At 54.5% G+C, this 57,671-nt stretch carries 47 protein-coding genes and 1 tRNA gene (1 of these 48 running past the window's edge); 3 read left to right on the top strand and 45 right to left on the bottom strand.

Going from position 1 to position 57,671, the window contains the following annotated elements; all coding sequences use genetic code 11:
- From ACTNC3_RS07410 to ACTNC3_RS07390, 5 genes are all read right to left on the bottom strand, one after another.
- Positions 1-1,300, bottom strand: the 5' portion of a protein-coding gene (locus tag ACTNC3_RS07410) for an ABC transporter permease (RefSeq protein WP_410042321.1). It extends 530 nt beyond the left edge of the window; the window shows 1,300 of its 1,830 coding nt (coding positions 1-1,300); its start codon is at positions 1,298-1,300; its stop codon lies off the left edge, out of view.
- Positions 1,301-1,379: 79 nt separating this feature from the next.
- The gene (locus tag ACTNC3_RS07405) at positions 1,380-2,810 is read right to left on the bottom strand and encodes a hypothetical protein (RefSeq protein ID WP_441226985.1); all 1,431 of its coding nucleotides are present in this window, start codon (positions 2,808-2,810) and stop codon (positions 1,380-1,382) included.
- Positions 2,811-3,091: 281 nt separating this feature from the next.
- The gene (locus tag ACTNC3_RS07400) at positions 3,092-3,850 is read right to left on the bottom strand and encodes a response regulator transcription factor (RefSeq protein WP_441226984.1); all 759 of its coding nucleotides are present in this window, start codon (positions 3,848-3,850) and stop codon (positions 3,092-3,094) included.
- A 13-nt stretch (positions 3,851-3,863) separates the two neighbouring features.
- The gene (locus ACTNC3_RS07395) at positions 3,864-5,540 is read right to left on the bottom strand and encodes a sensor histidine kinase (protein WP_441226983.1); all 1,677 of its coding nucleotides are present in this window, start codon (positions 5,538-5,540) and stop codon (positions 3,864-3,866) included.
- Entirely contained in the window at positions 5,533-6,585 is a 1,053-nt protein-coding gene (locus ACTNC3_RS07390; RefSeq protein WP_441226982.1) for an extracellular solute-binding protein, read from the bottom strand. Before ACTNC3_RS07390 ends, ACTNC3_RS07395 begins: the two co-directional genes overlap by 8 nt.
- Before the next feature lie 87 nt (positions 6,586-6,672).
- Here ACTNC3_RS07390 and ACTNC3_RS07385 point away from each other — a divergent pair, with 87 nt between their 5' ends.
- Positions 6,673-7,548, top strand: a complete 876-nt coding sequence (locus ACTNC3_RS07385) for an HD domain-containing protein (RefSeq protein ID WP_441226981.1) — start codon at positions 6,673-6,675, stop codon at positions 7,546-7,548.
- A 59-nt stretch (positions 7,549-7,607) separates the two neighbouring features.
- Here the strand turns inward: ACTNC3_RS07385 and ACTNC3_RS07380 are convergent.
- Positions 7,608-7,682 (bottom strand) — tRNA-Pro (locus ACTNC3_RS07380).
- A 313-nt stretch (positions 7,683-7,995) separates the two neighbouring features.
- On the opposite strand from ACTNC3_RS07380, the gene ACTNC3_RS07375 reads away from it, so the two are divergent.
- Positions 7,996-8,349 carry a hypothetical protein gene (locus tag ACTNC3_RS07375; protein ID WP_441226980.1) on the top strand — a complete coding sequence of 118 codons (354 nt, stop codon included), beginning with the start codon at positions 7,996-7,998 and terminating at the stop codon, positions 8,347-8,349.
- A 131-nt stretch (positions 8,350-8,480) separates the two neighbouring features.
- Here ACTNC3_RS07375 and ACTNC3_RS07370 read toward each other — a convergent pair whose 3' ends face one another.
- The 26 genes from ACTNC3_RS07370 to ACTNC3_RS07245 form a co-directional block, all read right to left on the bottom strand.
- Entirely contained in the window at positions 8,481-9,365 is an 885-nt protein-coding gene (locus ACTNC3_RS07370; protein WP_441226997.1) for an IS3 family transposase, read from the bottom strand.
- 8 nt (positions 9,366-9,373) lie between these two features.
- On the bottom strand, positions 9,374-10,066 hold the full coding sequence (locus tag ACTNC3_RS07365; protein WP_441226979.1) for a helix-turn-helix domain-containing protein: 693 nt from the start codon (positions 10,064-10,066) through the stop codon (positions 9,374-9,376).
- Between the two features lie 194 nt (positions 10,067-10,260).
- On the bottom strand, positions 10,261-11,190 hold the full coding sequence (locus ACTNC3_RS07360) for an AEC family transporter (protein WP_441226978.1): 930 nt from the start codon (positions 11,188-11,190) through the stop codon (positions 10,261-10,263).
- Between the two features lie 119 nt (positions 11,191-11,309).
- A complete protein-coding gene (locus tag ACTNC3_RS07355; RefSeq protein WP_441226977.1) occupies positions 11,310-12,749 on the bottom strand; it encodes a M28 family peptidase in 1,440 nt (479 codons plus the stop codon).
- Between the two features lie 107 nt (positions 12,750-12,856).
- Positions 12,857-13,087: a hypothetical protein gene (locus ACTNC3_RS07350; RefSeq protein ID WP_410042312.1), complete on the bottom strand. Its 231-nt coding sequence runs from the start codon at positions 13,085-13,087 to the stop codon at positions 12,857-12,859.
- 24 nt (positions 13,088-13,111) lie between these two features.
- The gene (locus tag ACTNC3_RS07345) at positions 13,112-14,677 is read right to left on the bottom strand and encodes a HAMP domain-containing sensor histidine kinase (protein ID WP_410042311.1); all 1,566 of its coding nucleotides are present in this window, start codon (positions 14,675-14,677) and stop codon (positions 13,112-13,114) included.
- Positions 14,674-15,357, bottom strand: coding sequence for a response regulator transcription factor (locus ACTNC3_RS07340; RefSeq protein ID WP_441226976.1), 684 nt, complete (start codon positions 15,355-15,357; stop codon positions 14,674-14,676). Before ACTNC3_RS07340 ends, ACTNC3_RS07345 begins: the two co-directional genes overlap by 4 nt.
- 97 nt (positions 15,358-15,454) lie before the next feature.
- On the bottom strand, positions 15,455-17,446 hold the full coding sequence (locus ACTNC3_RS07335) for an ATP-dependent helicase (RefSeq protein WP_441226975.1): 1,992 nt from the start codon (positions 17,444-17,446) through the stop codon (positions 15,455-15,457).
- A gap of 150 nt (positions 17,447-17,596) precedes the next feature.
- Positions 17,597-19,051, bottom strand: coding sequence for a glutamate--tRNA ligase (gene gltX, locus ACTNC3_RS07330; RefSeq protein WP_441226996.1), 1,455 nt, complete (start codon positions 19,049-19,051; stop codon positions 17,597-17,599).
- A 10-nt stretch (positions 19,052-19,061) separates the two neighbouring features.
- Complete coding sequence (locus ACTNC3_RS07325; protein WP_410042308.1) at positions 19,062-21,155, bottom strand: polyribonucleotide nucleotidyltransferase; 2,094 nt, start codon at positions 21,153-21,155, stop codon at positions 19,062-19,064.
- Between the two features lie 235 nt (positions 21,156-21,390).
- Entirely contained in the window at positions 21,391-21,657 is a 267-nt protein-coding gene (rpsO, locus tag ACTNC3_RS07320) for a 30S ribosomal protein S15 (protein ID WP_410042307.1), read from the bottom strand.
- Between the two features lie 168 nt (positions 21,658-21,825).
- Positions 21,826-23,433 (bottom strand): bifunctional riboflavin kinase/FAD synthetase, encoded by a 1,608-nt coding sequence (locus ACTNC3_RS07315; RefSeq protein WP_441226974.1) that lies wholly within the window; start codon positions 23,431-23,433, stop codon positions 21,826-21,828.
- 7 nt (positions 23,434-23,440) lie between these two features.
- Complete coding sequence (locus ACTNC3_RS07310; RefSeq protein ID WP_410042305.1) at positions 23,441-24,418, bottom strand: DHH family phosphoesterase; 978 nt, start codon at positions 24,416-24,418, stop codon at positions 23,441-23,443.
- 39 nt (positions 24,419-24,457) lie between these two features.
- A complete protein-coding gene (gene rbfA, locus ACTNC3_RS07305) occupies positions 24,458-24,895 on the bottom strand; it encodes a 30S ribosome-binding factor RbfA (RefSeq protein WP_410042304.1) in 438 nt (145 codons plus the stop codon).
- Positions 24,892-27,669, bottom strand: coding sequence for a translation initiation factor IF-2 (infB, locus tag ACTNC3_RS07300; protein ID WP_441226973.1), 2,778 nt, complete (start codon positions 27,667-27,669; stop codon positions 24,892-24,894). Before infB ends, rbfA begins: the two co-directional genes overlap by 4 nt.
- Entirely contained in the window at positions 27,659-27,979 is a 321-nt protein-coding gene (locus tag ACTNC3_RS07295; protein ID WP_410042302.1) for a L7Ae/L30e/S12e/Gadd45 family ribosomal protein, read from the bottom strand. The genes infB and ACTNC3_RS07295 overlap by 11 nt, the downstream gene beginning before the upstream one ends.
- Complete coding sequence (gene rnpM / locus ACTNC3_RS07290; protein WP_410042301.1) at positions 27,969-28,235, bottom strand: RNase P modulator RnpM; 267 nt, start codon at positions 28,233-28,235, stop codon at positions 27,969-27,971. Before rnpM ends, ACTNC3_RS07295 begins: the two co-directional genes overlap by 11 nt.
- Before the next feature lie 5 nt (positions 28,236-28,240).
- Positions 28,241-29,386 carry a transcription termination factor NusA gene (gene nusA, locus ACTNC3_RS07285; RefSeq protein ID WP_410042300.1) on the bottom strand — a complete coding sequence of 382 codons (1,146 nt, stop codon included), beginning with the start codon at positions 29,384-29,386 and terminating at the stop codon, positions 28,241-28,243.
- Complete coding sequence (rimP, locus tag ACTNC3_RS07280; RefSeq protein ID WP_441226972.1) at positions 29,386-29,790, bottom strand: ribosome maturation factor RimP; 405 nt, start codon at positions 29,788-29,790, stop codon at positions 29,386-29,388. Before rimP ends, nusA begins: the two co-directional genes overlap by 1 nt.
- A 132-nt stretch (positions 29,791-29,922) precedes the next feature.
- Complete coding sequence (locus tag ACTNC3_RS07275) at positions 29,923-31,299, bottom strand: sodium-dependent transporter (protein ID WP_441226971.1); 1,377 nt, start codon at positions 31,297-31,299, stop codon at positions 29,923-29,925.
- 122 nt (positions 31,300-31,421) lie between these two features.
- Complete coding sequence (locus tag ACTNC3_RS07270; protein ID WP_441226970.1) at positions 31,422-32,690, bottom strand: AfsR/SARP family transcriptional regulator; 1,269 nt, start codon at positions 32,688-32,690, stop codon at positions 31,422-31,424.
- A gap of 122 nt (positions 32,691-32,812) precedes the next feature.
- Entirely contained in the window at positions 32,813-33,838 is a 1,026-nt protein-coding gene (locus tag ACTNC3_RS07265; protein WP_441226969.1) for a putative manganese transporter, read from the bottom strand.
- Positions 33,839-33,964: 126 nt separating this feature from the next.
- On the bottom strand, positions 33,965-35,560 hold the full coding sequence (locus ACTNC3_RS07260) for a CTP synthase (RefSeq protein WP_441226968.1): 1,596 nt from the start codon (positions 35,558-35,560) through the stop codon (positions 33,965-33,967).
- 521 nt (positions 35,561-36,081) lie between these two features.
- The gene (locus ACTNC3_RS07255; protein ID WP_441226967.1) at positions 36,082-36,909 is read right to left on the bottom strand and encodes an ABC transporter permease; all 828 of its coding nucleotides are present in this window, start codon (positions 36,907-36,909) and stop codon (positions 36,082-36,084) included.
- A complete protein-coding gene (locus ACTNC3_RS07250; protein ID WP_441226995.1) occupies positions 36,893-37,552 on the bottom strand; it encodes an ABC transporter ATP-binding protein in 660 nt (219 codons plus the stop codon). Before ACTNC3_RS07250 ends, ACTNC3_RS07255 begins: the two co-directional genes overlap by 17 nt.
- Before the next feature lie 188 nt (positions 37,553-37,740).
- Positions 37,741-38,682 (bottom strand): efflux RND transporter periplasmic adaptor subunit, encoded by a 942-nt coding sequence (locus ACTNC3_RS07245; RefSeq protein WP_441226966.1) that lies wholly within the window; start codon positions 38,680-38,682, stop codon positions 37,741-37,743.
- Positions 38,683-38,693: 11 nt separating this feature from the next.
- On the opposite strand from ACTNC3_RS07245, the gene ACTNC3_RS07240 reads away from it, so the two are divergent.
- A complete protein-coding gene (locus ACTNC3_RS07240; protein ID WP_441226965.1) occupies positions 38,694-39,896 on the top strand; it encodes a sensor histidine kinase in 1,203 nt (400 codons plus the stop codon).
- 57 nt (positions 39,897-39,953) lie between these two features.
- On the opposite strand, the gene ACTNC3_RS07235 is transcribed toward ACTNC3_RS07240, so the two are convergent.
- The 13 genes from ACTNC3_RS07235 to ACTNC3_RS07175 form a co-directional block, all read right to left on the bottom strand.
- Positions 39,954-40,967 carry an asparaginase gene (locus ACTNC3_RS07235; protein ID WP_410042293.1) on the bottom strand — a complete coding sequence of 338 codons (1,014 nt, stop codon included), beginning with the start codon at positions 40,965-40,967 and terminating at the stop codon, positions 39,954-39,956.
- Positions 40,964-41,830 carry an NAD(+) diphosphatase gene (gene nudC / locus ACTNC3_RS07230; protein WP_441226964.1) on the bottom strand — a complete coding sequence of 289 codons (867 nt, stop codon included), beginning with the start codon at positions 41,828-41,830 and terminating at the stop codon, positions 40,964-40,966. Before nudC ends, ACTNC3_RS07235 begins: the two co-directional genes overlap by 4 nt.
- 97 nt (positions 41,831-41,927) lie before the next feature.
- Positions 41,928-43,349 (bottom strand): MATE family efflux transporter, encoded by a 1,422-nt coding sequence (locus tag ACTNC3_RS07225; RefSeq protein WP_441226963.1) that lies wholly within the window; start codon positions 43,347-43,349, stop codon positions 41,928-41,930.
- A gap of 320 nt (positions 43,350-43,669) precedes the next feature.
- On the bottom strand, positions 43,670-44,680 hold the full coding sequence (locus ACTNC3_RS07220; RefSeq protein WP_410042290.1) for a LacI family DNA-binding transcriptional regulator: 1,011 nt from the start codon (positions 44,678-44,680) through the stop codon (positions 43,670-43,672).
- A 182-nt stretch (positions 44,681-44,862) separates the two neighbouring features.
- Complete coding sequence (locus ACTNC3_RS07215; RefSeq protein WP_410042289.1) at positions 44,863-47,334, bottom strand: ATP-binding cassette domain-containing protein; 2,472 nt, start codon at positions 47,332-47,334, stop codon at positions 44,863-44,865.
- A gap of 29 nt (positions 47,335-47,363) precedes the next feature.
- A complete protein-coding gene (locus tag ACTNC3_RS07210; RefSeq protein WP_441226962.1) occupies positions 47,364-48,554 on the bottom strand; it encodes a DUF3990 domain-containing protein in 1,191 nt (396 codons plus the stop codon).
- Positions 48,555-48,680: 126 nt separating this feature from the next.
- On the bottom strand, positions 48,681-49,973 hold the full coding sequence (locus ACTNC3_RS07205; RefSeq protein ID WP_441226961.1) for a D-alanyl-D-alanine carboxypeptidase family protein: 1,293 nt from the start codon (positions 49,971-49,973) through the stop codon (positions 48,681-48,683).
- 106 nt (positions 49,974-50,079) lie between these two features.
- Complete coding sequence (locus ACTNC3_RS07200; RefSeq protein WP_441226960.1) at positions 50,080-51,936, bottom strand: YgiQ family radical SAM protein; 1,857 nt, start codon at positions 51,934-51,936, stop codon at positions 50,080-50,082.
- A 16-nt stretch (positions 51,937-51,952) separates the two neighbouring features.
- The gene (locus tag ACTNC3_RS07195) at positions 51,953-53,389 is read right to left on the bottom strand and encodes a M20 family metallopeptidase (protein ID WP_410042285.1); all 1,437 of its coding nucleotides are present in this window, start codon (positions 53,387-53,389) and stop codon (positions 51,953-51,955) included.
- Between the two features lie 88 nt (positions 53,390-53,477).
- A complete protein-coding gene (locus ACTNC3_RS07190; protein WP_441226994.1) occupies positions 53,478-54,212 on the bottom strand; it encodes an amino acid ABC transporter ATP-binding protein in 735 nt (244 codons plus the stop codon).
- Between the two features lie 4 nt (positions 54,213-54,216).
- Positions 54,217-54,996 (bottom strand): amino acid ABC transporter permease, encoded by a 780-nt coding sequence (locus tag ACTNC3_RS07185; protein ID WP_410042284.1) that lies wholly within the window; start codon positions 54,994-54,996, stop codon positions 54,217-54,219.
- Positions 54,997-55,237: 241 nt separating this feature from the next.
- On the bottom strand, positions 55,238-56,227 hold the full coding sequence (locus ACTNC3_RS07180; protein ID WP_441226959.1) for a transporter substrate-binding domain-containing protein: 990 nt from the start codon (positions 56,225-56,227) through the stop codon (positions 55,238-55,240).
- A 387-nt stretch (positions 56,228-56,614) separates the two neighbouring features.
- Positions 56,615-57,205: a histidine phosphatase family protein gene (locus tag ACTNC3_RS07175; protein ID WP_441226958.1), complete on the bottom strand. Its 591-nt coding sequence runs from the start codon at positions 57,203-57,205 to the stop codon at positions 56,615-56,617.
- Positions 57,206-57,671 lie beyond the last annotated feature (466 nt).

Raw genomic sequence — 57,671 nt, 5'->3', positions numbered from 1 at the left:
GGTTCTTCGATACGGCGTAGCCGATCAGGGTGCCGATCGTACCGGCGATGAGTGCACAGACGATGGCGAGGAACAGAGTACCCTTGAAGGCGTGCCAGATGGTCGGATTATAGAGGATACCGTGCTGGCCATACATACCATTCTCACTGACATTTTCATGCGTCAGCCACCACTTCGTGGTGAGGTTTGAGGTATCGTGCGTGTACAGGAAGCTGTAATCGCCCGGGTTCGGCAGGAAGGTCTCCAGCGCGAAGAGAAGGATCGGCCAGATGGAGGTGAAGAAGGTCAGCAGGATGAAGACCACGCCCATGATATACTTTCCGGCTTTTCCGAGGTTGATCTTACTGAGCTGCCCGGACTTACCGGTGACGGTCGTGTAGTTCGCGCGACCGGTGACGGAGGTCTGGTTCAGTCCGAGGATCAGGACGCCGAAGAGCATCATGATGATCGCGAGGATGCTGGCTTCACCGGTGTACTTCGAGTTCAGCGAGATGTACTTCGTCGACAGGGTCGTGAGGCCGAGGTAATGCGGCACCGGATAGGAGCCCATCGCGGATCCGAAGACGAGCAGGATCGTACTGAGGATCGCCGGCCGGATCATCGGCAGCGTCACGCGCAGCATGATCTTCCACTTCGGGGTATCGAGGATGGTCGCTGCCTCCTCGAGGTTCGCATCCATGTTTTTAAAGATACCGCCGATCAGGATGTAGGCGAACGGTGCATAGTGAAGACCGAGTACCATGGCACTCGGGAAAGTGCCCAGACAGAACCACTTCGGCATACAGATGCCGAACAGTGATGCGAGGAGGCCATCGGACGTACCGCAGACAGCATTGGAATTAAACATATGCTGCCATACGACGGCGAGAGTCCACTGTGGCATGATGTACGGAAAAATGAAAATCGAGCTTAAATACTTTTTGAAGCGCATGTTGGTTCTCGTCACCAGGAAGGCGAAAAAACCACCATACAGGATGGAAATCACACAGGTCATGACCGAGAGAATCACGGTATTGATGAGTGGTTTCCAGAGATTGGTCATTGCAAGACGGCTCGTAAAAAGATCGACATAGTTCACGACGCTGTAGCCGGAGGCCTTTCCGGTGAGATGTGCGTCGATGGTGCCCGGATGGATCTGGAAGGTGTCACGGACGATAGCGACGATCGGGGCTACCGTACTGAAGGTGAGCACGATACCGAAGACGAGCAGGATGATGTTCTGCGGCTTCGAAAAGAAGGTGACGATCTTATTACGGAGTATGGCTTTCGTATCACGTGTACCGGATGCAGTCGTTTCCATAGATGAATTCCTCCGTTCTTAAAACCGACCGGGGAGTCATGAGCTCCCCGGCCGAAAAATCAGTTCATATAATGCGCTTTTACTTCGCGTCTGCGTACTTGGTCAGGGTCTCGATCCAGCTGCCGACACCGAATGCAGCGTCTGCGCAGTACTCCGGATCCTCGAGTACGAGCTCGCCGGTGGTGGTCCACCAGTCATAGCCACGGTCATCCTTTGCAGGGAACGCATCTTCGCCAGCGTCGTTATAGCCGCCCTTTGCGTGGTTATAGGTTGCCTCGATCTGCTCTGCAACCTTCGGGTTCGAGCTGTAACCGCCCATGTCCTTGCCCCATGCACTGAAGCCGTCCTCTGTACATGTCATGTAGGATATAAATGCACATGCGGTCCATGGAAGCGGGCTGTTCTTCGTCAGGAAGAGGTAGTGGTTGTAGCCGTAGCCGCCGATGCCCTTATAGCCATCCTGGTATGCAGCTACCTTGATGTTGTTGACGGAAACCGTTGCGGATTCCTCTACAGAACGAAGCTTCGAGTAAACGAGGAGACCGGACTGATCCTTCGCGGACTTATCTACGAGGGTGTTGCAGATCGGGCCATCATCGGTCTGTGCGTTGTAATTCTCTACCCAGAGCTTGATCCATGCGAGGGCGTACTTGCCGTTCTCACCGAGACCGAAATCGTCTGCATCCGAAGCCACTTCCTGAATGGTCGGATCGAAGTAAGCCTTGTGCTCATCATCGAGTGCATCGTAGGCATCCTTCAGCATGCCGGCGTACTTATCCTCGGTCAGCATGTACAGGAAGTTCTTGCCGACGAGCTCGGAATCGATGTCCATGTACAGCGGGTGCTGATCCTTATAAATGAAATCCCAGCAGTTCTTAAACTCAGCGGAGCCGGTTGAGTTATACATAAAGACCTTATTCAGCGTCTGCAGTGGCAGGTAGCCGCTGTAAGCATCCGCGGTGGTTCCGTTGGCCTCTGCCCACTCCTTCGGGATGAAGGTCTTCAAGATATCGGTATCGACCATCTTACTCTTGATCTGGTTACCATCCTGGATGAGGGTCATCGCGAAGGTTCCGCTGTCCTTCAGAGAATCTGCGGTGAGCTGCTCGAAGATCTTGTTGTTCTTCGGCTGCTGCCACTCGAACTCCATGTTGTAATTCGGATCGATGGTCTGCAGATAGGCGATAAACAGTGGAAGTGCAGACTTACCACGTGAGGAGTTACCGACGCCGTAGAAGGTCTTACCATTCGACTCTTCGATGGCCTTCTTTGCGAGTTCCTCCATGGACATCCCTTCGGCTTCCTTGATGATGGCATCGATGCCGGTCAGGTTCTCTTCCTTCGGAGCCTCGGTTTCCGCCGGCTGTGCCGCCTGGGTCTCTGCCGGCTTGTCAGCGGCAACGGCTGCCGTGGTGGCTGCGCTGTTGTTCGATGAGGATCCGCATGCGGCCAGCATGGATACGGCCATTGATGCAGTCAGTAGTAACGAGATGAGTTTACGTTTTCTCATAAATGTGCCTCCCTTATGATTTCACGATCGGCTCTCCATATGTTCTGAAGAGCTTTCTTTACTTGATGCGTCTAGTATAGAAATTTTTTCGCAAAACCAAAACGCGGTAAAAATGATATTTTGATGGTCATTTCTGACATCTTTTTATCATTTATCCGCGTTTTCGTGTGCAGTATGCACATATTTCGGAGGTCTGGCTTCCTATAGGACAGCTCAGGCCTTTTCTGTTTCTTTTTGTTCAGCCGCTTCCATCCTCGCACCAGCATGCGCGTCCGCGCGTGTCAGCCTGCCTGGTAATCGGACGGGGTCATCCCGGTCAGTTTTTTAAAGGTACTGGAGAAGTAGGCGATGTCGTGGTAGCCGACCATCTCGCAGACCTCATAGACCTTATAGCGCACATCCCGGAGGAGGCGCATCGCTGTCCGCATCCGATAGCAGGTGATATAGCTGTTGATGCTCTGTCCGGTGTCCTTCTTAAAGAGACGGCTGAGATGCCCCTCGGATACGCCGATCGCTTCGGCGATGCGCGTGATGCTGATGGCATCCTCACTATAGTGATCTGCGATGTATCCGATGGCACTCTGTACATAGCGATGCATCTCCGGGTCCGCGTCCTTTAGTGGCAGAAGCTCCGCATCCTTCGGTGAGGCCGTGTGCTGACCGTGCAGGATCGCCTCCCCGAGGATCTTCTTTACGACCGCTTCGAGCTGTCCGTCCTCGAATGGCTTCAGCAGATAGTCGGAGGCCTGCAGGCGCACCGCCTGCTGCGCATAGCTGAAGTCACTGTAGGCTGTGAGGAAAATGACCTTTACATCCAGCTTTTCCTCGCGCAGTGTCCGCACGAGCTCGATGCCGTCCATCTTCGGCATGCGGATATCCGTGACGATCAGCAACGGATGCAGTGTGCGCGCCAGTGCGAGGGCCTCCTCTCCGTTTTTCGCCTGTCCGACGACCTCACAGCCGACACTCTTCCAGTCGGTCCCCTGAACGATGCCCTCCCGGACAAACTTTTCGTCATCGACGACGAGTACAGGTATCATGTTACACCTCCATTTATTTCGTATACGGCAGGCGGAGAATGACATCCGTACCGCCCTCCGGCAGCCGTGCGATATCGATGCCGTACTGCGGGCCATAATTCAGACGGATGATCGAATCCACGTTCGCGAAACCGAGATGCCCGCTCAGCAGCTTTCCATCATGCTTCTTCACCATCTCGATGAAGGCATCCTCGATGCCACAGCCGTTATCCATCACATGGACCTCGAGCTCCTCTTCTACCCGGCGGGCGGTGACCTTCACGAGTCCATCCTCGACGCCCTCGAGGCCATGGATGATGGCGTTTTCGACGATCGGCTGCAGCATCAGCTTCGGCACCATGCATGCCATCAGCTCCTCCGGCACCTCGACCTCGAAGCTGAAGGAGTCATCGAAGCGCAGCTCCTGGATATTACAGTAGCTTTCGAGGAGCTCGAGCTCCTCCTGCAGCGTTTCGAACTCCCGGCCCGAGATGCTGCGGCGGAGGATCTTCGCGAGGTCCGAGCTGAGTGCGACGATCTCCGGGACCTGATGTGCCTTCGCCACCCACTTGATGGTGTCGAGCGTGTTATAGAGGAAGTGCGGATTCAGCTGTGCCTGCATCATCCGCATCTCGGTTTCGTTGAGATGCTTCTGCTGCTGCACCCGCTCTTCCATGTTCCGGCGGATCCGTACCGTCGTTTTATTGAAGCCATCGGCGAGCTGGCCGAGCTCGTCATCTCGTGGAAGCTCTACATGGGCGTTCAGATCTCCATGACGCAGGGCCCGCATGCCGTCACTCAGCTTCTGAATCGGCTGGGCGAGGTAGTTTGATACATAGCCGGACAGCATGAGACTTCCGATGAGCACCAGCACCGTGATGATCAGCAGCATCATGAACATCATACGGAAGATGTCCTCGCTGAGTGCCGGTGGCGTCATATAGACGAGCGTCAGTCCCGTGTCGCCGACGCAGGCCGCATAGAGATTATCGGCGAATGTCTCATTCAGGCGTCGACCCTCCAGACGATTCTTCCGGAAAAGCTGAAGGTTCGCCTCGGAAGCGAGGTTTCCACCGGCGTAGAGCGGCTCCCAGTAGGCATTCAACAGGAGGACGCCCTCGTTACCGTTATAGCTCTCCTTCAGTATGCTTTCGAAATCGCTCTGGTCGATCGTCACGATGACGTAGCCGGCATTGGCATTGATCTTACGACCGATCTGAAGACTCGTTTCGCGGGTATAGATGCCGTCGTAGTTCAGGACATAGGCCGTCTCCGTCGGCTGTGCCTCGAGGCGGGCGATGATGCCAAAATCGGACGGCAGAGTCTTCGACACCGTGCCGCGGTCCGTCGTATAGATGCGCTTTTCACCGGCGTAGATGTCGACGGTCGAGAAGGAGCGGATCGCCTGTGTCTCACGGTAGAGCGCCGCATAGATGTTCGAGGACGAGACCGTACCCTGGGTCAATGCTTTCCGAATATCCCGATCGTCTGCAATCTGCGCGATGACCTCCTCGACGGAGCGGAAGTGCTCCTCCAGACGCTGCTCGATCAGCTGCTGCTTCGCGAGATCCTGCGCTGCGAACTCCCGGTGAACGCGCGTACGGAACATGCCGACGAGCAGCAGTCCGCTCAGGACGAGCGGAACGACGGATACCAGTGTGAAGTAAAACATCAGCTGACGGCGGTAGGACTTGTTGATGTACTCAAGCATAACGTGCCTCCCAGATCTGCCAGAAGTCCTGCAGCACCTTCGTCTGCCGTTCACTGGCTTCCTCGATATCGAAGGCGAGGATACGGAGCCCTACGGTCTTGTCGTTCGTGGACAGGTCCGTACGGACCGAGCGCCGGAACAGAGGGGAAATCGTATAGCGCTGCACCGGATCGCTCAGGATGAAGTCGATGAAGCGCTCGGCGTTTTCCTGGTGCGGTGCGTTCTTCACGATGGCCGCACCATCCGGAACCGCAGAGGTGCCCTCCGACGGATAGCAGATACCGACATCACTGCCACGTGCGATCTCCTTCAGTGCACTCTCCTCGAGGGTGATGCCCACCAGCCGGTCGCCGTTTGCGACCTCCGTGAGTACCTCTCCGGAGCCCTTCGCGAGATGCCCGTCGAGGTCATCACAGAACTTCGAGAGGAGCTCCGACTCCGGAAGCTGTGTCGCATCCTTCATGGTTTCGAGGATCGTGTAGCTCGTGCCGGACATGGAGGGATCCGCGAAGCTGATACTGCCCTTCCAGCTGCCGTCCAGGAAATCCTGCCAGCTGTGCGGTGCACTCTCCGGCTGCACGATCTTAGTGTTATAGATAAACACGATCGGAAGCTCGGTGAAGGGCGTCCAGTAGTGATCCGGCGAGATATAGACCGGATCCAGCTTCGCTTCCAGCGGCGACGAATAGGGCTGAAAACAGTCCTTATAGGCTTCCAGCATCTCGATGCCGCCGCCGAACATGACATCGACCTCCTGCTTCGACGTGCTCTGCATCTCCTGCAGCTCTTCAAGCAGCTCGGTCGTGCCACCCGCACGCACATCGACCCAGATGCCCGTGGATTCCTCGAATTCCTGGATGATCGGACGGTAGACCTCGGCCTTATGTGCCGTATAGATCGTCAGCTTCTGATCCGCGGGGATGTCGCTGAAATCCGGTGTCGCCTCCGTGTCGCGGCTTCCGCAGGCACTGAGCACAGAGAGTATAAGTGTGCCGGTTAAAAGCAGACCGGCGCAGATGTTCCGTCGTTTGTGCAGCTTTATCATGATTTTCACTTCCACTTTCTGATTATTTTATTATTATAATAGAAATACCGTAAATTTTTCAGTAAAAATGTGCGAGGGGAGGACTGAATGGTGAACATCGATCGAATGCATGTCAAAGAGGCCTTTAAAGCCTATGTTTCAGATTATGATCTCAGCGATGTGAAGGTAAAGCTGAAGGTAGACCACACCTACCGCGTCGCTGCGATGTGCGACGCAATCACGGAAGACCTCGGACTGTCTGCGGCCGACCGGGATCTCGCCTGGCTCAGCGGTATGCTCCACGACATCGGCCGCTTCGAGCAGCTACGCCAGTACCATACCTTTCAGGACCGTCTGTCCTGCAATCATGCGATGCTGAGTGCGGATATCCTCTTCCATGACGGGAAGCTCCGTCTCTTTGTGCGCGATGCTGAGGAGGACGAGCTTGCGCTCCTCGAGAAGACGATACGTCTCCACAACGTGTACCGCCTCCCGGAGGAGCTCAGTGCACGCGAGTACCGCTTCGCCACCATCCTGCGGGATGCAGATAAAATCGACATCCTGCGCGTGAACTGCGAAACACCGCGCAGCGAGATCTATGATCTCCCGGAGGAAGCCTTCCGCACCGCGTCCATCTCCGATCAGGTCTACGATGACGTGATGTATGCGCGCAATGTCGACCGCGCGTACGCTCGCACCGCCATCGACTTCATGATCGGCCACATGGCCTTCGTCTTCGGACTCGTCTATACCGAGAGCTTCCGGCAGGTACGCGCACAGGGCTACCTCGACGAGATGCTGCGCTTTCAGAGTGATCATCCAGACACCCGCGAAAAGCTGAAGCACATACGCCAGGCCATCGAGCAGTTCATCGAGCGCCGGCTTCTCAATGACCGCCAGGAATACGACACCCCGATCGGAAAGGTATGTATGTCACGGGAAGAACACGAAGCCTACCTGGAAAAGCAGGAACGGTATTCCTGAAGCGCTATAAAAGCACAAAAAAGACCACCGAGAGTTCATTCTCGATGGTCTATCAATCGTCGGGGTGACAAGATTCGAACTTGCGACCCCCTGGTCCCAAACCAGGTGCTCTAGCCAAACTGAGCCACACCCCGATACGCTTTTCTCAAGCGACTTGTATATTATACTTAATTCAGGCAATGTTGTCAACTGATTTTTGACTTTTTTCAGTTACAGTGATTTTTAACGTGTAGCAGTTCAAGCAGGGGACCCGGAGGGAATCGTAAGAAAATCCGACAGAAAGCAGGAATCTGTTTATATTTACGCTCTTTTTTCGTAAATTGTGCTTTATTTTTATTACGAAAATGTTTGAAAACTGTATTAAAATCTTAAGAAATGTGTTATAAAAGGTTTAGAAATTTTGAGTCACGAATTCAGTGACAGATTTCAAATTTATTTGAGAGGTATATGATGATGAAGATGACAAAGAAGATTGCTGCTATGGTGATGACTGGCGCTCTGGTTGCTGCTATGTCCGTTCCTGCATTCGCTGGTGTTGCTTCCTATGACATCGGTTCCTTAAATGCAAAGAACGCTTACTCCTATGCTGCTGCTGAGTATGCAAACGCTATTCATGAGGCTGCTGTAGCTCAGGCTGCTGTTGATCCAGCTGCTCCTGTAGTTGTTGCTGCTACGGATGGCACTCAGATTGTTTACGCTAACTACTCTGAGTATGCTGCTGCTATGGCTAACCTCGCTCGTGAGGCTTTCGCTGCACAGGGCATCGACAACGCAGCTGCTTTAGGCTACGGTGTAAACTGATCATCAGCACATACAACTGAATAAATGAACGAATCCCCGGACCGTATGGTGTGCTACCCGTCAAGTGGACAATGAATAACAATAAGTTCTAGGTTTACCCTGGCTGACGAAAAGTCAGCCAGGGTATTTCTTTATGCTGCTGTCTGATACTGATCATGGAATTCTAGCGGAGTCATTAGGTGCAGCTTTCTTTGAATACGCTCGTTGTTGTAATAATCGATATAATTCTCGATTGCCTTGACCAGCGCTTCCCGCTCATTGAATTTCCTGCCATAATACGTTTCTCTTTTCAAAATGCCCCAGAATCCTTCCATCGGCCCGTTATCGATACAATGTGCAACACGAGACATGCTCTGCTTCATGTGGTGTTTTTTCAAACGCGTCGAAAACATAGCACTCGTATACTGAAAACCGCGGTCTGAGTGGAACAATGGATGCGCATCTGGTTCCTTTGCAACAGCAGAGTCAAATGTGTCCATTACTAATGGGTTATCGTTTCTATCGCTGATTACGAACGAAACAATTCGCCGGTCGTAAAGATCCAGGATTGCACTCAGATAGACTTTCCGAACCTCTATACCAACGTAATACTTAAACTCAGATACATCGGTAAGCCATTTCTGATTTGGTGCATCAGCGTGGAAGTCTCGATTCAGGTAGTTCTTAGCGATATAGGCAGGATCTTTGCTTCCGCGAGTGCAGCTCTTGGGACGCCACTTTATCGTTGATTGTATATGCGTCTTGCGGCAAATACGGAGAACCCGTTTGTCATTGGCTTTGATATCATGCTTTTTCTCAAGCTCATCTTTTAACCTGCGGTATCCCATATCCGGATGTTCTTCATGGATTTTTTTGATTGTGTCTGCAATCTTCTGATTCATCCGTTCCCTGTAACTGCCCGGATCTTTGATCCAGCGATAGTAAGCGCTGCGCGGGACATGGTACATTGCGCAGAGCAAGGCAACAGGGTATTCCTTTTCTTCTGAAAGTTGTTGGATCGCCTGGTACTCGTAGATATGGCGGGTTAGAGATAGCGATCCTTCATCTCTAACTCTCTGACTTTTTTTAGCAGGTCGTTCTCCATTTGAAGATAGCGGTTTTTGCGCTCTAGTTCTGCGATTCTGTCACGCATTTCTTCCTCTTTTGTACGACTGGGAAGGCTGCCTGCTCGTTTACCGCGGCGGTCTTCCAGCCCGGCAGAACCCATGTTTTCATAGCGTTTTACCCAGTTACGCACCTGCTGATAAGAACACTCATATTTCTTGGCTGTTGCACCATAGTTCTTGTCATTAGCAAGGCAATCTTGGACAATCTCAAGACGTTCTTCATATGTAGTCTTACGGGTTTTCCTCATGTAGCTACCTCCACCGCTTCCACGGGATTTGATCTCTCCATGAGTATTATAATCCTTTATCCAGCTACGGAGTTGTAGCTTGTTACGTATGCCGTATTTCTGAGAAATATCGCGAAGGCTGCCTTTGTGGTCAAGGTAATCTCTAACAGCCTTGAGTTTTATCTCTTTACTGTAGACTTTGTTTCTTGACTGATTAGCTAGAGCAGTTGGACCTCCACTAAGGTATATTAATCTCCAACCTCTAACCGTGGATTCGTCAACCCTCAGCTTTCTCGCAACTTCACACACCCCCTTTTTGCCAACCAGGATATCTTCAACTGCTTTTATCTTGAGTACTGGGTCTATCTTACTTTTCCTGGACATAACAATACCCCCAAGTAGGTTTCTTTTTTCAATGTCCTACTTAGGGGTAGCATATCATATGTCGGTTCGGGGATTTTTTCAGCAAAAGAGCCACCCGTCTGACAGGTGGCTCTCTCACGCCACAAGCAGAATATGATTCGATGTCCGTCAGAAGTACCGCGACAGATCGTCGTACACATGTACAGCGGACGGTATTACAGCAGTGTTGTGATGATATAGGCCATCACCGGCAGGGTCAGGATACTGAGCACGGTGGACAGGATGACGGCACCGGCGACCTTCTCTTCATCATAGTGGAACTGCACGGCGAAAACCGTACTGATGGCGGCGCACGGACAGGCTTCGAGCAGCAGGACGACCTCGGAGGCCATGCCGAAGCTGATATGCAGGAAGCCATAAATCAGCAGGCATACCGCCGGAATCAGTATCAGGCGAATGCCGATGATGGCGAGAACGGCTCTGTCCCGGATCACCTTCGAAAGCTCAGAGCCTGCGAGTATCATACCGGTGATCATCATACTGATCGGAGTGTTCAGCCCACCAATCTGTGAAATCGGCTGATGGATCAGTTCAGGTACAGGAATCTGGAAAAGATAGAGCACAAGGCCGACGACTACTGCAATCATAGCAGGAGAACGGACGATCGTGTTCACTACCTTTTTCGCGTCGGTCTGACCGGAGACTCTCGCATAGCCATAGGTCCAGATCAGAATGTTAAAGACGGTGTTGTAGCTGCTGGCATACAGGAGACCTTCGTTTCCGAACAGTGCCTGAATCAGCGGGAAGCCCATGTAGCCGGCATTGGAAAAAATCATCGCAAATTCGAAAATCGCCCGATTATCCTTTCCCATTCGTCGTGCGGCCAGCACAGCGATGACGAGACCGATCATAATCAGAATAAAGGAATGGATAAACGCCAGGACGATCCCGTGAAAAACCTCTGCATCAAATTCTGCGATATAGGAATTCACGAGCATGCAGGGTACGACGATCGATACCAGCAGACTGGAGAAGTGATGTCGCGCTTCCGGTGTCAGTACCTTCGCTTTGATCGCGAAATATCCTGTCATAATCAGCATAAAAAAGACGACGACCTGGCGGGCCGAGATGAGTGCAAGTTCCATGCGGGTTCCTTTTCGGTACAAAAAAGGTGGCTGACACATATCCATCGCGGTCAGGACGGTTTGTCCTGCAGCCGACATCAGAGGATATGTGTGCCACCTGTGAACGATATGATGACTGCTTACGCCGCTGTAATCGAGAGCGTATCGCCACTGACTGTCGCATCGGCACCTGTTTCCTGTGCCGTGGTAGCACTTACATGATACATCGCCTGTGCACTTGAATCAAGGAAGACTGTTTCATGGCTTCCGTTTTCTGTGTTTTTTTCACTTCCTTCACCGAAGAAGTTCCTCAGCATCGGACGAAGCATGGCCTCCTCCACCCCCAGTGCGGACGTGTCCACCGTGATCTGCTTCACACGTTCCGGCGTGGTCGCCACGTGTACCTCGACGGCGACCGGCGCATCCTGCTGCAGGATGTACAGCGCGGCGGTATAGATTTCGCAGCCGTCTGCATCACTTTTTCCGGTATCCGTCAGGCGTGTGCCGAGCTGCTGCTCGATCGCCGGGATCCCTGTGCCGGCTGGCCATGCATCCACCTGCGGCTGGAAGGCACCTGCAGCACGGACGTCCATCGGCGTCGCCTCCACTTCTGTTCGGAAGCGGCCACTCTTCTCCCGCATCAGCCCCTGCACGGTATCCCCGACGATGGCCGCTGCCTTCGCGAGCTCCTCCATCTCCGGAGCATCGCCCTCATCCTTCGATGACGGAACGCGGTTTCCTGTCTGTTCACTTTCGCCACGCTTCGGTTCAGTGCCGGCACTTTCCGTGTTTCTGTCTTCACGAGAGGCATCCGCGCCACCCTCCTGCAGGAGCATCGCCGCCGGGATGCCATCCATGCTGAACGCCGTATGATCCGACAGCTTATCCACGCGCATCGTCGCCTTCTGCCCGCTCATCCGCTTCACAGATTTCACGAGCCGGTCCGTGAGTGGATTTTCATGGCCGTTGCTCACGGCGATTTGAAAGGCGCCGGCGTCTGTATGGCCAATGTCGCCGACCTGGATGTCGGCGACCACCCGTGCCTTCTCTTCGTCCGGGAGGCTCTCGAGGTAGTTTCGTGCCCCCGTCTGCACATCCGCTTCTCCGTTAAATGCGATATAACGAAGCTCGACGGCACTCTTCTGTTTCTGCGTCTGCTCTGAAACGGCCTTCAGCACCGCAAGTCCAGCCGCGTTCGGCGCACCCTCCGGTGTATAGAGCGCTGTGGACAGCACCACGATGTCCGCAGCGACCGGATCTGTAGCGCCCTGCTGGATCGCGAGGAGCGTATAGCCGTCGCCCGTCTCCGGGATCGCATCGGCTTCGCTCTGGTAAGCCGTCATCACGGCCTTTTTGTAGTCCGAGGCATCGAGGCGAAGCTGATGATAGACGATGCGCGGTGCGAGCAGGCCGATCCCGAGGAGGAGCGCTCGCACCCCATCGCGCCGGGCCTTCGTATCCTTATAGAGGACGGCATGCAGGAACTGCATCGCCGCAAAAATCAGCACCAGTACGCCGATGACATAGATAAACAGAAACACGAGATCCAGCGGATCCCGTAGCATGTAGGCAATCTTCATAAAACCTGTCTTTCCCTTATGGTGCCCTGAGGGGCGTTTCATCGGACGTAAAAGCCCTTGCCGTCCGGACGCGTCCGTCGGCAAAGGCTTTTACCGTCGATCATTCATTACTTCTGCATGTTCTTCAGAGCTTCCACCATCTCGACGTCGTCCTGCAGGACGCGGAAATTCGTGGTCACCGGATGCTCCCCCGGCTTCGTGATCGTGATCTCGATCACTGAGCCCTCCGGGATCCCGGTCGAGACAAAATGCTGGACATAGGAGACCACCTTCGGGTGATCTGCCTGGAACTTCTTGAAAAGGCCTGCGACCTTCATCATCGCTGCTGGATTCATCATCTGTTTTTCCTCCGTTATCATTTTTTAATTATAGCTTTTCTTCTCGGAATCGAGCGTGAACCAGAAATCCACACCGGTCCGTGTATTCTTCACACCGCACTTCTGGTGGTGGGAATCCATGATGGCCTTGACGATACTGAGGCCGAGGCCACTGCCGCCATAGGAGCGGGTATGCGCCTTGTCCACCTTGAAGAACTTCTCCCAGATCTGCTGCAGGTCCTCCTCCGGAATCGGCTTGCCGGTGTTTGACACATGGATGGAAACCGTGCCATTCAGCGCCTTTTCGGAAAACAGGCTGATATTGTTCGGTTCCTGCAGATGGTTGAGCGCGTTGTTGAGGTAATTTGTGATGACCTCCTCGATTTTAAATTCATCTGCCCATACCATCGTGCCTTCCGGAATATCGATTTCAACATGTGCATCCTTCTGACGAATCAGAATCTCCGATTTCGTCACGACGCCATGGACGACTTTTGAGATATCGAAGAGTGAAAAATCCGGCAGGTCTTTTCCCTGCTCGATGGAGCTCAGGTTCATAAGCTCATGCACCATGACATTCATACGCTTCGCTTCATCCACGATGACACCACAGTAGTATTCCCGTGCCGCCGGATCGTCCGCAAGTCCCTCATTGAGTCCCTCCGCGTAGCCCTGGATCAGCGCGATCGGTGTCTTCAGCTCGTGGGAGACATTGGCGATAAACTCCTGCTGGCGCGCCGCGATCTTCGTTTTGTTCTGAACATCCGACTGTAGTTCGTTATTTGCAGTTTTGAGCTCAGCGATGGCGCTCTCCAGTTTATCAGACATCACATTCATAGAATTACCGAGTACACCGATTTCATCACAGCGGCAGCCGGTATAACGTGTTGTGAAGTCCAGTCTCGACATCTTCTCACTTAGGCTGGCGATCTCGTTGATCGGCTTTGAGATTTCACGACTCATGAAGTAAACGATGATGGAGCCGATCACCATCGCACAGATGCCGATGATCAGGAGGAAACGGTTAAAGAAGGATACCGACTCGCGCAGGCTGGAAATCGGCATCGACATAATAAATGTTGTCGTATTATCCGAAAAGTATCCCCAGCTCTCTATGTAGAGGTTTCCACTGTTCTGGTCGCGGTTCCGCTCGATGATATAATTATCAAAGCTCGCAAGGATCTTTCCCTTCTCACCGAAACGGTTTCCGAAAATATACCGATTCAGCTTCTGGGACTGACGATTCAAATCGCCGAAGGTCGAGAATACCCGATCCGTCTGCGTGTCAATGATGATGACGCTGACATTACTCGTCTCTGAGAGTGACTTCAGATACGTTGTCGCCGGTGTTTCTGTTTGAGGATTCGAGGTATCGTAGTTGCTCGGAAACAGCTGACCGACGCGGTCGTCTGTATCCGTGCTGCTTCCCAGCATTGCATCGAGGGTCGAGTAGGCGTTCTCCAGGGTGCTGACCTTCTGCATCGTGTAGGAGCCTTCCAAAAAGAAGGAATTTGCCATCAGAATGGCGATGAGCAGCACTGCGATGAGACCCATAAAAATACCGGTGAAGCGCCATTTGATACTGCTTTTAAAACGATTCTGCTTTTTCATGCCTTCTCTTCCACTTCGAACTTATAGCCCATGCCCCAGACGGTCTTGATATAATCACCCTTCGTACCCATCTTCGCACGCAGCTTCTTCACATGCGTGTCGATCGTCCGGGCATCTCCGAAGTAATCATAGTTCCAGACGTTATTGAGAATCTTTTCGCGGGACAGCGCGATGCCCTTGTTTTCGATGAAGTAGAGCAGAAGCTCATACTCCTTGAAGCTGAGCTCGATTTCCTTTCCATCGATCTTCACGGAGTGTGCCGACTTATCGACCTCGATACCGCCGACACGTACGACCTCATCCTGGTTCACGCCGGAGCGGCGAAGGATCGCCTCAACACGGGCCACCAGGATCTTCGGTGAAAACGGCTTCGAGATATACTCATCGGCACCGTACTCGAAGCCCTTCAGCTCGTCCGTCTCCTCCGTGCGCGCCGTCAGCATGATGACCGGCACCTTACTGTGCTCCCGCACAGTTTTCAGCACCTCCCAGCCATCCATCTTCGGCATCATCACATCGAGGATGATGAGTGCGATCTCCTTATCTGCGAAAAAGACGTCGATCGCTTCCTCGCCGTCACCGGCCTCCACGGTCTCATAGCCCTTGATCTTCAGGAAATCGGAAATCAGCTTCCGCATCCGCTCTTCATCATCGACGACCAGTACTTTTAATCTATCCATCTTCCTACCTCTTACTATTTCATGCACGCGTATTCTGCTCCTTCGGCGCGCTCATCCGCCTCAGGGATCGTGATGCCGGTGATGCTTCCGCCATGGTTCAGCTCCTTCGTCTCCGGAAAATCTCCGGAAGCGAGCGCACCCAGCCATCGTGCTTCGGCTTCACATCCGACAGCCCGTCCAGCAGAAAGCGGCTCGGGCTGCATTTTTTAGCATAGCGACTCTCTGTGAAATAAATGTGAAGTTCTTTCTTCGCCCGCGTACAGGCGACATAAAAGGCCCGTCGCTCCTCCTCGATCTGCGCCGCCGTGACCGCCTTCGTATACGGTGTCACGCCCTCCGTCGCGTCGATGATATGGACGATATCGAACTCGAGCCCCTTACTACCATGGAAGGTCATGAGCCGTATACCTCGCCCCGCCTCGTTTCGGGCAGCTGCCCGCTTCAGCTCCTCCCCGTAGTTCTCCGCATAGCTGAGCCACTTCCGCTTATCCGGCTCCTGCCGCGCGGACAGCTCCAGCGCATCCATTATAGCATGAACGCCGTCCAGCTCCGTATGATTTTCGCGGGCACGATCCTCCAGGTAGCTGATATACCCCACGCGCAGGCCAATGTAGATGACCGCAGCTTCGGATGGCAGGGCACGGATGGCCTTTAAATCCTCTACGAAGCGGTCGAGAATCACGTCCATCCCGCGCTTATCGCGGTAGTAGCGCCGGAGCTTCTCGAAATCCATCGCCCGATCCCGGACGGCCTCCCGCGAGATATAGCGGTTCGGCTTATTCATGATGCGGAGGAAGTCCCGGCGTGTGCCCATGCCGAGGGCGAGCCGGATATAGGCGAGGATGTCCTGCGCCACCATACTGTCATAGAGATTTTTCGTATGATCTCGCGTTGTATACGGAAGCTGCAGCCGTACAAATTCGGAGATCAGCGGACGCGCCAGGGTCTGGGTACGGAACAGAACGGCGATCCGCTCCGGTGGGATCCCGCGCGCGAGCTCCTCCCGGATGTTCTTCAGCACGAGCGCATACTCCTGCAGCGTGTCGGGCGCCTGATAACGCAGTGCGCGTCCACCCGGCCCCTGTACGGCTGTGATTTCCTTCGGGAAGCGATGTTCGTTCCGGGCGATGACCTGCGCCGAAAATGTGACGATTTCCTCGTGCGAACGGTAGTTATTGGAGAGTGTGATGCGTGCCGCACCTGGATAATCGCGCTCGAAGCCGAGCATGATGCCGGGATCCGAGCCCCGGAAGGCGTAGATCGACTGGTCGTCATCCCCGACGATGAAGAGATTGTTTTCCGGCAGGGCAAGCATGCGCACGATTTCATACTGAAGAGGCGAAATATCCTGGAACTCATCGACCATGACATAGTGGTACTTCTCCTGCCAGCGACGAAGCTCCGCCGGCTCGTCGCGGAAGAGCTGACGACAGCGAAGGAGCATATCATCGAAGTCCACGAGGCGCTGCTGCCCCAGGCTCTCCTGGTAACGCAGCATGAGGGCCGTGAACTGCTCGTTCGAAAGCAGGTTCGAATCAAATTCCGAGAGCAGCTTTCCGCTCCCCTTGAAACGCGAGATCTCGCCGATCAGAAGACGCAGAAAGTCCTGATCATAGCTGCAGTCGATACCGATGGCCTCCGCGATTTCACGCAGCATCTGCGACTGCGTCCGTTCGCTCAGGATGTTTTTATACGAAAAGTGATAGCGGATGCGGAGGATGAAGAAAAAGATCGAGTGGAAGGTGCCGAAGTTCACCTGGCCGCCGGCATCGCACAGGCTGCCCGGGAGGCGCGCATCCTCAGCGGACGAAAAAGCCGGACGATGCCCGGCTTCTGCTTCGTAGGCGTCCCCCAGCCGCTGCTTCAGCTGCTCCTCGAGGTAGAGCTTCCGAAAGCGGCTCTCCATCTCGAGGGCCGCGGCCTTCGTGAAGGTGATGACGAGGATGTCCTCCGGGCGCACGCCGCTCCGGATCAGCTGCAGGATGCGGTGCGTGATCACCGTCGTTTTCCCGGAGCCTGGTCCGGCCAGCACCATCGCCGGCCCGTCTCTGTGTTCGATTGCCCGTTTCTGATCGATAGAAAAACCCATGGCAGTATTCTACCATGGGTTTCTGAAATCTCCTATAGTCGTCCAAGCGACCATATTTTCTGCAGCTATATGTGGATGCGATACGCATATCAGCGTATGCAGCGGACACATCTGCCGCACGTGTCGCTCCGATATATGGAGCGATATGTCTTACGCCTCGAGGCGACGGATGCCCTCAGCGATACGCTGGAGGGACTCCTCCTTACCGAGGACCTCCATGATCTCGGTCGCACCGGCCGGGGTCATCTGACGACCGGAAAGCGCGATACGGATCGGCCACATGACGAAGCCGGTCTTGTAGCCCTTCTCCTTACCATATGCGGAAAGCAGCTCGAACAGTGCGTCGTTGGAGAAATCCTCCTGCGCACTGAGAAGCGGCTGTACCTCACGGAGAAGCGCGAGCGAATTCTCAAGGGTTGTCTTCGACTTCTTATTCACATAGAGATCTGTGCTGTACTTCGGAAGGGTCTCGAAGAAGCCGATCATTTCCTCGTTGATGTCCGGGAAGATCTCGATACGGGTCTTCACCATGGTCGCGATGTGACGGAGATCGAGCGGCTTCGTGATGATCTTCTGGATATATGGAAGCGCACGCTCGTAATACGAATCGAAATCCATCGCCTTGATGTACTCGCCATCCATCCAGCGCAGCTTCTCCATGTCGAAGACCGCCGGGCTCTTCGAGATACGGTGATAGTCGAACTTCTCGATGAGGTCCTGGAGGGACATAATCTCCTCGTTATCCTCCGGAGACCAGCCGAGGAGGGCGACGAAGTTCACGACGGCCTCAGCCACGAAGCCCTGATCGATCAGGGCTTCGAAGGAAGCATGACCGGAACGCTTGCTGAGCTTCTTGTGATTTTCATCCGTAATCAGCGGACAGTGCACATACTTCGGAATCTCCCAGCCGAAGGCCTCATAGAGACGATTGTACTTCGGGCTCGAGCTCAGATACTCGTTGCCGCGAACGACGTGGGTGATGCCCATCAGATGATCGTCGATGACATTGGCGAAATTATAGGTCGGATAGCCGTCGGACTTGATAAGAACCATATCATCGAGCTCGGCGTTATCGACGGTGACGTCTCCGTAGAGCTCGTCGTGGAAGGTCGTTGTGCCCTCGGTCGGGTTGTTCTGACGGATGACATATGGCATGCCGGCAGCGAGGTTTGCCTCGATTTCTTCCTTCGAGAGGGAGAGACAGTGCTTATCATAGTGCATGATCTCTTCGCCGTTGACCACGGTCTTCAGCGACTCCAGGCGCTCCTTCGTGCAGAAGCAGTAGTATGCCTTGCCCTCATCGACGAGCTGCTTCGCATACTTCATATAGATGCCCTGTGCACGACGCTCGGACTGCACGTACGGACCGCAGTCGCCCGGCTTATCCGGGGACTCATCCGGGATCAGGCCGGTATCGGCGAGGGTTTCATTGATAAGTTCGACAGCACCCTCAACGAAGCGCTCCTGGTCCGTATCCTCGATACGGAGGAGGAAGTCACCACCCTCATGCTTCGCGATGAGGTAGGCGTAGAGTGCGGTACGAAGGTTACCTACATGCATCCTTCCGGTCGGGGATGGTGCATATCTCGTTCTGATTTTCATAATATAGAACTCCTTAGTCTCTCAGATCCTGTGGACGCATGGTGAGATTGATACGGCCCATCTTGTCGATCTCCTGAACCTTGACGGTTACTTCGTCGCCGATGTTGACCACATCCTCTACCTTATCAACGCGACCATCGGCCAGCTTCGAGATGTGTACCATACCATCCTTATTCGGGCTGAGCTGTACGAAGGCACCGAAGTTCATGATACGAACGACCTTACCGGTCAGTACCTGACCCGGCTCGATGTCGTTGACGATCGACTCGATGATCTTCTTCGCCTTCTCGAGCGCGTTCTTATCGATGCCGGAGATGGAAACCATACCGCTGTCGTCGATGTCGATCTTTGCACCGGTCTCGTCGATGATGCCGTTGATGGTCTTACCCTGCTTACCGATGACATCACCGATCTTCTGCGGATCGATCTGCATGGTGATGATCTTCGGAGCGTACTCGGAAAGCTCGGCACGCGGAGCGGCGATGGCATCCTTCATAACGCCATCCATGATGACGAGACGTGCCTCGTGAGCTCTGTGGATCGCCTCGGTCACGATGTCTCTGGTGAGACCGTGAATCTTGATATCCATCTGGATCGCGGTGATGCCCTCATGTGTACCGGTTACCTTGAAGTCCATGTCGCCGAAGAAGTCCTCGAGACCCTGGATATCGGTCAGTACGATGTAGTCATCATCGGTGTCACCGGTTACGAGACCGCAGCTGATACCGGCTACCGGCTCCTTGATCGGAACACCGGCTGCCATCAGAGACAGGCAGGATGCACAGGTCGAACCCATCGAAGTCGAACCGTTGGACTCCATGGTCTCGGATACGGCACGGATCGCATATGGGAACTCCTCAACGGAAGGAAGAACCGGAAGCAGTGCCCTCTCAGCGAGTGCGCCATGACCGATCTCACGACGTCCCGGTCCACGGCTGGCCTTCGCCTCACCGACAGAGTAGCCAGGGAAGTTATACTGGTGAAGGTAACGCTTCTCGGTGATGTACTCATTGAGTCCCTCCACCTTCTGAACCTCGGAAAGAGGTGCCAAGGTGACGATATCGAGGATCTGGGTCTGGCCACGCTTGAACATCGCGGAGCCATGGACTCTCGGAATCAGATCCACCTCTGCCTCGAGCGGACGGATCTCCTCGATCTTACGACCATCCGGTCTCTTATGATCCTTCAGGATCATCTTACGAACGGTCTTCTTCTCATACTGATATACAGCATCCGGAAGCTGCTGAAGGGCATCCTCGTCATCCGCGAGTGCCTCCTCGAGCTTTCTGGTCACCTCGGCCATGTTGGCATCACGCTGCTGCTTATCATCGGTGAATACCGCGTTCTCCATCTCCGCCTCTGGAACGATGGACTTGATCTTATCGAAGAGCGCCTGCGGAACCGCATAGCTCTCATACGGAGTCTTCTCCTTACCACACTCGGCGATGATGGAATCGAAGAAGCTGATGATCTGCTTGTTGATCTCATCTGCCTTGTAGATGGCCTCGATCATCTGATCATCGGAGATGCAGTTTGCACCGGCCTCGATCATGATCACCTTATCACGGGTGGAAGCAACGGTCAGGTTAAGATCGGATACGGTCTTCTCTGCGTTGGTCGGGTTGATGATGAACTCACCGTTGATCATGCCGACCTGTGTGGAAGCGCATGGACCATCCCATGGAACGTTGGAAATCGCGGTTGCCAGGGAAGAACCAAGCATCGCAAGAAGCTCTGGTGAGCAGTCCTGATCGACGGACATCACGAGGTTGTCGAGCAGAACATCGTTACGGAAATCCTTCGGGAAGAGTGGTCTCATCGGACGATCGATGACACGGGAGGTGAGGATCGCATTATCGCTTGCGCGGCCCTCTCTCTTCTTAAATCCACCCGGGAACTGTCCTACGGCATACATCTTCTCCTCATACTCCACCTGGAGCGGGAAGAAATCGATACCGTCACGTGGCTGTGCCGATGCGGTACAGGTGGACAGAACGGTCGTATCACCATAGTGCATCAGTGCTGCACCATTTGCCTGGGCACATACACGGCCGATATCGACGGTCAGTGTTCTGCCGGCGAGTTCCATTGAATAACTCTTGTACATTCGTACCTCCTTTTATATAGACAGGGAGGTCCAAAAACACTGATCAGGCTCCCTTTTCGTGCGGGTCGGGCTCCTGCTGAAAACCGGGCCTCATCAGTGGTCTCGGATACTTCCCTGTCGATGATTTCGATAAATCCATGTGCACGATCGCAGAAAGGCACATAGTCCATACGATTATAGTATAAAAAAAGGACGGAGAAAAGTATCTCCGCCCTTTTTCTTTATGAGTTTTAGATTACTTTCTGATGCCGAGCTTCTCGATGAGGGATCTGTAGCTGTCCAGATCGTTCTTCTGAAGGTAAGCAAGAAGGCCTCTTCTCTGACCAACCATCATGAGAAGACCACGTCTTGAGTGGTGATCCTTCGGGTTCTTCTTAAGGTGCTCAGTGAGCTCGTTGATACGTGCAGTCAGAATGGCGATCTGAACCTCTGGTGAACCTGTGTCACCAGCCTTACGGCCGTACTGCTCGATGATCGCTGTCTTTTTCTCCTTGGAAATCATGGTAAATCCTCCTGATGTTAAACTATGTCACGCATGGTGACGACTTACGTTAACAGAGCTGCCGGATGGAGTTCCGCGCAACCATGCCAACGCGCATACGAATGTACTTTAACAGAAGTGCCACGGCTTGTCAATCGCCCATTGAGCGAAATACCGTCTTTTTTCGTGTTATTTCAGCCTGCCCGGGTCGAGCTCCATCGGCCAGGCTGCCGTGGCTGCGACATCCCTCTGGAGCTGCGCCTTCAGCTCGTCGATCGAGGCGAACTTATGCTGGTCACGAAGCCGGGTCATAAACTCGACGCGGATCTTCTTTCCATACAGGTCGCCATGGTAATCGAGGATATAGGTCTCGATGGAGGTCGGATTATCGTCGGCGATGGTCGGGTTATTTCCGACGTTCGTCATGCCACGATACAGCTGTTGCCCGATCAGGACACGGGTGATGTAGACGCCCGGCTTCGGATTCAGCTTTCCTTCCTTCGGGAGGATATTCGCGGTTGGGAAGCCGATCGACGCGCCGATCTCCTTTCCGCGCATCACGGTGCCGCTCAGCGCTACATGACGGCCGAGCAGTTCGGCGGCCTTTTCGACATTGCCCTTCTCGATCTCCTCGCGGATGAAGCTGCTGGAGATCTCGCGCTCCTGTCCGTTCTCATCGAGGACTTCCTTTTTCTGAATCACATGGACCGCGTAGCCGTACTTCGGTGCACGTGCTGCGAGGAGCGCGGCAGTACCCTGCGCCTTATACCCGAAGGAACAGTCCGTGCCCACGACGATATCCGACGCGTGCATCCCCTCGACCAGGACGGTGCGCAGGAAATCCTCCGCAGAGACACCCATGGTCTCCTGGTTCACAGGATAGGAAAAGACATAGTCGAAGCCGAGGTTCCGAAGGCGTGTCAGGTGCTCTTCGCTGCTCGAAATCGTATCCTGACGGACGCCGGTGAGGACGTCCGTCGGATTTGCGCTGAAGGTCAGGAGCGCCGTCTTCCGGTGCTTTTCCTTCGCGATACGGAACATGTTTTCGAAGATGAGCTGGTGCCCGAGATGGCTGCCGTCGAACTTTCCGAAGGAAACGACCGCCGCCTCCGGGACGTACATCGGTGGCTTCACGATACGGATCAGCTCGCCCCGCGCCTCATAACCGGCGATCTCCTCGATGGTCCGGCTGTCGGAGATCGAGAACTGACCGACACGTGTACGCTTCAGTGCAGACATCGCGGCACCACAGCCGAGCTTCTCCCCGATATCCTTGATCAGTGTACGGATATAGGTGCCCTTCGAGCAGGTGACGGTCATCCGTACGTATGGGAGGTCAATGCTGTCGACCGTGATGTCGTGGATGGTGATGCGGTTCGGCTTCCGCTCGATGACCTTTCCCTGCCGGGCGAGGTCGTAGAGCTTCTGTCCGTTCACCTTTTTCGCACTGTACATCGGCGGAATCTGGTCATAAGAGCCGACGAAGCTCTGCGCGGCTGCGCGGAGCTCCTCTTCGCTGATATCGACCGGATGCTCGCTGAGAATCGTTCCGGTCGTATCCTCGGTATCGGTCAGGATGCCGAGCTTCATCTCCGCCTCATAGACCTTTTCCGTCGCTTCGATCGAGGAGACCAGCTTCGTCGCCGTGCCGGCACAGATCACCAGTACACCCTCGGCCATCGGGTCGAGGGTGCCGGTATGTCCTATTTTCTTTTCATGAAGGATGGCACGAAGCTTCTTCGTGACGTCGAAGCTCGTCCAGCCCTTCTCTTTATAAACATTGATAATTCCGTCCATAGTTCCCTTAAAGCCGATTGGATACGAAATCCGGTGCATCCATCTGCTTCGAAAGCTCCTTCGTAATGTTGTTCATCACATCATGGTAGGAGCCCTGAAGTGTACAGCCGGCGGCCATTTTGTGGCCACCACCACCGAAGGTCATCGCCACCTTCGCTACATCCAGCTGGTTATTATTACTCCGGAGACTGACCTTGAAGTTCTGATTGCTCATTTCATACATGAACATCGCACAGTCGATGCCTCTCGTCTCCCGCATGGTGCTGACGACACTGTCTACATCCCGGGAGGTGACCTGGTAGAACTTCATATCCGTACAGGTCAGCCAGCCGGCGATACAGCGATGATCCATCAGCATCAGGCTTTCCATCAGTACGCGACCAAGTACCTGCTGCTGTGCATAGGTTTTCGTATAGTAGCTGTCGTCGACGATCCGGCAGAAATCGATGCCCTTCGCCATCAGGAAGCCGGCGATTTCCATCGTATGCTGCGAAGTGCAGCTGTACTTGAAGATGCCGGTATCATGTGCGATGCCGAGATAGAGGCACTCGGCTACCTTTGCATCGATGTAGCTCGTATCCATCAGATCATAGACGACCTCGGAGGCACTCGAAGCATCCGGGCGGATGGAGCCATGCGGGAACTGCTGTGCGCCCGGAACGTGATGATCCGCCACAAACAGCTCCTTCGCATTCTCTGCGAGGCTTCGGAAATCGCCGACACGATCATAGCCGTTACAGTCACAGATAATACAGAGATCATACTTCCGATCGGAAGGTGTATGCACGATGGTATCGATGCCCGGAAGGAAATCATACTTTTCGTTTGCAATCTGCAGGTAAACATTCACCTTCTTATCAGGATACTGATTCAGAATATAATGCTTCGTGCCCAGGGTTGAGCCGAGACAGTCCCCGTCCGGGTTCGTATGGCCCAGGATGCAGATACTGTCTGCCCTATTAATCATCTGCTGAAATTCATTCATCAATCGTACCTTCTCCATATATCAACATATCAAGCGTGATTACGCTTCGTCCGACGGCGCTTCCGAAGAATCCTCTGTATCCTCTGCGGATACCGAAGCGTCCGCCTCCAGACTGCGCTTCGCTGCATCCTCTTCATTCACCTTACGGATCAGCTCGTCCATATGCGCTCCATACATGATGGAGTGATCAGCGACGAACTGAAGCTCTGGTGTGTGCCGGAGATTGACGGTCTGTGCAAGCTCACGGCGCAGGAAGCCACTGGCGGCCTTCAGGCCCTCCATGGTCTTCGCAAGCGATTCCTCACTGCCGAGCACAGAGATATATACCTTACAGTACTGGAGGTCCGGTGTGACCTCGGCGTCGGTGACCGACGTCATCGGGGACACACGCGGATCCTTCAGGTCACGGATCGCTACGGAAAGCTCTCGCATGACCTCTGCGTTAATTCTTGTATTTTTTACAGAACCTTTTTTCAACGCTTAACCTCTTCCATTACATATGCTTCAACATAATCCTCAAGCTCGATCTCATTGAAGCCCTCGAATACAAGACCACACTCGTAGCCGGCCTTGACTTCCTTTACATCATCCTTGAAGCGCTTTACAGATGCGATTGCGCCCTCCCAGATCTTATCCTGCTTCGGGCCGCGGAAGATGCGGGCCTTGGCACCTCTCTGTACGAGACCGTCCTTGACCATACATCCTGCGATGTTGCCGACACCGGACGCCTTGAAGATCTGACGGATCTCGGCGTGGCCGATCACCTTCTCCTCGAAGACAGGGGCCAGCATGCCCTTCATCGCATTGTCGATATCCTCGGTTGCCTTATAGATGATGTCATAGAGACGAACATCGACATGCTCACGCTCTGCGATTTCACGTGCGGTCGCATCCGGCTTTACATCGAAACCGATGACGATGGCGTTCGACGCACTTGCGAGTACGACATCGGACTCGTTGATCGCACCGACACCGGAGTGGATAACCTTTACGGCTACCTCCTCGTTTCGGATCTTCTCAAGCGCATCCTTGACGGCCTCTACAGAACCCTGAACGTCGGCCTTGACCACGAGCGGAAGCTCCTTGATCTCGCCGGCCTTGATCTGATCGAAGAGTGCATCGAGGGATACCTTCTTCTTGGACTCCTCGACCATCTTCTGCTTGCTCTCCGTGACGAAGGCGGCAGCATAGGCCTTGGCCTCCTTCTCGTTGTCCTTCACCTGGAAGATCTCGCCCGCATTTGGAACAGAGCTGAGACCGAGGATCTCACACGGCTGTGAAGGTACGGCCTTCTTGATGCGCTTACCCTTATCGTCGGTCATCGCACGAACCTTACCGTATGCAGAACCGACGGCGACGACATCGCCCTGGTGAAGCGTTCCCTTCTGCACGAGGAGACGTGCAACCGGGCCCTTGCCGCGGTCGAGCTCTGCCTCGATGACAACGCCATACGCTGCACGGTTCGGGTTTGCCTTCAGCTCCATCACATCCGCCTGGAGAATGATATTCTCGAGCAGGTCATCGATGCCCATACCGGTCTTCGCAGATACCGGAACACAGATGACATCTCCGCCATACTCCTCCGGGATGAGGTCATACTTCATCAGCTCCTGCTTTACCTTATCCGGGTTTGCCGTCGGCTTATCCATCTTATTGATGGCTACGATGATCGGTGTGTTGGCGGCCTTTGCGTGGTTGATTGCTTCCACGGTCTGCGGCATGACACCATCATCCGATGCGACGACGAGTACAGCGATATCGGTCGACTGTGCACCACGCATACGCATCGCGGTGAAGGCTTCGTGGCCCGGTGTATCGAGGAAGGTGATGACTCTGTCTTCGTCATTTACATTGACCTTTACCTGGTAAGCACCGATGGACTGTGTGATACCACCGGCCTCGCGTGAGGTCACATTTGTATTACGGATGGCATCGAGGATGGAGGTTTTACCATGATCGACGTGACCCATAACGCAGACGACAGGCGGTCTGGTGACCATCTCGTCATCGGAGTCCTCGACGTCATCCTTTACGAGCTCGGCGATGACATCGACCTTCTCCTCCTTCTCGCAGAGGATCTCATAATCAACCGCGATGTTCTCTGCATCCTCGTAGGAGATCTCTGTGTTCAGGGTAACCATCTTACCCTGCATAAAGAGCTTCTTGATGATTTCAGCCGCCTTGATGCGCATCTTGTCCGCAAGATCCTTGATGGTGATCACCTCAGGAATCGTGATGGACTTGATCTCCTCCTCTACCGGCTTCACAACCTCCGGCTTGATGAACGCGCCCTTGCCGGTCTTCTTCTTGTAGGAGACCTCATCGGCTCTCTCGTAGGACTGCTCTGCCGTATACTTGTTCTGCTTACGGTTGTTCCGGTTCCGCTTTGCTGCCTCTGCCTTCTCGTTATCGAAATTCTTATTTCCGAAGGTCTTTCCGGCCACCGGCTTATGCGCTACGCGGTTCTGAGTCGGCTTCGAAGCGACATCGACGGCTGGTGCAGCACCTGCGCCTGCCGGACGTCTCGTACCGAAACCGGCACCTGCCGGACGCTGACCCGGTCTCTGCTGACCATTGCGGTCGCCGAATGGACGGCTGCCCTGCGGACGATCACCGCTTCTCTGGCCATTACGATCACCGAATGGTCGCTGCTGACCATTGCGATCACCGAAGGAAGGGCCATCCTGCGGACGATCACCGCTTCTCTGACCGTTACGGTCACCGAAGGAGCGTGTCCCCTGCGGGCGATCACCGAAGCTGCGGCCACCCTGTGGGCGCTCTGCCGGACGTGCCGGGCGCTCTGCGGCTGGCTTCGCCTGCGCTTCCTTCGCATGCTCTGCGAGGGCCTTCGCGGCTGTGGCTGCCTTTGCAGCTTCTTCCGCCGCCTTCCGTGCGGCCTCTTCCTCTGCAGACTTCCGTGCCGCCTCTGCTCTTGCCTCCTCGGCCTCCTGACGCTTCTGGATCTCATTGAGCTCCTTCAGCGGTGTTACGCGTGCGGTTCCAGGTGGCAGCGGACGACCATTCGGGCTGGCCTTCCGTGCCGGCTTCTCTGCCTCCTGCGACTTCCGTGCGCCCTGAGATGCAGCGGTGCCGAACTTCGAGCCCAGTGGGCGATTTTTATGATTTGCGGAATTCTGCGAATGGAAAACAACAGCAAGTTTCTTTTTCTTAGGCGCATCTCCTGCCTTCGACTTATCCTTACTTCCTTCCCTGCTGTTCATTCCCAAATCTTTCTGGTTATCATCTGACATTCACATTACCTCCGTCAATATATTTGATCATCGCCTGGGCGAAGCCCTGATCTTCAATGCTTATCGACGATCGTTCGGATCGTCCCAGCTGGTGCCCCAGCGTTTCCTTGGTGCCCAGTTCCTGATATGGCACACTGCGATAGGTGGTCATATTTTTAAACTTCTTTTTCGTATTATCGGATGCATCCTCCGGGATGATCACGAGAAATGATTTGCCACTTTTGATGGACTTCTCCACGGCGAACTCACCGCTTTTACATTTCCCGGCCCGCTGACACAGTCCGAGCAATCCATAGATTTTATCTGTCAAGCTGCTCCAGTTCCTCTCTCAGTGTATCCAGGGTCTCCTTCGTGATCGCTTCCTTAAAGGACCGCTCCAGAGCCTTCCGCCGGAATGCCTTCTCGAGGCACTCCGGATTCTTACAGATGTATGCGCCACGACCATTCTTCCGGCCGCTCGGATCGATCGAGAAGCTGCCCTCCGGCTCATGTACGATCCGGATCAGCTCCTTCTTCTCTTTCTTTTCACCACAACCGATACAGGTTCTCTCAGGTACCTTCTTCATCTTCGTTACTCGTTCTCATCCTCCGAAGTCGTCTCGTCGTATGCGATGTCGTCCTCATACTCGCCCTCGGCGCCCTCACTCTGATAGTCGATACCCATCTCGTCGAAGATGCCCTGCTCCTGTGCCTGGGACTCCGACTTGATATCGATCTTATAGCCGGTCAGCTTCGCGCTGAGACGTGCGTTCTGACCCTCCTTACCGATGGCCAGGCTCAGCTGATTATCCGGCACGATAACCATCGCCTCGTTGTTATCCTGATCGGCGATGACCGCGATCACCTTCGCCGGTGACAGTGCGTTCTCGATCAGGTACGCCGGGTTCTCATCATAGTTGATGATATCGATCTTCTCACCGTGAAGCTCATCGACGATGGCGTTTACACGGGAACCGTTCAGACCGACGCATGCACCTACCGGATCGACATCCGGATCGTGGGACATGACCGCCATCTTCGTTCTGGAGCCGGCCTCACGTGCGATTGCCTTGATCTCGACGGTACCGTCACGAACCTCGGCGACCTCATCCTCGAACAGACGCTTTACAAGCTCCGGATGCGTTCTCGAGATCATGACACGCGGACCACGCGGCATATCTCTGACCTCGACCACATACACCTTGATGCGCTCGTTCGTCACGAGGGTCTCGCCCTTGATCTGCTCGTTCTCTGCGAGATAGCCATCGACCTTGCCGAGATTTACGATGACAGAACGTCCGGTATCCCGCTCGACGGTACCAGTCACGACCTCCTTCTCCATGGAGTAGTACTCCTTATAGAGCACCTTACGCTCCTCCTCACGGATCTTCTGTACGATCACGCCCTTTGCGTTCTGGGTCGCGATACGTCCGAAGCTCTTGGAATCCACCTTCACCGGAACGATGGAGCCCAGCGTGTAGGCCGGATTGATCAGTCTGGCATCGGCGAGTGAGATTTCTGTGTTCTTATCGAAAACTTCCTCTACGACGGTCTTATCCGCGATGACGGAATAATCACAGGTGTCCGGATCTACGTTGACACGCACATTATCGGCAGAACCGAAATGGTTCTTGCATGCAGTCTGGAGTGACAGCTCGATCGCCTCGATGAGAGACTGCTTCGAGATTCCTTTCTCCTTTTCCAGTAAATCGAGTGCTTCGCTGAGTTCAGTGTTCATTAGTTTTTACCCCTCCCGGTAAGTGTATCTTCATTTGTATCTTCATGGCTGTCTTCGGAATCCGCATCGGTGCCTTCATCGACCGCCGCTTCCTCCTCTTCAACATCCTCTGGAATCACATCTTCATTGCCAGGCTGATCCTTGAATCCGAGCGAACATACCTCCAGCATGTACTGCTCATCAATGAAATCCTCCTGGTCCAGCCATTTGGAAAGCCGTCTGGATACCTTCGCACAGTCGTTTACGGTCATGTCCACCTCGTCGAGACGATAGATGAACGCACGCAGATACCACTCATTATTTTCATAAGTGAAGGTAACGCTGTCGACTCCGTAGCCCTCCTTAGGACAGAAGCTGTCGAGGTACGTTTTTACTCTTTCAGTATAGTTGCCCTTTGCCTGCATTGAATTTTCCTCTAAACTTAAGTTAAAGGAGCGGGCGAAACGCCTGCTCCTTTAACTAGTCAACAAATACTCTATATTTATAGCACGGTCCTCAGGACAATGCAAGGCTTTTCGTGTGATTCAGCGAACAGCTCAGAGCAGGCCCTGGATCAGAATGATCAGAATCAGTACCGGAAGGACGAACTGGAAGTACGGCCGGATGGCGGCCGGCAGCTTCGGGCCCTCCCCCTTGTTGCACTCTGCGAGGTAGTGATCGAAGCCCCAGCCCCAGCGGCTCACACAGAACAGAAGGTAGATGAGCGAACCGGCCGGAAGCAGGAGGTTTGATACGATGAAATCCTCGGAATCCAGGACGCCACGGGCACCGATGATATGGAGATCTGACCAGAGATTAAAGCCCAGAACGCACGGCACACTGGCGAGCAGCACGAAGATGCAGTTCAGGTAGACAGCCTTCTTTCGCTCCCATCCGAAGTTATCGATGGAGGTCGAGAGCAGATTCTCGAAGACGGTGATGACGGTGCTGAAGCTTGCGAAGCTCATGAACAGGAAAAACATGGAGCCCCAGAGGCGTCCACCCGCCATATTCATAAACACCTTCGGCAGGGTCAGGAAAATCAGACTCGGACCGGCATCCGGCTGCACGTTAAAGGCGAAGCAGGCCGGGAAGATGATCAGACCGGACATGATTGCAACGAAGGTATCAAGCACGCAGATACGCGCAGACTCGCCGACCAGTGTATAATCGTCCGACATATAGGAACCGAAGATCTCGATGCATGCGATGCCGAGGCTCAGTGTGAAGAAGGCCTGATTCATCGCGGCGGAGATCACGGAGCCGAGTCCCTTCAGCATACTGCCGCCGCCCTGCTCTGCGACACGCGCGAGGCTCGGAACCAGGTAGAAGCGTGTGCCCTCCGCCGAGTTCGGAAGCGTCAGGCTGTGGAAGGCCAGTACGACGATGAGTGCGAGCAATGCCGTCATCATAACCGTCGTCACCTTCTCGAGACCCTTCTGAAGGCCGAAGGAGCAGACCAGGAAGCCGACCAGTACGGTCACGGCCATGCTCAGCATCATCTCTTCCGGAGCGTTCATCAGCTTCGCAAAGACCTCATCCGCGGCTTCCGTGCGGATGCCATCGAAGACGCCCAGGATGAACTTGAAGAAGTAGGACAGCATCCAGCCGGATACCGTCGTGTAGTACATCATCAAAAGATAGGAACCAGCGGTCGCAAACCAGCCATGAATATGCCACTTACTCCCCTTCGGTTCCAGTGCCTCATAGGCGCGCAAGGCACTCTTATGCGATGCCCGTCCGACGGCGAGCTCCATCGTGAGCACCGGGATCCCCATGATGACCAGAAAAATCAGATAGAACAGCACGAAGATACCGCCGCCGTTCTGTCCGACGAGATAAGGAAACTTCCATACGTTTCCGATGCCGATGGCACATCCGGCACTGACCAGGATGAAGCCGATGCGGGACTTAAAGCCTTCCCGTTTACCCATAGTGTTTTCCCCCATAAAAAAAGTGTATCTGTCATTCCATATCTGAAACATCGAAGGTAAAGCGATATTTCAGATAAACTCAGACAGATACACTATTTTATACAGTTTCTGATTATTTTGCACTAACCATTTTCAACATTTTTCGTTTTGTCCAGGACAGCCGGGATCTCAGCGAGCGATACGATGCGATAGCGAAGCTCTGCGCGTGGTCCGGTCAGCTCCTTCAGCTTCCGTGCGAGGCGCTGATAGATGATGCTGCAGTCCTCCTTTTTCGTACCGATCAGCAGGAGCAGATACTGGCTCGAGCTGTACTTCGTAAACACATCGCCCTGACGCAGTCCTTCATACAGTGCCTGCTTCAGCGCCTCAGAGCGTGCGTTCAGCTTTTCCGGATTCTGAATCGGCTTTCCCTCGTAATCGACGAGGGTACAGAGCATCATGAAGATGCTGCTGCCACGGCGGGACATATTCCGACGAAGCACATTATAGACATCGATGAAGCTTGCGTACGCACAGTAGTAGGAACCGGTCCGCGGCTCCGTATCCTCACCGCTCTTCAGTGCCGCATCCCGCTTCAGAATATCCGCCTGGATATCTCCGATGTTCTCCGACACGACCTTCAGCTCCTCATAGATGCGGGCGTAGCACTGCACGAGCTCATCCGGAAGTGGAACCTCCAGCTCGTCCAGATAGTAGTGGGCGGTTTTATTATACAGCTCATAGGCTTCCTTCGTCTGTTTCTTCAGAATCAGCGCATCGATCAGCTGAATCTGCCAGCCGCTCTCCGGGTAAATCCGGGCCGCCTGGGCATACAGCTGGTATAAATGATCATAATCCTGCTTTTTACGGTAAAAATCACCGAGGAAGCGTACCAGCTCATCATAGCTTTCCTTCAGTCGGATAGACTCGACGATGACCCAGTTTTCGGTCGCAAAATCCGGCAGAAGCTCGCCCTGGTACAGCGCACCAGCCTGCTCGTAGAGGGCCGCCTTCTCTTCCGGTGCGACGGCCTCCTGGGCCCTCTGACAGAGTCGTCGGAAGTCTGCGAAATCATACGAAAAGCGATAGCCCTCCGGCCGCTCTGGTGTATATATGCCCTTCTTGCCTTCGATATAGCGCTTCCCTGGCATCCCGCTTTTTTTCAGCTGCGTCCGTGCCTGATGAAGCAGATTATTCAGGCTGTTGTTTTCATCCAGCAGCTCCTTATAAGCGAATACATAGTCGATCAGCTCCCGCTTCGCGATTCCGGTCTCATGATGTAAGAAAATCACCTGGATCAGCTTCAGAAAATTCGCCTTACTGTTTTCTCCGAAGTAGAGCTGCTGCCCATCTACCGAAACAGCAAACTGCCCCAGCATCTGTATAACGATACGCTTTTCATCTGTCGGCATACGTCTTCCCGCCCTTCTCTTTCTGATTGAAAGTTCTTATATTTATAGTAGTCGGCTGGAATCAAAAAGTAAACGAAAAAATTAAAAGCGCATCCGTATTTAAGATTTTTACGTATCCGTCATCAGAATACGATGCCCAGATACTCGATCACGAGCCCCCAGAAGACACCGAGCCCATACAGCATGATCGTAATCCGGAGATTCTCATTCGGATGATCATTCGTACGGAACAGAACGAGCAGTCCGACACCGGCACCGACCAGGAGACCGGCCATCATCTGCCCGGCGTTCAGTATCCCCATCAGGTACAGCTGGGTGATGCTGACGGACGCAGCACAGTTCGGGATCAGACCGACGACGCCGGCCAGGAAGACACCGACGATCGGCTTTCCGGAGAGGAAGTGACCGAGGGCCTCGGCACCGATGCCCTCGACGAGGAGCGTGATGATCAGGGTGATGAAGAAGATGAAGCCGGTGATCTGAACCGTATGATGGAGTGCCGGCATGGCGATGCCCATGAAGCCCTTCTGATGATGGTGATGATGATGTCCTGCATGGGCGTGGGCAGCTGCATGCTCGTGACTGTGGTGCTCCTCTGCGACATGACGATGTGTGTGGTCGTCTGCATTGGCCTCGTGCGTATGCGCCGCCTCTGTATGAAGCTCTTCCTCTTCATCATCGTCGCAGTCACAGTGCTCATGCACACAGAGATCGTGAATATGCTTCTCCGGTGCCTTCGTATGGCGGCCATGCCGCATGAAGACGTCGAGCAGGAAACCACTGATGAGGCCCAGGATCGCCTTCGTCGCCAGAATCCGCAGCATCGTCGCCGGATGCACACCCTCCGAGATAAAAATCGGCAGCATCTCATCTGAGGTCGACAGGAAGACGGCGATCAGGGTGCCGACCGAGATCACGCCGCCCGCAAACAGACTGGAGGCTGCCGCCGAGAAGCCACACTGCGGCAGGATACCCACAGCCGCTCCGATCAGCGGACCGAAGTGACCGGCCTTCTCCAGCATCCCCGTCGTATGCTTCTCTGCCTTATGCTCGAGGTACTCCATCCCCATATAGGTGATCAAAAGGAACGGAATCAGCTTCGCTGTATCCAGTACCGCATCGAACAACGCGTCTAAAATCATTTCCATCTAATGTTTACTCTCCTTTATGTCATTCTTTATCGCGTTCTCTAGAATAACACAGGTGTCAACACGTAAATCATCATATGAACACACGTAAATATAAAAAGGGCCCCGAAGGGCCCTGAGTGAAAATTATTTACGAAGAGACGCCTCGATGAGACCGCGGAACAGCGGATGCGCGTTGTTCGGGCGGGACTTGAACTCCGGGTGCGCCTGGGTAGCGACGAAGTACGGATGATCCGAAAGCTCGATCATCTCTACGATATGGCCGTCCGGTGACTGACCGACGAGCTGCATACCGGCTTCCTCGAGCTCTGCGCGGAAGTCATTATTGACCTCATAACGGTGACGGTGACGCTCGGAGATCTGTGTTGTACCATAGAGGGCATGGGCCTTCGAACCGTCGCTCAGTACGCACGGATATGCGCCGAGACGCATCGTGCCGCCGAGATCCGTGACACTCTTCTGCTCCGGCATCAGGTCGATCACCGGATGCTCGGTGTTCGGATCGAACTCCGTCGAGTTGGCATCTGCCCAGCCGAGCACATCCCGCGCGAACTCGATGATCGCAATCTGCATACCGAGGCAGATGCCGAGGTACGGAATCTTATGCTCACGCGCGTACTGTGCTGCCATGATCATGCCCTCGATGCCACGGGAGCCGAAACCGCCCGGAACCAGAATACCATTGACTCCGGCGAGCAGCGTCTCTGCGCCGGACTTCTCGAGCTCCTCAGAATCCACCCAGCGGATCTTCACCTTCGCACGATTGGCGATGCCACCATGCTTCAGGGCCTCCACGACACTGAGGTAGGCATCATGCAGCTGCGTATACTTGCCGACGATGGCGATGACCGTCTCACGGCTCGGATGACGCAGATTCTCGACCATATGTGTCCAGTCGGAGAGATCCGGCTCCGGGCACGGCAGGTGGAGACACTCGAGGACCGACTGCGCGAGATGCTCGTGCTCCATCATGAGCGGCACCTCGTAGATGAACTCCGCGTTCGTGTTCTGCAGTACATGGTTCGCCGGCACATTACAGAAGAGGCCGATCTTCTCACGAATCTCCTGTGGAATCGGATACTCGGTACGGCAGACGAGGATGTCCGCCTGGAGGCCGAGTCGCTGGAGCTCACGTACGCTCATCTGCGTCGGCTTCGTCTTCAGCTCCTCCGACGCATGCAGGTACGGAATCAGCGTCACATGAATCATGATGGCATTCTCATGACCGACCTCCTGCTGGAACTGACGGATCGCCTCGAGGAACGGCTGGGACTCGATATCACCGACGGTACCACCGACCTCGATGATGGCGATGCGGTCCTCGTTCTTGTCATCTGAATGATAGAAATCACTCTTGATCTCGTTCGTGATGTGCGGGATGACCTGCACGGTGTGTCCCTCATACTCGCCGTGGCGCTCCTTGTTCAGGACAGACCAGTAGACCTTACCGGAGGTGACATTGCTTCTGTGATCCAGAGACTCGTCGATGAAACGCTCGTAGTGACCCAGATCGAGGTCCGTCTCCGTACCATCATCCGTGACGAAAACCTCACCATGCTGAATCGGGTTCATCGTACCCGGATCGATATTGATATACGGGTCGAACTTCTGCATGGTAACCTTATAGCCACGGGCCTTCAGAAGACGACCGAGCGAAGCGGCTGTGATACCCTTTCCGAGTCCGGAAACGACGCCACCGGTGACAAATACGTACTTGATCATATGCTCCCCTTTCATGATCCCCCATGAAGCAGGCCAATGCCTCATGCGCCATGCAATCGCCACCCGTATCTGCTACGGCAACGACGCACTAAAAAAGAGGTGACTAACGCAGGGACACTCTTCCTTGTCCCTGTGACGCCATTGCCACCTCAAATCATATTAAATATAGATTCGTTTTCCGGCATCTGCATCCATGCATCGCTCAGAAAATAAAAACACAAAAATAATACCACCGCTCCCCCCGAATTGTAAATACAAAATTTGGCTATAGGCCGGGGACCCGGAGGGGCGGCAACGGAGGCCATACGTAGAGACCGTGTGAAATCAAGCCGGGTCCCCTTAGCGGCACTTGGTACTATTTTCCTTAGCACCCTCTGCAACGCTGAGTTTTCATAAAGAAAACTCAGTGATTGCAGAGGGCCTAGTGCCGCTTAGGGTCCCCGGCTTAGATTGAACCGGTCTCGGAGTACTGTGCCTCCGTTGCCGCCCCTCCGGGTCCCCGGCCTGCCTGAATGATTACATCAATCGGAGCGGAGCGCGTCGATCGGGTTCAGCGCCGCGGCACGACGGGCCGGAAGATAGCCGAAGATGAGACCGATCATCACAGAGACCATGAAGGAGACCAGCACCGAAAGGAAGGTCGGCGAGGCATCGATCCCCATGATTTTTCCGGCAGCACTCGTGCCGACGAAGCCGACGGCGATGCCGATGAAGCCACCCAGGGAGCTCGTGACGGCGGCCTCGATGACGAACTGCGAGAGAATCGTCCGACGCTTCGCACCGAGGGCCTTGCGGATACCGATCTCACGGGTACGCTCTGTGACGGAGACAAGCATGATGTTCATGACGCCGACACCCGCCACTAGGAGGGAGATACTGGCGATGCCGCCCAGCATCATCGACATGGTGCCGATCATCTCGTTCATGGAATCGAGGAGCTCACTCATCGCGGTGACGGTATAGAGATCATCGTCCTTGAAGATCGTGTAGAGATAATCCTCGGAAACACCCGTCGTTTTCGTCGTCGTCGAGTTTTCGTTGCCGACCTTCACGGTCGCGCCGACCGTCACCGTCGGCGACATGTAGGAAAAGTACTGTGACTTATCCTCGAAAAAATCATACATCTCATCCACGTCGACGGAACGAGACCGCAGGTTCGTGATGTTCACCGTGATCCGGTTCGTACCCATCGAGGCGAAGCTCTCCGTCATGTAGGACATCTCGCCGTTTACGATACCGACCAGGATGATGACGGCGGCCACACCGATGATGATACCAAGCATCGTGAGAAACGAGCGCAGTCGGTTCGACCATATACTCTTCAGCGCAAGTTTAAATGAATTTAGCATAGTCCTCCGTTTTTCCATCGAAGACGACCCGGCCGTCCGAGATACGAATCACGCGCTTCGCCTCGAGGGCCAGCGCATTATCGTGCGTGATCATGACGACGGTCGTTCCGTCCTGATTGATATCCTGTAAAAAGCCCATGACCTGGCGGGAGGTTTTCGTGTCCAGCGCACCGGTCGGCTCATCCGCGAGGATGAGCTCCGGATCACCGGCGAGGGCACGCGCGATGGACACACGCTGCTGCTGACCGCCGGAGAGCTGGGCCGGATGCTGCATCCACTTGTCCGCGAGGCCGACCCGCTCGAGCTGCTTCATCGCACGCTTCCGCTGATCCGACTTCGAGAGTCCGGCATAGAGGAGCGGCAGGGAGACATTGTCCACGAGATTATCCTTCGGAAGCAGGTTGTACTGCTGGAAGATGAAGCCGATCTTATGATTCCGGATGGCGGCGAGCTCGTCGTCTGCCATGTGGGAGGTGTCGACCCCCTGAATCAGATACTCTCCCTTCGTCGGCACATCGAGGGCACCGATGATGTTCATGAGGGTCGACTTGCCAGAACCGGACTTGCCGACGATGGCGACGAATTCCCCATGGTAGATGTTTACGCTGATACCGTCGTTCGCATGCACCTCCTCGGAACCCATCTGGTAGATTTTGTAAATGTCTTCGAGCTGCAGGAAAGGCACCTCCCCGTCATGCTCCGGCGGGATATAGGGACCGGCTGCACCATCGACGCCCTGGGCCGCCTGCGCGGCCCGCAGCTTCGCGATTTCCTCGTGATTTTCGGCGTATTCGTCGACTTTATTGATCACACTCATAGCATCACCTCCGTTTAACCCATCGAAGCGCCGCCACCTGGGTTAGCGCCACCCATACCGCCGCGATTACTACTGCCGCCAGCGTTAGCACCACCCATGCTGCCACCACCTGGGTTACCACCACCCATGCCGCCGCCCATGCCTGGCATCATCGTGTCAGTTGAGCTGCTGACGCTGGACTGTGAAATATAGACTTCATCGCCTTCGGAGAGATCACCGGACAGGATTTCGACGTACTCGTCAGAGGTGAGACCCGTGGTGACCGTGACTTCATGGAAGCCTTCTGGCCTGTCAGCACCTGCCGCAGCGGTATCCTGAGTGGAAGGCTCGGCCTTCTTCGACGTCGTGGAATCCTTTACATAGACCTTGTTGCCACGCTGGAGTGCATCCACCGGAATCGCGAGTGCATCCTCCGCCTCATCGAGGATGATCACGCCGGTGACGTTCATGCCCGGGAGCAGATCACCGTACTCCGTCATCGTGACGGTGACCGGATAGTAGGTGACACCGTTCGCCGCCGTACCCTCCATGGACACCTTCGTGACGGTGCCCTCGAAGGTCTGATCCTCGAAGGCATCTGCCGTGACCTCGACCTTCTGTCCGACCTTCACGTTCGAGATATCGAGCTCATCGATGTTCATCTCGAAGGTGACCTCGGAAAGGTCATAGATGACGGCCAGTGCGGTCGCAGAGTTTCCGTTTTGCACATTCTCGCCGACATTGACGTTCTTCGTCGTAACGGTACCGGAAATCGGTGCGGTGATCGTATAGTTTTCGTAATTGTCGGTCGTCGTGTCGAGGTTCGACTGTGCATTCTCGAGGGAGGACTTCGCATCGGAGACCTTGTTCTTGTAGGTCTTCAGGATGTCGCTCGCATCCTCAGCATCCATCGAGAAGATAGCCGTACCGACGCTCACATAGTCACCGGCACTGACGAGCAGCTTCTTGACGCTCACGGAGCAAGACGATGAACATACTGCTTCCGTTCTTCCGTGTACTGATCGACGCGGATGGGAAGATCGTCGACATGGATGGCGACTACTATGATCTGACGCAGGAAGGCTCGGAAGCCGTCCTCGAGGAGCTCGTCAGCGCGGCGACCGCCAGTGAAGAAAAGGTCGGCGACCTCCGCGACTATAATCTCCGCTACTATCGAAGCGGCGCGAGGAAGTGGTCTTACGGAAAAACGCCGGACAGAAATCCGGTGCCGGAGACGGCGCCGACCGCCGAAGCGACCTCGTCGTCTGCCGGTGAAGACGCCCCTGCAGACAGCGACGGCGGAGCTGAAGTTCACGTGCGGGTCAGACCGGCGGAGGCCGAACCTGCGTCCACGGATGGCCAGATCATCATCTTCATGGATATCTCCTCCGAGATCGCGACGATGCAGAACCTCTACCGGACCTGCGTCATAATCGGCCTCGGCAGCTTCGCCAGCTTCCTCGTCATCAGCATCTTCTTCGCGCGCTGGGCGGTACGCCCGGTCGAGGAAGCCTGGGCACAGCAGCGGCAGTTCGTTTCCGACGCCTCCCATGAGCTGAAGACACCGCTCACCGTCATCCTGACCGATGCGGAGATGCTGAAATCTCCGCGCTTCGATGAAGCGCATAAGGCGCAGTTCGTCGAGAATATCCTCACGATGTCGAACCAGATGCGTGGCCTCGTCGAGAGCCTCCTGCAGCTCGCTCGTGTCGACAGCGGTGCCATCCAGAAGATGCCGCTGCAGACCATCGACCTGTCTGGCCTCGTTTCTGACGAGCTGCTCACCTTTGACGCCCTCTTCTTCGAAAAGGGCCTGACGCTCGCGGAGGACATCACCGACGGCATCACGATCCACGGCTCGCCACAGCACCTGAAGCAGGTCGTCGAGATCCTCCTCGATAACGCGCAGAAATATGCGTCCCCGCAGGGCACGGTCCAGGTGACACTCCAGAAAAGCGGCGCGCACCACTGCCTGCTGAGCGTCTCAGATCCGGGGGACCCGATCCGCCCAGAGGATCTCAAAAAAATCTTCCAGCGCTTCTATCGCATCGACGAAGCCCGTGCGATGAATCACAGCTACGGCCTCGGCCTCTCCATCGCCGAGAACATCGTAAAAAATCATAAAGGCCGTATCTGGGCCGAATCTGCCGAGGGCATCAACACCTTCCGCGTCGAGCTCCCGATGGCCTGATAGACAGAACCTCCGGCGACCAGCCTTTTAGGGGCTGCCGCCGGAGGTTCTGTTTCTTCATGCTTCCTCAAACGCGCAGAGGATATCGTTGTTCACCGGGGTGTAGAAGCCCTTTCGGATCTGTGTGTAATCCTTCGGATAGCGTGCCATCAGGTACATGAGCTTCGTGATCGTCGCCTCGAGGGTCATATCGTAGGCCTCGATGAGATTGAAATCCTTCTTCACCTTCTGACCGACCTGGTAGATTTCCATGTTGGAGCCCTCATTCACGACCTGCGTCGCCATCACGATGAACTTCCCCTTCGCCGCCCACTTCTCCATCTCGGCATAGAACTTGTCGAGCAGCTGGTCCGGGATACCGCCGACGCCGAAGGACTCGATGACGATGCAGTCATAATTATCGAAGAGGTACGCCAGCAGCTCCGGCCGCGAGCCCGGGATCAGCTTCATGATGCAGATCGCATCCGACACTGTCTCCTGAAACTCGACCGGCTTCCGGATCGGCTCATACGGGATATAGCGGATGATATGTCCATCCTGAATCCGCGCCAGCACCGGGAAATTCACACTGTGAAACGCGTTAAACGAGCGCGCCATCATCTTCTTCGCCCGCGTACCGGCGATGACATTGCCGTCGAACACGAGTGACACGTTCTGAGAGTAGCTGTCGCAGGCATAGACGATACTGTCCCGCAGATTATCCTTCGCGTCGGTGCCGTCGATGTTGATCGGCTTCTGAGAGCCCGTAATCACAATCGGCTTCCGCGCATTCTGAATCATATAGCTGAGCGCCGCCGAGCTGTAGGCCATGGTATCCGTGCCGTGCGTGATGACGAAGCCATCGTAGCGGTCGTAGTTTTCATTGACCGCATGCACGATCTGTCCCCAGACCTCTGGTGCCATGTTGGTCGAGTCAATGTTGCAGACCTGGAGCACATCCACGTCGCAGAAGCGCTTCACCTCCGGTACGTAGCTCAGCAGCTCCTCCGCGGTCAGCGCCGGCTTCAGGCCGTCCTCTGTCTTCACCGAAGCGATCGTGCCCCCGGTACATAAAAGCAGTATCTTCTTCACGCTCTCGGCTCCTTTCCGTCCTTAAAGAGACACATCATCTCATTCGTCAGACTGAAATCATCCGGCTGCAGGACGATCTCCTCCCGCTTAAACCAGGAGGCCAGCTTCAGCTCGCTCTGATCCATCGTGATCGTCGGATCGCCATCCACATCACAGAAAAAGCCCATCAGGATATCATCGACGATGCCCCACGGCTGTGACTTATAGTAGCGGATGTTCTTCACCTTGAGCCCCACCTCTTCCATCACCTCCCGCTGCACGGTTTCCTCGAGGGTCTCCCCGATCTCCGTAAAGCCGGCGACGAGCGCGTAGTGCGCGAAGCCGCGCGCATACTTCGTGAGGATGATCTCATCTCCGTGGGTGATGCCGACGATGACCGCCGGCACGATACGCGGATAGATGATGCGTCCGCACTCCGGGCAGCGGATCGCACGCTCGATCTTTCCGAGCTTCGTCCGGGAACCGCAGCTGCCACAGAAACGGTTCTGATGATACCAGTTGCTGAGCTGCAGTGCCGTGCTGTTGATGAACTGGCGCCACTTCGGACCGGCCAGGGACTCGCGCAGATCATGCAGGGTCGCCCGCGTATAGCCCGGAAGGCTCAGCTCGACCTCCGGCAGGAGGAAGTAATCATCCTCGTCCACCGTGAACAGATAGATCAGATGACTCGCCTCGACCGGGATGTTTCCCTGCGCCTGCACCTCCTGAAAGGTCGGGAAGGTGAAGCTCGTCGTATCCAGCATACGCAGTAAGACGGCATCCCGGCGTGCACCGGCGAAGTTCAGTACGAAGCTCTCCGGCTTCGCCGTCTTCGATGGATCGTAGTGATTGATCAGCTTATGTGGGTAAATATCCTGAATCATAGGGCTCCTCCAAATATATGCATAGTTATAGAGATGACGAGATACGATCGCATCCCAGCGCGCAGCAGGGCAATGCTTCTGCCGGCACCCGGTGGCCTCACGCCGGACTGTGTTCTTCTGCCGGATGCTCGATCACCGAGTGTGACAGCCACTTCCCACTCATAAAACGATACAGGAAGAAGGCACCACGTACACACCAGTCGCTCGCCATACCGATCCAGACGGCGATCGGACCCATCCCGCATACACGGATGAGATAGGTCACCATCGCGACTCTCGTGATCCACATGGACAGCGAAGATACGATCATCGTAAATCGTACATCACCTGCGGCGCGTAGTCCATAGGAAGGAAGAAAACTCGGTACCCAGATGAAGATTTTCGAGATCGTGATGAAGATGACCATATCGTAGCAGATCTTCGCGGCCGCCGGCTCCATCCCGGCGAGCCACATCACCGGCTTGCAGGCAACGAAGGTGATGGCACAGGAGATGATGATGATCCAGTTCGAGATATCCATGAGGTGGACGATGTAGTACTTCGCCTCCTCCTTCCGCCCGGCACCGAGTGTCTGTCCTACCATCGTCATGAGGCCGATGCCGACCGCGAGTCCGCCGATCCCGTTGATGTTCTCGAAGATGATGGCCATGGCCTGTGCCGCGATGGCGGTCGTGCCGAGGGTCGATACCGAGGACTGGATGGCGAGCTTACCGAACTGGAACATGCTGTTCTCGATACCGGACGGGATACCGATGGCGAGGATACGCGCGATCATATCGAAATCCGGTTGGATCCGGTAATCCCGCATCACGATGACCTGCTTCGGCTTCCGCAGGAACACGAAGAGGATGATCGCCGCCAGGATACGGCTCAGCAGGGTCGAGAATGCTGCACCGGCGACACCCCAGCCGAAGCCGAAGATGAAGATGGCGTTTCCGATGATGTTCATTACGTTCGAAATCACCGAAACCCTCATCGGGAAGCGGCTGTTTCCACCGGCACGGTAAAAGGCGGCACCGATCTGATAGAGTCCGAGGAACGGGAAGGAGGCTGCGGTAAAGCGGAAGTAGGTTTCCGCCGCGGACAGCACCGCCGGCTCCACGCTGCCGAACACGAGTCGGAGGATCTGCGTGTTCAGGGCCTCCGAAAAGAGCGTGATGACGATGGCGATCGACGTCATCGATAACACGACCTGGCGGGCAGCTGCATTGGCCTTCTTCGGGTCACCGCTGCCGATGTACTGCGAGCAGAGAATCGTGCCACCGGTCGCCATCGCGGAAAAAAGCTGGATGACGAGGTTGTTGATGGAATCTGTGAGGGAAACGGCCGAGATCGCTGCACTGCCGATTCGGGTGACCATCATGGAATCCGCCATACCCATGAAGCTCGAGAGCAGATTTTCGATCATCAGCGGGATCAGCAGCTTCCAGATCGCCGAACGGTCGAACATCATATGGTCCCAGTCGATCTTAGCTGCATCATAAACACGGTTTTTCAGTTTCAGTAATTTATAGTACATGGCCTGCCCCATTCCCTGTAAGCGTTTTCATAGCGTTCATTATAGCGGATTCGAACGCGCATTTCCATAGTCCGGGCAGGGATTTACAGAGCCGCGTCGAGAGCGGGGAGCGTAACCGCTTCCCCGACATCTCATGTCCCCATGACAATAGAAAACCGCCCGGCACACCACAAAAGTGCCGGGCGGTTTTTATATGCGGCAGTGTCCTGGCTGCTTATACCTGACAGCTGCCATCACGAGCGGAAACGTAGCTAGTGCTTCCACCCGCATAGCTAAAGTTTCTGTAGGTTGGAGAGAAAGGGAATCCCACTGTGAGGGGGTCACAGTGTTGATTCACTCCAATGTACAGAGCACTTAAGCGTCTCATGAGACTTCTCCTCGTATTTCTCCTCGATCTGATCGATGAGGATTTCGGCGGCCTTCTGTCCCTCCTCGTAGGCAGGTTGGACGATGGTCGTGATTCTCGGGCTGGAGAAGGAAGCCCATTCGGTATTATCGAAACCGATGATGCCGAGCTTCTGCGGAATCCGATCACGGAGCGGCTGTAATGCATCACAGACCTCCGGAAGTGCCCAGCAGTTCGGAACATACACCAGGGTTGCATCTGTATCCTTCAGATTTCTCTGCACGAAGGAGAGAATATCTGCATGGTTGATCGCGCCATCGCGGATCTCCAGACTCTGGAAGCTGAGACCGCTCTCCGTGATACAGTCGATGAAGCCGGAGGAACGCTCGATACGTGTACTCAGCTTCGACGGATCGGCACCGATCATCAGGAAGTTCCGATAACCGCGCGCGATCAGCTCCTGCATCGCCTTATGGGTCGCCGTATAGTTATCGGTCTTCACCCAGAAGGAATCATCCTCATACACCTTACTGTCGAAGTAGACGAACGGTTTCTTAAGATCCGTGATCAGCTTCGAGGTCTCATGGAAGCCCGGGGTCGGCTGGATGATGAAGCCATCCGCACCGAGGGTCAGCATACGATTCACGTAGCTGGACTCCCGCCTCGGATCATAGCCTGAATTTCCGATCAGCGTCTGGTAGCCATGCTTTCGAGCGGTATCCTCGATCCCCTTCACGATTTTATTTGAGAAGGTGTTCGTGATATCACCGATGATGACACCGATGAGGTTCGTTTTCTTCTGGTTCAGTGTACGGGCAGCAACATTCGGACGGTAGTTGGTTCGGAGGATGATCTCCTGAATCTTCATACGGGTTTCCTCAGACATCTTCTCGGTTTTCCCGTTCAGATAGAACGAAACCGTCGTCTTCGAAACCCCAGCCATCTCGGCGATGTCCTTAATGGTTATTTTTCCATCACGTCCCATCGTCTTCCCCCATTCGACATGCTGCTACAGTTAACTGGTTTAATCAACTGAATATATTTTACTAGTATTTTAACGAAAGTCAACAAAGCAATCAAGCCCTGGCCGTGCTTTTCTGTCATGTCTGTCCATCTTTCACCAGATAACGCCCCTCTGCGTTTAGAGCTTCGATACGGACATATTCACTATCGCTTATCCCGGTCGATGAACTCGAGACTGATGATACCGACCACGATGGCGACGAGGCCGATCAGCAGGATGACGCCCCAGCTCTTCAGGATGTTCTCCACGGTGCCGGCATAGAGCGGATTCTGCATCTGCTTCGCGCAGAGGATATCCATCTTCATGCGGAGATCCGAGGACTGGATGTAATCGACGATCTTCTGCACCTCCGGAATGCTCCGAAACTGATAGATCGAGGCGAAAAGCGCATGGCTCGGCAACGCGTTGTAATCGGCGATAGAGCAGATCGCGACGGTGCCCCAGTGGCTGATGGTCAGCTTCTCAACGAGCTCTGCGGCGCCTCCGTCAAACGGGAAGATGATACCGGCAAACACGAGCTGCACGATGAGCAGGAACGGCATGACGGTCATCGCTGAGGTCGTAGTGCGCACGATGCAGGACACCATCAGTGCGACGAGGTCAGCGGCATAGGTGATGATCCAGAGCGTCATCGCGAAGTCGACCAGGAAGTTTCCTGTGACAATGCTGCCGACCGGGAAGCGGATGCCGTACCAGACATAGATGCCGACGGAAATCAGAACCTGCAGGAGGCAGATCAGCGCCTGGTACAGCATGTGTGCCATGATATACGCACTGATATGGAGTCCCGCGCGGTGCTCCCGCTTGATGATCGCACGCTCCCGGCAGACGACCTGGATGGAATTGAAGAAGCCGTTCCAGATGCAGACGCAGACGAGGGCAAAGGCACCCGCCTGCAGGCGCTCCATATTGGCAAACAGGCTCTTCCCGACGACGAAAGCCACCATGAGTGAGATGATGGCCGACAGCGGGAGCAGTACCCAGTCGTGCTCATGGATGAAGAGACGGAACAGCTTCCCGAGGTAGATCTTCACCTGGGCCGGACGGCGGGTATGCGTCGGTCGATAGGTATCCGCGATGCCCTCCTGCCGTGCCGTCGTGGTCGTGCTTTTCGTCTCCTTCGCGGCTTCCGCCTCACGATAGGCCCGGAAGGCCTCGATATAGTGATCCGCGAGTCCCTCGCCGCCTTCGTTTTCCGGATTGATGGCGAGGATGATGTCCTCCATGGTGTCGCGCCCGAAGAACTGACGCGCCTCCGGAATCGTTCCATAGAAGGCGAGCTGTCCGGTATGCTGACTGTTCTTTGCGAGGACGATGACCTTATCGAAGAGATCGATGACACGGTCCGGCGTATGGGTGATCACCATGACGATCTTCTGCTGATTCGCGATCTTCCGAAGCTGCTCCATGAGATCACGTGCCATGACACCGTCGAGACCGGAATCCGGCTCGTCGAGCACGAAGAGACTTGGGTTTGAGATGAATTCAACGCAGATACTTAAGCGCTTCCGCTGCCCGCCGGAGAGTTTATCGACCAGCTCATCCTTCACCGGCGTTAGGCCGAAGAGCGCGAGAACTTCCTCAACCCGCTTTTTCCGCTCCGCCGTCGGTGTGCCCTCCGGGAGGCGCATCTGCGCTGCATTTGTCAGGGTCATGATGACGGTATCATCGCCACGCAGAAGCTCCTGCTGCGGCACCATACCGATCTCATATTTCATTCGGGAATAGTCCTCATAGACGTCGAGGTCGCCCTGCTTTATCTCCGCATGGGCCTTTTCATAGCCGGTGACGGCATTGATGAAGGTCGTCTTCCCGGAGCCGGAACCGCCGAGGATCAGCACCATGCTGCCCGGCTCGATGCTGAGCTTGATATCCTTCAGGAGCAGTCGCCGCTTCAGAAAGCTGCCGACCGAGCGATTATCGATGTGGATCTGGAGATCGTGGTTCCGGAAGGTTGTGTGGTTGTACGCGAGATAATCGCCGGCGAAATAAAAGACGGTGTCACCGATGTTGATGACGTCGTTCGGCGAGAGGACCATGACGCCATCGACACGCTTCTGGTTGACATAGACGCCACGTTCGGTCTTAACATCCTCCACCTGCCAGTGACCGTAGATGTAGCGGATCAGCGCATGGTGCTCATCCGGCTTCTCCAGGCTGTCCACTTCAGGAGATGAGAGGCCTCGCCCGACATGGCTGTAGATATGGTAAACCGACTGCTCCTTCCGGAGCGGCAGCTTCTTCCAGACGAGCTCACCGTCGAAACGGAGCAGGAACACGAGAATCAGCTGCTCGCCCGCCTTCTGGATGCGGATGATGTCGCCGTTCTGAAGCAGACGGTCCTCTCCCTTTGGCAGCGCAACACCGTTGATGCTCGTCGTGTTGGCATTCGTCAGATTCTCGTAGTGCCACTCGCCGAGATAGTGGGCGAGCTTTCCCTGCGTATGTGCGAGGAAAGGATACTCAAGCGCGATCTCGGCCTGGCTTCTGCGACCGAACAGACGTCGCCGCCCGAGGGTCAGGCCCCTTTCCACCTTAAACTGAACCGATTCGCCGCCGACGCTGATCGCGACGAGCTCTGCCGGCTCCACGAGATCCCGTAAAATATCGCTCATAGCTGCCTCCCGGACATTTCGTCCATCCCTCACTCTATTGTATTTTTATTCACGATTGCAAAATATTTCATATATAATTTTTCGCAAGCTACACTTAATCCGGTTTCGTGCAAAGGATAATAGGCTTCACCCAAAAGTTCCGGTGGGAGAATTCGAACCAGCACCGCCGATGAAAGGCGATAACGCCACTGCATATAGGTGTACACATCTGCCATCCAGTCTGACAGAATCCCATCCATATAATTATTTGTGTTTGGAGGTACCGTTTCTATATCTACCGAATGATAGAGCTGCCTGATTCCTTTATTTAACGCCGACCAGCTACCCTGATCCATCTTCAGGCGAATCGGAGACTTCTCCATGTACAGTTTCACGGCTCCATGAAAATCATGACCGGATTTTATAAATTCATGAAACAAAAAGCGTGTTAATTTCATGACACCACTTAAGTAGAACCTGTCATAAGCATAGTCATCCTTTGAGGGCTCATGCTTCACACTTCTGTTCACCTGATATTTCATCGGTTTATTTTCGTTCAGATGGTAGTACTTATATGCTTGATCATATACGTATTTATTCTTTAAAACATCCTGCACGGTCATGCCACTTGGTTGGAAGCCTTCAAGCTGAATCGCCTTTCTGCGTTTATTAAGAAAAGATTCTACTTCTCTTCTTGCCTGTGCATCATAATCCTGATACTGAATCGTCTCCACTACAGGTTCATATCCTATAAATTTTATAGACTGAAAAGCTCTTTGACTTTTTATAAAAACCTGCTCTCCCAACTCTTCTTTTCTAAAGAAACGTTCAACTTCATCTGCCGTCAGCTGATTTTTCAAAAAGGAATCGATGACTTTGATATAGCTGTCGTCTGCACGATACCCTATGATGACATCATATTCTGCGGTGTCAATTTTATACATATCAACCAGCTTTTCAGCGATATAAAATGTATCTTCATCGATCACTCCGCGATGCGCTGTCACTTCCGCAATCCATGTCAGAACGCCATAGTCATCCAGATGGAGTACATTCAGTTCCTTAATCGGAAGTTCATATGCGTTACAGTATGCATTTTCAGTTCCATTTACCACTGCCCATGCATTCGCTTTATCTTTATCTTCTGTCAAATAGAAACCTGTCCCATAATCATTATCTTCTTTGCCTGCACCAAACACAGGCTGCTCCACGATCTGATCACTGCCATGATAAACAATCATTATTTCACCTCCAATCTGCTATCGCTATTTCACGGTTTCAAGATTCATAATTATATTATAAGCCCTGGTTCAGCGAATGAACCAGGGCTTATAATATAAAAGTATTTTTGTATCTATTTCAATATGCTATTTCGCGTACTGGCTGTACAGGGCGGCATGAGCGGATACGACGTTCCATGCGCCGGAGGTTTTTCCGGTGACGCAGATGTAGTGGCGTCCGGAGGCGGCGGTAAAGTAGGAAGCCGCGCAGTTGCCGGCCTTCGCGACGTAGCCGGTCTTCGCGAAGTTCACCTGCCCGCCGGTCGTCTGTGTATCGATCCGCTTCAGGAAGAGGTTCGAGAAGCTGAGACCAGTGGTTCGCTTATTGTTCGCCTGTGTCGTGTAGCTTCGTGTCGTGAGGATCGTGGCAGCGACACTGTTCTGCGCTGCAGCCCGCATGATGATGGCCATATCTTCTGCTGTCGAGTAGTGGTTATCGTTATACAGTCCGGTGCAGTTTGTGAAGTGCGTCGTGGCGGATATACCAAGCTGCTGTGCCTTCTGATTCATGAGCGCCACGAACTGCTCCTCGGAGCCGGCGATGCGGCGCACGAGGGCGAGGGCGGCATCCGCACCACTCGGGAGGATGAGGCCATAGAGGAGATCCAGCATCGTCACCTGCTCGCCCGCCTTGAAGCCGCAGTTTGATGCCCCCTCCTTCTTGACATAGTCGACGATGTCCTGGGTGATCTCGAGCTTTTCACTGAGATCCGTGATGTGCTCACAGGCCACCAGCAGGGTCATGACCTTCGTCATGGACGCCGGATACATTTTCGCGTTGCCGTTCTTCTCAGCAACCACTAGGCCGGCATCTGCATCGACGAGGATCGCGAAGTTCGCGTTCACCTCCGGCTTCAGGGTCATCGCGGTCCGCAGGAAGCCCTTAGACGGCTGCTGGAAATAATTCGTCGTCTGCTGTGTTGCCGCGGCGATGGTCTGTGTGCTCTGCTGCGCGGAGGCCGCTGCCTGTGCAGTAGCTGAACTCTGCGCGGTCTGATTTGTGGCTGCCGTACTGCTCTGCTGTGCAGAAGCCGCTGCCTGGTTGGCGGCACTGTCTGCGGTCGTCGACGTCGTCTGGTTCGCTGTGTCTACCGCGGTGCCTGTCGGGCCGGTGAGGCCGGTCAGAGTGCTCATGGCATCGGTGCCCTGCACGACCTGTGCGCCTGCGCTGCTGACTGACGCAGCGGTTTCCGTCGTCGTGGCGGTTTCTGCACCTCTGTTCTGGACGCCGGCAGCGGCCGACGCTGCGAGCGGCCCCTCATCTGTGATTTCCACGAAGGTACTGCTGTCGGCCAGCGCGGTGGTGGACAGACTGGTCGCACTGAGCGCGGCGATCAGGAGTCCGGCGACGATACGATTTCTATAAAAATGATGTCTCATAAAGCTCTCCCGGATAAAATGTATCCTTATCTTACCACAGGAAGCCCCGTGATTTTCTTACTAAAACTTTACAGTTTGTTACGATTCAGGCAGGGCCCCGGAGTGACTACCGTTTCCTCTCACCGCGTCGTCGATTATGACCGGAGGAGGCGGTTTTCGTGGTGGTCTTCCGTGGGCGGATGAGGCAGCTCGGGTCGAAGCCGATGAGGTCTTCACGGTGCTCCCGGAGGAGCGCTTCCTTTACGAGCTCGTAGTTCTCCGGATTCCGGTACTGGATGAGAGCACGCTGCATCGCCTTTTCATGCGGATTTCGCGGCACATAGACCTTCTCCATCGTGAGTGGGTTGAGGCCGGTGTAGTACATGGTCGTCGAAACGGTGCCAGGGGTCGGGTAGAAATCCTGCACCTGCTCCGGGATGTAGCCCATGTCGCGGATGTACTCCGCGAGCTTGATCGCATCCTTCAGTGTGGAGCCCGGGTGACTGGACATGAGGTACGGCACGATATACTGCTTGAGTCCCAGCTCGCGGTTGATTTTCTCAAATTCCTTCACGAAGCTGTTATAGACCTCGACCTTCGGCTTGCCCATCTCCTTCAGTACGCCGTCGGAGACGTGCTCCGGTGCCACACGCATCTGACCGGAGACGTGATACTGGCAGATCTCGCGGAGAAACTCCTTATTCGGGTCTGCCATGAGGTAATCGAAGCGGAAGCCGGATCGGATGAAGACCTTCTTCACGCCCGGCAGCGAACGCACCTCGCGGAGCAGCTTCACATAGTCGCTGTGATCGACCTTCAGGTTCTTACACGGCTCCGGCCAGAGACATTTGCGACCGACACAGGTGCCTTTCGTGAGCTGCTTCTCGCAGGATGGTCCACGGAACTCGGCGGTCGGGCCACCGACATCGAAGATGTAGCCCTTGAACTCCTTATCCTGCGTGATCTCCTTTGCCTCCGCGAGAACGCTTTCGTGGGAGCGGCACTGTACGATACGTCCCTGATGCATGGTGAGGGCGCAGAAATTGCACTCGCCGAAGCAGCCGCGGGCCTGGGTGATGCTTTCCTTGATCTCACCGAAGGCCGGGATGCCGCCTGCCGCATCGTACATCGGATGCCATGCACGCATGAACGGAAGCGAGTAGACATCATCCATCTCGAGCTGGGTGAGCGGTGCCGCCGGCGGGTTCTGTACGACGAACATCGCCCCATCGTAGCATTCGTAGATACGCTTCGCAATGATCGGATCTGTGTTCCGGTACTGGATGGCGAAGCTCTCCGCGTACTTCCGCTTATCGCTGCTGATCTCCTCATAGTCCGGGAGGCGGATGGCATCGTAGATCTCATCCTCGTAGCGTGTTTTATAGACCGTACCGGAGATCCAGGTGATGTCCTTCACCTCGAGACCGGAGTTCAGGGCATCTGCGATCTCGACGATACTGTGCTCGCCCATGCCGTAGGACAGAAGGTCGGCACCACTGTCGAGGAGCACGGAACGGCGTACGCGGTCGGACCAGTAGTCATAGTGTGCGAGCCGACGCAGACTCGCCTCGATACCGCCGATGATGATCGGAGTATGCTTATAGCTTTTCCGTATCAGGTTACAGTAAACCGTCACCGCGCGGTCTGGACGCTTGCCCATGACACCGCCCGGTGTGTAGGAGTCGGTCTTCCGATGATGCTTCGCGACGGTGTAGTGATTCACCATGGAATCCATGTTGCCGCCAGACACGAGGAAGCCGAGCCTCGGCTCCCCGAACTCCATGACGGACGAAGGATCGTTCCAGTCCGGCTGCGGCAGCATCGCGACCTTATAACCGTGTGCCTCGAGCACACGGGAGATGATGGCGGGCCCGAAACTGGAGTGGTCCACATAGGCGTCACCCATCACATAGACGAAATCCGGCTGTGTCCAGCCACGCTCCAGCATATCCTCCCGGTTGACCGGTAAAAATCCTTCGTACATAGAAATCTCCGTTAAATCAAATGGTAATCGGCTTTGCGCCCTCTTCGATCGGGCATACGTAGCCGCTCTCGGTGCGCTTCTCAAACTCTGCTCTCGCTTCCTTCAGCAGCTCCGGCTTCTCATAGAGGTCGATAGCGCTGAGCGCGAGGACCTTACCGGCGAGAAGCAGGGCCTTGTGGCCGATGCTCGAACCGCCGCAGGAAACATTCTGCCAGCTGTGGCCTGGTGCGCCGCTGACGAAGCCTGCGCATTGGATCTGAGCCGTCGGTGTCTGCCAGGAAACATCCCCGACATCCGTGGAGCCGGCGCAGAACGCCGTGCTGTGGTAGAGCGGCATGAGGTAGTTGTTGATCGGTATCGTACCGTGCTGTGACTTCTCCTCACTGTATGCCCGAATCTCCTCGTCGAGGGTCGGTGCGAAGCCCGGTGCAGTATTGACCGGACAGGTCGCATGCACCTTTCCGGCAAATGCGAGCTCCTCCTCGGTATAGGTCGGAAGCTCTACCTGCGCGAAATTATCGTAGAGTACCTTCTCCAGTGCGAAGTTCGGCACCAGATCCGCCGTACCATCGATGAAGGTACGCTCGAAGGTTGTCTCGGTCATCAGGGCTGCGCCCTCCGCGATCTTATCCACACGCTTCTGAAGCTCCACACAATTCCGTACCTTACCGGCACGCACCATATAGAGCACCGTCGCATGATCCTGCACGACATTCGGTGAGATTCCACCGGCATCCGTGATGGCATAGTGCACGCGGCACTCGGACTTCATGTGCTCACGCAGGTACTGCACGCCCGTGTTCATGAGCTCCACCGCATCCAGTGCCGAGCGGCCATTCTCCGGATCGCCGGCCGCATGCGCGGAGCGTCCGTGGAAGGTATACATAACCTGAATCGTCGAGTTGTTCGTACCGGTCTTCACCTCATTGACATCCTCCGGATGCCAGCAGAACGCCGCATCGAGGGCGCGCCACATGTTGTCACGCGCCATGAAGGCCTTCGCCGCACCGCCCTCTTCACCCGGGCAGCCATAGAAGATTACTGTGCCCTCGTGACCACTCGTCTCGAGGTAGTTCTTCACCGCAAACGCCGCGGCCAATGCACCTGCACCTAACATATTGTGGCCACAGCCGTGCCCAGCGCCACCCTCTACGAGCGGCTGATGCTCCGTCGCACCACACGCCTGACTGAGACCGGACAGTGCATCGAACTCACCGAGGATACCGATGACCGGATGACCCGAACCATAGCTTCCCGTGAATGCCGTCTCGATCCCATCGACACCCTTCTCCACCGTGAAGCCACCCTCCTCGAGCACCTTCTCATAGTACGCCGCACACTGGAACTCCTTCAGACTGAGCTCCGGATGCGCCCAGACGTAATCCGCCACACCAGTAAATATATCCTTATGCTGCTCGATAAACGAAAGAGCAGCCCTCTTCTGATCCTCCATGATGAAACCCTCCTTATAAATTTTCATATAGTAGTATATACAAAAGCGACGCCTGCGAAAACAATGCAAACGCCGCTTTGTTATAAAATCAAACCTCGAGGACCTTCCCGAGGAAGTCCTTCAGACGCGGGCTCTCCGGATGCTCGAAAATCTGCTCCGGTGTCCCCTGCTCGACGAGCTTACCATCTGCCATAAAGATCACGCGGTTGCCCACCTCACGGGCGAAGCCCATCTCATGGGTGACGCAGACCATCGTCATGCCTTCGTGTGCAAGTTCCTTCATAACCTCGAGCACCTCGCCGACCATCTCCGGGTCGAGCGCACTCGTCGGCTCATCGAAGAGCATCACCTCCGGGTTCATGCAGAGTGCACGCACGATCGCGACACGCTGCTTCTGACCACCGGATAACTGCACCGGGTAGGCCGCCGCACGATCGCGGAGACCAACACGCTCCAGGAGCTCCAGGGCCTTCTTCTCGGCCGCCTCCTTCGACTCGTGCTTCACGATCATCGGTGCGAGGGTCAGATTCTCGAGGATCGTCTTGTGTGGAAAGAGATTGAAGTGCTGGAACACCATCCCCATCTTCTGACGGTATTGATCAAGATTGATCTTCTCGTTCACGATGTCCTTATCTTCGAAGATGATACTTCCATCGGTCGGCGACTCGAGGAGGTTCAGGCTCCGGAGGAAGGTGGACTTACCGGAACCGGACGGTCCGATCACGACCATGACGTCGCCCCGGTTGATATCGATGTCCAAGCCATCGAGGGCCTTGATCTTTCCGTAGTTATAGTACATTTTCAGGCCACGGACCTGAATCATTGGCTTATCGGTTGTCACTTTGACGCATCCTCCTCTCAATGTACTCGATGATCTTACTGGTCGGGAAGCACAGGCAGAAGTACAGTAAGGTCGCCATAATGAGCGGCTCTGCGATGATGAAGGTCGCGGACTGTACACTCTTTACGTTAAACATGATGTCCTGTACACCGATGGTGTAGCAGACAGACGACTCCTTGATGATCGTCACGAATTCGTTCGCAACGGCCGGCAGGATGTTCTTCACCGCCTGTGGCAGGATGATATGGAACATAGTCTGGGACTTCGTCATGCCGAGGGAACGAGCCGCCTCGGTCTGTCCAGCATCGACGCCCTCGATACCACCACGGATGACCGCACTCATATATCCACCGGAGTTGAGTGCCATCGCGACGGCTGCCGGGAAGAAACGCTCGAACTGGATGAAGCCGAAGAATGTGAATTTCGGCAGGGTGACGAATCCGAAGATGATGTAGTACACGAGGAAGATCTGAACCAGCATCGGGGTGCAACGTACGAATTGGACGTAAGCATTAGCCAGCAGATGTACCGGATTGAACGCGGCGATGCGGTCATAGCGCTTTTTCTTCTGAATATCCTCCGTCTTGATCTTCTCGAGATGACGGAACGGACGTACATCCGACAGCAGCATCAATGCAAGTAAAAATGCAAGGATGAAGCCGAAGAATACGGTACAGGCTGCCAGAAGGATGGTGACGATCATTCCCTGCTGGAACATGGTGCCGTATTGAAATAACTTCTCAAAATTGGCCCAGCTAATGGTCATAGGTAAATCCTGCCTTTCATAAGTAGTGATATGTATACTCTACATCGCGATGTGCTTTGAGTATATACGTAGGACGCTGAATGTGCATTTATTATAAGAAACATGGCGCATACGGATCATCGCGAAACGCATGTGTATTTTCCGCTGTCGTGCACCTCAGCATGCTGAGTATAGACTCAAAAATCTCCCCGGGGAAGCCCCCCGGAGAGAAAAGAATCAGTTTTTGTGTCGCAGTCCGCGTTTAGTTGGAAGCAACCTTGCCATCTGCGTCGAGCTGACCCTCATAGACATTGCCCTCATCCGATGCAAGCTCCTGAGCGTCGGCTACGTACTGGTCCATGGAACCATCAGACAGTGCGTTGTTGATGACGGCATTGACAGCCGGAAGGAGGTCGCTGCCCTTCTTAAGAGCGATGGCAGAACCCTTCGTGTCGTACGGAACATCCCATGCGATTTCGAGCTCCGGATAGTTCTTGATGTACTGCTCTGCGACGGCGGTCTCGATGAAGCCACCTTCGAGCTTACCGGAAACAAGCTCAGAAACGATATCGGTTACCTTTGCGAGACCGATGATGTTTGCATTCGGCGTGTTCTCCTTTGCGAGATCCATCTGGATGGAACCGTTCTGTGCACCTACCGGAAGCTTATCAAATGCAGCATAGTCCTTATACTTATCATGATCTGCCTTGCGGATGACGAAGGACTGACCACCCTTGTAGTAAAGGTCGGAGAAGTCGAAGGTATCTGCACGCTCCGGGCTCGGGGAGAAACCAGCCATGCCGAGGTCGACGTTTCCGCTCTGAAGCTCCATGAGGATGCCATCGAAATCCATCGGTACGAACTGAACTTCGAGGCCGAGATCCTCAGCGATTCGCTTTGCGAGTGCGACATCGAAGCCGGAAAGCTCTGGTGTGCCATCGGCATTGATGTGGTAGAACTCATATGGTGCGAAGTCCGGAGAGGTCGCAACGGTCAGCTTGCCAGCGTTTACGGTCGTGAAATCCTTCGGAACTTCGACGATCTCTCCGTTTCCCTCTGCAGCGCCCTCGGACGCTGCCTCCGTAGCAGCAGTGGTGTCCTCTGCTGCGGCGGTCGTCTCTGCAGCGGCAGCGGTGGTGGCAGCCTCGGTCGCAGCGGCGGTTGTCGTCGCCGGTGTGCTGGATGATCCGCAGGCTGCCAGAGAAGCAGCTGCGAGAACAGTGGTCATCAGAATAGCTAAGTTCTTCTTCATAATAATCCTCCTCAAACCGAATCATATATTAAGGTTATAAATCAAAAGCGTTTTCATAACCTCTCGCTTTTTGACTATGAGGAGATTATAATCCATTTTTCAGAGAATGCAAGTATTTTTATGCATCAAATTGTATTTAATCGCATTCTTATGCATGCTACTCATGAATAAATGCATTTATACATGCATATTATGCAATCTATACAAGTCCTTTCACTCGCGACGGTCTTCTGCCGCACATCAGCTAAGAGTTACATTGGTTCAGACGTGGCTCGGCGGACAGCCGTCGGAAGCACAGTACTACGTTTGAACAATACAGCTAAGGAATATCATCCGGATGCAGGTCTTCCTGCTCCGGTGAGACTGCGCCGTTTTTATGGATGTGCATTATTTTGAAATTTTCAGATCTTCGAGGTATGCGTGCCGGCCATCTTCCACCCGGAACACGCGGATCTCACAGTTCCGCGGCTTCGGTCGCCAGTAGATCCCGTTTTTCCGATCCATGAGGTATCCGCTGAGGGCCCGCATGATACCGCCGTGACAGGCGATCAGCACATGCTCATAGTCCTTCTGCTCCAGCTCCTCGAGAAACGAGCGGCTCCGTGCGACAAGCGATGCGATGCTCTCCACCCCGTCCTTCTCCGGGCACGGAAAAAGCTCCGGCAGCGCCCAGTACAGCGACATCGGCAGACTCATCTTCGTGTACCCCTTCTTCTCGAAGCGCCCGAAGTCCGCCTCGATCAGCCGCTCATCGATGATGACCTCATCCATCGGTATGTCGCCCATGATAGCGCCCGTTTCGATCGCACGCTGCAGAGGACTCGCATAGACCGCATCGAAGTGCATATCCCCGAGTTGCGCCCGCGCTGCCCGTGCCTGGGCACGGCCCGTCTCGTTCAGCGGCTCATCCGTCCGCCCCTGCATAAGATGCTGCTTATTCAGATTTGTCTGCCCATGACGCGTTAACCAGATGGTCATAGAGAACCTCGCTTTCGTTTTCTTCATTATAATATTTCTATACTATAGCGTAGCTTGCGTGGTTAATACAGTTATATTTATCTCTGATTATTCAGGTAACAGGTTACTGTTCATTCGCAGCTCGGCGGACGGCAGCCGAAGGTTCAAAAACTTATATGAATCCAGTCGTCTTTTAGACTGGATTTTCTGCTTGCAGGAGGTATATTTTCGGCAGATGCAGGCGACGATCTACATGATTCGATAATTTACGATTTTGTGTATATGAAAGATGTGCTCGAAGCCGGACTCAGAAGAGAAACTATACACGGAAGGACTTTTTCAGAAATCGTGTCTATGAAAATTACGCTCCGAAACTGGATTCAGGAGAGAAACTATACATGGAAGGACTTTTTCGGAAATCGTGTCCATGAAAATCGAAATCAGATGCTGATTTTCGCTGTCAATCGCCGATTAAATATACACGATT

It is taken from the genome of Oribacterium sp. HCP3S3_B9, assembly GCF_052064255.1.
Taxonomy (GTDB): domain Bacteria; phylum Bacillota; class Clostridia; order Lachnospirales; family Lachnospiraceae; genus Oribacterium.
Note: the sequence above shows the minus strand (reverse complement) of the source record. Positions and strands in the feature narration are given on the sequence as shown.

What these genes read in the sequence shown, in the direction of transcription:
- ACTNC3_RS07405 (WP_441226985.1), bottom strand. Translation starts at nt 2,810, where the DNA reads ATGAGAAAACGTAAACTCATCTCGTTACTACTGACTGCATCAATGGCC.
- ACTNC3_RS07400 (WP_441226984.1), bottom strand. Translation starts at nt 3,850, where the DNA reads ATGATACCTGTACTCGTCGTCGATGACGAAAAGTTTGTCCGGGAGGGC.
- ACTNC3_RS07395 (WP_441226983.1), bottom strand. Translation starts at nt 5,540, where the DNA reads ATGCTTGAGTACATCAACAAGTCCTACCGCCGTCAGCTGATGTTTTAC.
- ACTNC3_RS07390 (WP_441226982.1), bottom strand. Translation starts at nt 6,585, where the DNA reads ATGATAAAGCTGCACAAACGACGGAACATCTGCGCCGGTCTGCTTTTA.
- ACTNC3_RS07385 (WP_441226981.1), top strand. Translation starts at nt 6,673, where the DNA reads ATGGTGAACATCGATCGAATGCATGTCAAAGAGGCCTTTAAAGCCTAT.
- ACTNC3_RS07375 (WP_441226980.1), top strand. Translation starts at nt 7,996, where the DNA reads ATGATGATGAAGATGACAAAGAAGATTGCTGCTATGGTGATGACTGGC.
- ACTNC3_RS07365 (WP_441226979.1), bottom strand. Translation starts at nt 10,066, where the DNA reads ATGTCCAGGAAAAGTAAGATAGACCCAGTACTCAAGATAAAAGCAGTT.
- ACTNC3_RS07360 (WP_441226978.1), bottom strand. Translation starts at nt 11,190, where the DNA reads ATGGAACTTGCACTCATCTCGGCCCGCCAGGTCGTCGTCTTTTTTATG.
- ACTNC3_RS07355 (WP_441226977.1), bottom strand. Translation starts at nt 12,749, where the DNA reads ATGAAGATTGCCTACATGCTACGGGATCCGCTGGATCTCGTGTTTCTG.
- ACTNC3_RS07350 (WP_410042312.1), bottom strand. Translation starts at nt 13,087, where the DNA reads ATGATGAATCCAGCAGCGATGATGAAGGTCGCAGGCCTTTTCAAGAAG.
- ACTNC3_RS07345 (WP_410042311.1), bottom strand. Translation starts at nt 14,677, where the DNA reads ATGAAAAAGCAGAATCGTTTTAAAAGCAGTATCAAATGGCGCTTCACC.
- ACTNC3_RS07340 (WP_441226976.1), bottom strand. Translation starts at nt 15,357, where the DNA reads ATGGATAGATTAAAAGTACTGGTCGTCGATGATGAAGAGCGGATGCGG.
- ACTNC3_RS07335 (WP_441226975.1), bottom strand. Translation starts at nt 17,446, where the DNA reads ATGGGTTTTTCTATCGATCAGAAACGGGCAATCGAACACAGAGACGGG.
- ACTNC3_RS07325 (WP_410042308.1), bottom strand. Translation starts at nt 21,155, where the DNA reads ATGTACAAGAGTTATTCAATGGAACTCGCCGGCAGAACACTGACCGTC.
- rpsO (WP_410042307.1), bottom strand. Translation starts at nt 21,657, where the DNA reads ATGATTTCCAAGGAGAAAAAGACAGCGATCATCGAGCAGTACGGCCGT.
- ACTNC3_RS07315 (WP_441226974.1), bottom strand. Translation starts at nt 23,433, where the DNA reads ATGGACGGAATTATCAATGTTTATAAAGAGAAGGGCTGGACGAGCTTC.
- ACTNC3_RS07310 (WP_410042305.1), bottom strand. Translation starts at nt 24,418, where the DNA reads ATGAATGAATTTCAGCAGATGATTAATAGGGCAGACAGTATCTGCATC.
- infB (WP_441226973.1), bottom strand. Translation starts at nt 27,669, where the DNA reads ATGTCAGATGATAACCAGAAAGATTTGGGAATGAACAGCAGGGAAGGA.
- rnpM (WP_410042301.1), bottom strand. Translation starts at nt 28,235, where the DNA reads ATGAAGAAGGTACCTGAGAGAACCTGTATCGGTTGTGGTGAAAAGAAA.
- nusA (WP_410042300.1), bottom strand. Translation starts at nt 29,386, where the DNA reads ATGAACACTGAACTCAGCGAAGCACTCGATTTACTGGAAAAGGAGAAA.
- rimP (WP_441226972.1), bottom strand. Translation starts at nt 29,790, where the DNA reads ATGCAGGCAAAGGGCAACTATACTGAAAGAGTAAAAACGTACCTCGAC.
- ACTNC3_RS07275 (WP_441226971.1), bottom strand. Translation starts at nt 31,299, where the DNA reads ATGGGTAAACGGGAAGGCTTTAAGTCCCGCATCGGCTTCATCCTGGTC.
- ACTNC3_RS07270 (WP_441226970.1), bottom strand. Translation starts at nt 32,690, where the DNA reads ATGCCGACAGATGAAAAGCGTATCGTTATACAGATGCTGGGGCAGTTT.
- ACTNC3_RS07265 (WP_441226969.1), bottom strand. Translation starts at nt 33,838, where the DNA reads ATGGAAATGATTTTAGACGCGTTGTTCGATGCGGTACTGGATACAGCG.
- ACTNC3_RS07260 (WP_441226968.1), bottom strand. Translation starts at nt 35,560, where the DNA reads ATGATCAAGTACGTATTTGTCACCGGTGGCGTCGTTTCCGGACTCGGA.
- ACTNC3_RS07255 (WP_441226967.1), bottom strand. Translation starts at nt 36,909, where the DNA reads ATGCTAAATTCATTTAAACTTGCGCTGAAGAGTATATGGTCGAACCGA.
- ACTNC3_RS07250 (WP_441226995.1), bottom strand. Translation starts at nt 37,552, where the DNA reads ATGGGTTCCGAGGAGGTGCATGCGAACGACGGTATCAGCGTAAACATC.
- ACTNC3_RS07240 (WP_441226965.1), top strand. Translation starts at nt 38,694, where the DNA reads ATGAACATACTGCTTCCGTTCTTCCGTGTACTGATCGACGCGGATGGG.
- nudC (WP_441226964.1), bottom strand. Translation starts at nt 41,830, where the DNA reads ATGATTCAGGATATTTACCCACATAAGCTGATCAATCACTACGATCCA.
- ACTNC3_RS07225 (WP_441226963.1), bottom strand. Translation starts at nt 43,349, where the DNA reads ATGTACTATAAATTACTGAAACTGAAAAACCGTGTTTATGATGCAGCT.
- ACTNC3_RS07220 (WP_410042290.1), bottom strand. Translation starts at nt 44,680, where the DNA reads ATGGGACGTGATGGAAAAATAACCATTAAGGACATCGCCGAGATGGCT.
- ACTNC3_RS07215 (WP_410042289.1), bottom strand. Translation starts at nt 47,334, where the DNA reads ATGAGCGATATTTTACGGGATCTCGTGGAGCCGGCAGAGCTCGTCGCG.
- ACTNC3_RS07210 (WP_441226962.1), bottom strand. Translation starts at nt 48,554, where the DNA reads ATGATTGTTTATCATGGCAGTGATCAGATCGTGGAGCAGCCTGTGTTT.
- ACTNC3_RS07205 (WP_441226961.1), bottom strand. Translation starts at nt 49,973, where the DNA reads ATGAGACATCATTTTTATAGAAATCGTATCGTCGCCGGACTCCTGATC.
- ACTNC3_RS07200 (WP_441226960.1), bottom strand. Translation starts at nt 51,936, where the DNA reads ATGTACGAAGGATTTTTACCGGTCAACCGGGAGGATATGCTGGAGCGT.
- ACTNC3_RS07195 (WP_410042285.1), bottom strand. Translation starts at nt 53,389, where the DNA reads ATGGAGGATCAGAAGAGGGCTGCTCTTTCGTTTATCGAGCAGCATAAG.
- ACTNC3_RS07190 (WP_441226994.1), bottom strand. Translation starts at nt 54,212, where the DNA reads ATGATTCAGGTCCGTGGCCTGAAAATGTACTATAACTACGGAAAGATC.
- ACTNC3_RS07185 (WP_410042284.1), bottom strand. Translation starts at nt 54,996, where the DNA reads ATGACCATTAGCTGGGCCAATTTTGAGAAGTTATTTCAATACGGCACC.
- ACTNC3_RS07180 (WP_441226959.1), bottom strand. Translation starts at nt 56,227, where the DNA reads ATGAAGAAGAACTTAGCTATTCTGATGACCACTGTTCTCGCAGCTGCT.
- ACTNC3_RS07175 (WP_441226958.1), bottom strand. Translation starts at nt 57,205, where the DNA reads ATGACCATCTGGTTAACGCGTCATGGGCAGACAAATCTGAATAAGCAG.